The 57,671-nt window shown below is 40.4% G+C and carries 48 protein-coding genes, 1 tRNA gene and 4 pseudogenes (1 of these 53 running past the window's edge); 31 read left to right on the top strand and 22 right to left on the bottom strand.

Features of this window, described 5'->3' with window-relative positions; translation table 11 throughout:
- The 3 genes in view from MKI85_RS12965 to MKI85_RS12955 are tightly spaced (at most 28 nt apart) and all read left to right on the top strand, a layout consistent with a single transcriptional unit that may run on beyond the window.
- Positions 1 to 515 carry the 3' portion of a DUF1295 domain-containing protein gene (locus tag MKI85_RS12965; RefSeq protein ID WP_241628182.1) on the top strand. Its footprint begins 265 nt before the window's first position, so only the last 515 of its 780 coding nucleotides appear in the window; its start codon lies off the left edge, out of view; its stop codon occupies positions 513 to 515.
- Between the two features lie 8 nt (positions 516 to 523).
- On the top strand, positions 524 to 1,573 hold the full coding sequence (locus tag MKI85_RS12960; RefSeq protein ID WP_241628180.1) for an SAM-dependent methyltransferase: 1,050 nt from the start codon (positions 524 to 526) through the stop codon (positions 1,571 to 1,573).
- Between the two features lie 28 nt (positions 1,574 to 1,601).
- A complete protein-coding gene (locus tag MKI85_RS12955; RefSeq protein ID WP_241628178.1) occupies positions 1,602 to 2,927 on the top strand; it encodes a sensor histidine kinase in 1,326 nt (441 codons plus the stop codon).
- Here the strand turns inward: MKI85_RS12955 and MKI85_RS12950 are convergent.
- Genes MKI85_RS12950 through MKI85_RS12940 form a run of 3 tightly spaced genes read right to left on the bottom strand, consistent with a single transcriptional unit; the run spans position 2,924 to position 4,681 of the window.
- A complete protein-coding gene (locus MKI85_RS12950; protein WP_241628176.1) occupies positions 2,924 to 3,619 on the bottom strand; it encodes a response regulator transcription factor in 696 nt (231 codons plus the stop codon). The genes MKI85_RS12955 and MKI85_RS12950 overlap by 4 nt on opposite strands.
- Positions 3,620 to 3,638: 19 nt before the next feature.
- A complete protein-coding gene (locus MKI85_RS12945; protein ID WP_241628174.1) occupies positions 3,639 to 4,139 on the bottom strand; it encodes a chalcone isomerase family protein in 501 nt (166 codons plus the stop codon).
- Positions 4,112 to 4,681 carry a nuclear transport factor 2 family protein gene (locus MKI85_RS12940; protein WP_241628173.1) on the bottom strand — a complete coding sequence of 190 codons (570 nt, stop codon included), beginning with the start codon at positions 4,679 to 4,681 and terminating at the stop codon, positions 4,112 to 4,114. Before MKI85_RS12940 ends, MKI85_RS12945 begins: the two co-directional genes overlap by 28 nt.
- A 251-nt stretch (positions 4,682 to 4,932) precedes the next feature.
- Here MKI85_RS12940 and MKI85_RS12935 point away from each other — a divergent pair, with 251 nt between their 5' ends.
- Positions 4,933 to 5,190: a TIGR03643 family protein gene (locus MKI85_RS12935; protein WP_241628171.1), complete on the top strand. Its 258-nt coding sequence runs from the start codon at positions 4,933 to 4,935 to the stop codon at positions 5,188 to 5,190.
- A 92-nt stretch (positions 5,191 to 5,282) separates the two neighbouring features.
- On the opposite strand, the gene MKI85_RS12930 is transcribed toward MKI85_RS12935, so the two are convergent.
- Together MKI85_RS12930 and MKI85_RS12925 are read right to left on the bottom strand one after the other, a co-directional pair.
- The gene (locus MKI85_RS12930) at positions 5,283 to 5,423 is read right to left on the bottom strand and encodes a DUF2256 domain-containing protein (RefSeq protein ID WP_241628169.1); all 141 of its coding nucleotides are present in this window, start codon (positions 5,421 to 5,423) and stop codon (positions 5,283 to 5,285) included.
- Positions 5,424 to 5,427: 4 nt separating this feature from the next.
- Positions 5,428 to 6,951, bottom strand: coding sequence for a cryptochrome/photolyase family protein (locus MKI85_RS12925; RefSeq protein WP_241628167.1), 1,524 nt, complete (start codon positions 6,949 to 6,951; stop codon positions 5,428 to 5,430).
- Between the two features lie 317 nt (positions 6,952 to 7,268).
- On the opposite strand from MKI85_RS12925, the pseudogene MKI85_RS12920 reads away from it, so the two are divergent.
- Positions 7,269 to 7,473, top strand: a pseudogene (locus tag MKI85_RS12920) (TetR/AcrR family transcriptional regulator); the annotation flags it as partial.
- A gap of 463 nt (positions 7,474 to 7,936) precedes the next feature.
- On the opposite strand, the gene MKI85_RS12915 reads toward MKI85_RS12920, so the two are convergent.
- On the bottom strand, positions 7,937 to 8,410 hold the full coding sequence (locus tag MKI85_RS12915; RefSeq protein ID WP_241628165.1) for a DMT family transporter: 474 nt from the start codon (positions 8,408 to 8,410) through the stop codon (positions 7,937 to 7,939).
- 15 nt (positions 8,411 to 8,425) lie between these two features.
- The gene (locus MKI85_RS12910; RefSeq protein WP_348637243.1) at positions 8,426 to 9,823 is read right to left on the bottom strand and encodes an amidohydrolase family protein; all 1,398 of its coding nucleotides are present in this window, start codon (positions 9,821 to 9,823) and stop codon (positions 8,426 to 8,428) included.
- Between the two features lie 134 nt (positions 9,824 to 9,957).
- Between MKI85_RS12910 and MKI85_RS12905 the strand changes: the two genes are divergently transcribed.
- Complete coding sequence (locus MKI85_RS12905; protein ID WP_241628161.1) at positions 9,958 to 10,857, top strand: LysR family transcriptional regulator; 900 nt, start codon at positions 9,958 to 9,960, stop codon at positions 10,855 to 10,857.
- 482 nt (positions 10,858 to 11,339) lie between these two features.
- On the opposite strand, the gene MKI85_RS12900 is transcribed toward MKI85_RS12905, so the two are convergent.
- A complete protein-coding gene (locus MKI85_RS12900) occupies positions 11,340 to 13,439 on the bottom strand; it encodes a TonB-dependent siderophore receptor (RefSeq protein WP_241628159.1) in 2,100 nt (699 codons plus the stop codon).
- A 405-nt stretch (positions 13,440 to 13,844) separates the two neighbouring features.
- On the opposite strand from MKI85_RS12900, the gene MKI85_RS12895 reads away from it, so the two are divergent.
- From MKI85_RS12895 to MKI85_RS12885, 3 genes are all read left to right on the top strand, one after another.
- On the top strand, positions 13,845 to 15,005 hold the full coding sequence (locus MKI85_RS12895; protein ID WP_241628157.1) for an efflux RND transporter periplasmic adaptor subunit: 1,161 nt from the start codon (positions 13,845 to 13,847) through the stop codon (positions 15,003 to 15,005).
- 2 nt (positions 15,006 to 15,007) lie between these two features.
- Complete coding sequence (locus MKI85_RS12890; protein WP_241628155.1) at positions 15,008 to 18,112, top strand: efflux RND transporter permease subunit; 3,105 nt, start codon at positions 15,008 to 15,010, stop codon at positions 18,110 to 18,112.
- Positions 18,113 to 18,198: 86 nt separating this feature from the next.
- Positions 18,199 to 18,738, top strand: coding sequence for a GNAT family N-acetyltransferase (locus MKI85_RS12885; protein WP_241628153.1), 540 nt, complete (start codon positions 18,199 to 18,201; stop codon positions 18,736 to 18,738).
- Between the two features lie 22 nt (positions 18,739 to 18,760).
- On the opposite strand, the gene adeS is transcribed toward MKI85_RS12885, so the two are convergent.
- A complete protein-coding gene (adeS, locus tag MKI85_RS12880) occupies positions 18,761 to 19,852 on the bottom strand; it encodes a two-component sensor histidine kinase AdeS (RefSeq protein WP_241628152.1) in 1,092 nt (363 codons plus the stop codon).
- Entirely contained in the window at positions 19,842 to 20,570 is a 729-nt protein-coding gene (adeR, locus tag MKI85_RS12875) for an efflux system response regulator transcription factor AdeR (RefSeq protein ID WP_413350752.1), read from the bottom strand. The genes adeS and adeR overlap by 11 nt, the downstream gene beginning before the upstream one ends.
- Before the next feature lie 487 nt (positions 20,571 to 21,057).
- Between adeR and MKI85_RS12870 the strand changes: the two genes are divergently transcribed.
- The 8 genes from MKI85_RS12870 to MKI85_RS12835 all read left to right on the top strand — a co-directional run bounded on the left by MKI85_RS12870 (position 21,058) and on the right by MKI85_RS12835 (position 30,186).
- Entirely contained in the window at positions 21,058 to 21,990 is a 933-nt protein-coding gene (locus MKI85_RS12870) for a LysR family transcriptional regulator (protein WP_241628149.1), read from the top strand.
- 98 nt (positions 21,991 to 22,088) lie between these two features.
- On the top strand, positions 22,089 to 23,483 hold the full coding sequence (gene tcuA / locus MKI85_RS12865) for an FAD-dependent tricarballylate dehydrogenase TcuA (RefSeq protein WP_241628147.1): 1,395 nt from the start codon (positions 22,089 to 22,091) through the stop codon (positions 23,481 to 23,483).
- Position 23,484: 1 nt separating this feature from the next.
- Positions 23,485 to 24,630 carry a tricarballylate utilization 4Fe-4S protein TcuB gene (gene tcuB, locus MKI85_RS12860; protein WP_241628144.1) on the top strand — a complete coding sequence of 382 codons (1,146 nt, stop codon included), beginning with the start codon at positions 23,485 to 23,487 and terminating at the stop codon, positions 24,628 to 24,630.
- 94 nt (positions 24,631 to 24,724) lie between these two features.
- Positions 24,725 to 25,717, top strand: a complete 993-nt coding sequence (locus MKI85_RS12855; protein WP_413350755.1) for a Bug family tripartite tricarboxylate transporter substrate binding protein — start codon at positions 24,725 to 24,727, stop codon at positions 25,715 to 25,717.
- 55 nt (positions 25,718 to 25,772) lie between these two features.
- Positions 25,773 to 26,219: a tripartite tricarboxylate transporter TctB family protein gene (locus MKI85_RS12850; protein ID WP_241628142.1), complete on the top strand. Its 447-nt coding sequence runs from the start codon at positions 25,773 to 25,775 to the stop codon at positions 26,217 to 26,219.
- Positions 26,220 to 26,231: 12 nt separating this feature from the next.
- Positions 26,232 to 27,731: a tripartite tricarboxylate transporter permease gene (locus MKI85_RS12845; protein ID WP_241628140.1), complete on the top strand. Its 1,500-nt coding sequence runs from the start codon at positions 26,232 to 26,234 to the stop codon at positions 27,729 to 27,731.
- A 49-nt stretch (positions 27,732 to 27,780) separates the two neighbouring features.
- Entirely contained in the window at positions 27,781 to 28,827 is a 1,047-nt protein-coding gene (locus MKI85_RS12840) for an AbrB family transcriptional regulator (RefSeq protein WP_241628138.1), read from the top strand.
- 105 nt (positions 28,828 to 28,932) lie between these two features.
- On the top strand, positions 28,933 to 30,186 hold the full coding sequence (locus tag MKI85_RS12835; RefSeq protein WP_241628137.1) for a DcaP family trimeric outer membrane transporter: 1,254 nt from the start codon (positions 28,933 to 28,935) through the stop codon (positions 30,184 to 30,186).
- 770 nt (positions 30,187 to 30,956) lie between these two features.
- Here the strand turns inward: MKI85_RS12835 and MKI85_RS12830 are convergent.
- The 3 genes from MKI85_RS12830 to MKI85_RS12820 form a co-directional block, all read right to left on the bottom strand.
- Positions 30,957 to 31,751: a substrate-binding domain-containing protein gene (locus tag MKI85_RS12830; RefSeq protein ID WP_241628135.1), complete on the bottom strand. Its 795-nt coding sequence runs from the start codon at positions 31,749 to 31,751 to the stop codon at positions 30,957 to 30,959.
- A gap of 99 nt (positions 31,752 to 31,850) precedes the next feature.
- Positions 31,851 to 33,161, bottom strand: a complete 1,311-nt coding sequence (gene tcuC, locus MKI85_RS12825) for an MFS transporter (protein ID WP_241628133.1) — start codon at positions 33,159 to 33,161, stop codon at positions 31,851 to 31,853.
- Between the two features lie 283 nt (positions 33,162 to 33,444).
- On the bottom strand, positions 33,445 to 34,374 hold the full coding sequence (locus MKI85_RS12820; protein ID WP_241628131.1) for a LysR family transcriptional regulator: 930 nt from the start codon (positions 34,372 to 34,374) through the stop codon (positions 33,445 to 33,447).
- A gap of 240 nt (positions 34,375 to 34,614) precedes the next feature.
- Between MKI85_RS12820 and MKI85_RS12815 the strand changes: the two are divergent.
- Positions 34,615 to 34,728 (top strand): annotated as a pseudogene (locus tag MKI85_RS12815) (IS5/IS1182 family transposase); the annotation flags it as partial.
- 168 nt (positions 34,729 to 34,896) lie between these two features.
- Here the strand turns inward: MKI85_RS12815 and MKI85_RS12810 are convergent.
- Positions 34,897 to 35,829 (bottom strand): LysR family transcriptional regulator, encoded by a 933-nt coding sequence (locus MKI85_RS12810; RefSeq protein ID WP_241628128.1) that lies wholly within the window; start codon positions 35,827 to 35,829, stop codon positions 34,897 to 34,899.
- 172 nt (positions 35,830 to 36,001) lie between these two features.
- Here MKI85_RS12810 and MKI85_RS12805 point away from each other — a divergent pair, with 172 nt between their 5' ends.
- From MKI85_RS12805 to MKI85_RS12795, 3 genes are all read left to right on the top strand, one after another.
- Entirely contained in the window at positions 36,002 to 36,946 is a 945-nt protein-coding gene (locus MKI85_RS12805) for a dihydrodipicolinate synthase family protein (RefSeq protein WP_241628126.1), read from the top strand.
- A 170-nt stretch (positions 36,947 to 37,116) separates the two neighbouring features.
- Positions 37,117 to 38,505: an MFS transporter gene (locus MKI85_RS12800; protein ID WP_241628124.1), complete on the top strand. Its 1,389-nt coding sequence runs from the start codon at positions 37,117 to 37,119 to the stop codon at positions 38,503 to 38,505.
- An 85-nt stretch (positions 38,506 to 38,590) separates the two neighbouring features.
- Entirely contained in the window at positions 38,591 to 39,937 is a 1,347-nt protein-coding gene (locus tag MKI85_RS12795; RefSeq protein ID WP_241628121.1) for an OprD family outer membrane porin, read from the top strand.
- Between the two features lie 390 nt (positions 39,938 to 40,327).
- Here MKI85_RS12795 and MKI85_RS12790 read toward each other — a convergent pair whose 3' ends face one another.
- From MKI85_RS12790 to cysS, 4 genes and pseudogenes are all read right to left on the bottom strand, one after another.
- A complete protein-coding gene (locus MKI85_RS12790) occupies positions 40,328 to 42,556 on the bottom strand; it encodes an OsmC domain/YcaO domain-containing protein (RefSeq protein ID WP_241628119.1) in 2,229 nt (742 codons plus the stop codon).
- Between the two features lie 233 nt (positions 42,557 to 42,789).
- Positions 42,790 to 42,972: pseudogene (locus MKI85_RS12785) on the bottom strand (hypothetical protein); the annotation flags it as partial.
- Between the two features lie 488 nt (positions 42,973 to 43,460).
- Positions 43,461 to 43,536, bottom strand: a tRNA-Gly gene (locus MKI85_RS12780).
- Between the two features lie 65 nt (positions 43,537 to 43,601).
- The gene (cysS, locus tag MKI85_RS12775; RefSeq protein ID WP_241628117.1) at positions 43,602 to 45,023 is read right to left on the bottom strand and encodes a cysteine--tRNA ligase; all 1,422 of its coding nucleotides are present in this window, start codon (positions 45,021 to 45,023) and stop codon (positions 43,602 to 43,604) included.
- 255 nt (positions 45,024 to 45,278) lie between these two features.
- Here cysS and MKI85_RS12770 point away from each other — a divergent pair, with 255 nt between their 5' ends.
- The 8 genes from MKI85_RS12770 to MKI85_RS12735 all read left to right on the top strand — a co-directional run bounded on the left by MKI85_RS12770 (position 45,279) and on the right by MKI85_RS12735 (position 50,989).
- Positions 45,279 to 46,256, top strand: coding sequence for a KpsF/GutQ family sugar-phosphate isomerase (locus MKI85_RS12770; RefSeq protein WP_241628224.1), 978 nt, complete (start codon positions 45,279 to 45,281; stop codon positions 46,254 to 46,256).
- Positions 46,257 to 46,259: 3 nt separating this feature from the next.
- Positions 46,260 to 46,799, top strand: a complete 540-nt coding sequence (locus MKI85_RS12765) for a KdsC family phosphatase (RefSeq protein ID WP_100242974.1) — start codon at positions 46,260 to 46,262, stop codon at positions 46,797 to 46,799.
- Between the two features lie 44 nt (positions 46,800 to 46,843).
- A complete protein-coding gene (gene lptC / locus MKI85_RS12760; RefSeq protein WP_241628115.1) occupies positions 46,844 to 47,398 on the top strand; it encodes an LPS export ABC transporter periplasmic protein LptC in 555 nt (184 codons plus the stop codon).
- On the top strand, positions 47,382 to 47,948 hold the full coding sequence (gene lptA, locus MKI85_RS12755) for a lipopolysaccharide transport periplasmic protein LptA (RefSeq protein ID WP_241628113.1): 567 nt from the start codon (positions 47,382 to 47,384) through the stop codon (positions 47,946 to 47,948). Before lptC ends, lptA begins: the two co-directional genes overlap by 17 nt.
- On the top strand, positions 47,948 to 48,694 hold the full coding sequence (lptB, locus tag MKI85_RS12750; protein ID WP_241628111.1) for an LPS export ABC transporter ATP-binding protein: 747 nt from the start codon (positions 47,948 to 47,950) through the stop codon (positions 48,692 to 48,694). The genes lptA and lptB overlap by 1 nt, the downstream gene beginning before the upstream one ends.
- A 126-nt stretch (positions 48,695 to 48,820) precedes the next feature.
- A complete protein-coding gene (locus MKI85_RS12745) occupies positions 48,821 to 49,414 on the top strand; it encodes an IMPACT family protein (RefSeq protein ID WP_241628109.1) in 594 nt (197 codons plus the stop codon).
- Entirely contained in the window at positions 49,407 to 50,024 is a 618-nt protein-coding gene (locus MKI85_RS12740) for a DapH/DapD/GlmU-related protein (RefSeq protein ID WP_241628107.1), read from the top strand. Before MKI85_RS12745 ends, MKI85_RS12740 begins: the two co-directional genes overlap by 8 nt.
- Before the next feature lie 122 nt (positions 50,025 to 50,146).
- Positions 50,147 to 50,989: a universal stress protein gene (locus MKI85_RS12735; protein WP_241628105.1), complete on the top strand. Its 843-nt coding sequence runs from the start codon at positions 50,147 to 50,149 to the stop codon at positions 50,987 to 50,989.
- Between the two features lie 128 nt (positions 50,990 to 51,117).
- Here the strand turns inward: MKI85_RS12735 and MKI85_RS12730 are convergent, their stop codons facing one another.
- The 4 genes from MKI85_RS12730 to mutS form a co-directional block, all read right to left on the bottom strand.
- A complete protein-coding gene (locus MKI85_RS12730; protein ID WP_241628103.1) occupies positions 51,118 to 51,783 on the bottom strand; it encodes an O-methyltransferase in 666 nt (221 codons plus the stop codon).
- A 125-nt stretch (positions 51,784 to 51,908) separates the two neighbouring features.
- Complete coding sequence (locus MKI85_RS12725) at positions 51,909 to 52,625, bottom strand: D-Ala-D-Ala carboxypeptidase family metallohydrolase (RefSeq protein ID WP_241628102.1); 717 nt, start codon at positions 52,623 to 52,625, stop codon at positions 51,909 to 51,911.
- 134 nt (positions 52,626 to 52,759) lie between these two features.
- Complete coding sequence (gene fdxA / locus MKI85_RS12720) at positions 52,760 to 53,083, bottom strand: ferredoxin FdxA (RefSeq protein ID WP_004812595.1); 324 nt, start codon at positions 53,081 to 53,083, stop codon at positions 52,760 to 52,762.
- Between the two features lie 465 nt (positions 53,084 to 53,548).
- Complete coding sequence (mutS, locus tag MKI85_RS12715) at positions 53,549 to 56,185, bottom strand: DNA mismatch repair protein MutS (RefSeq protein ID WP_241628101.1); 2,637 nt, start codon at positions 56,183 to 56,185, stop codon at positions 53,549 to 53,551.
- Positions 56,186 to 56,497: 312 nt separating this feature from the next.
- Between mutS and MKI85_RS12710 the strand changes: the two genes are divergently transcribed.
- Together MKI85_RS12710 and MKI85_RS12705 are read left to right on the top strand one after the other, a co-directional pair.
- Complete coding sequence (locus MKI85_RS12710; protein WP_241628100.1) at positions 56,498 to 56,623, top strand: Arm DNA-binding domain-containing protein; 126 nt, start codon at positions 56,498 to 56,500, stop codon at positions 56,621 to 56,623.
- A 486-nt stretch (positions 56,624 to 57,109) separates the two neighbouring features.
- Positions 57,110 to 57,403: pseudogene (locus MKI85_RS12705) on the top strand (transposase); the annotation flags it as partial.
- Positions 57,404 to 57,671: the final 268 nt, after the last annotated feature.

Below are 57,671 nucleotides of genomic sequence, written 5' to 3'. Positions count from 1 at the left end.
CCAATATGCGCCGTGCCATGGGTAAATTTCAGCATCTTGGTTTTCTGCTGTTTTTTATTTTTCAGGCTGGGTTAGCCCTCTTGTTCTACGTGCCGATGTGGGCACTGCTGACTGCTCCGCAACAGGATTGGAGTACAGCTTATCCCGTGTATTTGGTTGTTGCAGCACTTATCTTAATCCTGGCTTTTGCAGGTGAAAGTATTGCAGATCAGCAACTCTATCGCTTTAAGCAGCAACCGCAACATCGTGGTCTAACCATGGATCAGGGGCTGTGGCGTTATTCTCGGCATCCCAACTATTTTTTCGAATGGATGCATTGGTTTGTTTATCCCATTTTAGGATTGGCAGCAGGACTCTATCTATTGTGGATCTATCCCGTGCTGATGTGGTTGTTTTTGTATTACATCACTGGCATTCCCTTTAGCGAACAACAAGCACTTAAAAATCGGGGACAGAATTATCTCGATTACCAACAACGAACATCAATGTTCATTCCGTGGAAACCCAAAAAGTAGGTACGCACATGGATTATATAATTCAGAAATCATTAAAACTGGTAGAAAGTGGTTTTATTCCTGATCAAGCCATTCGCGCAGCCATTCGTGGCCTAAGTAAAAAACGTCTGATTCAAGAGGGGCGTTACGATCCTGAGCAGGCAGCACAGCGTTATATGGATGTGTTGAATATGCTCAAGCAGAGTGAAATCGCGATAGCAACCGATAAGGCGAATGAACAGCACTATGAATTGCCGACGCAATTTTTTCAGGCAGTGCTGGGCAGACGCCTGAAATATAGTGCCTGCTATTTTCCCCATGAAACAACCACATTGGATCAGGCGGAAGAGTTTGCTTTACAACTGTATAGTGAACGCGCCAAGCTGCAAGACGGGCAACACATTCTGGAACTCGGCTGCGGTTGGGGATCATTCACTTTATGGATGGCGGAACGTTACCCGAATGCACTGATTACCGCAGTTTCTAACTCCAAAACACAGCGTGAACATATTCTAAAGCAGGCAAGAATTCGTGGGCTGTTGAATCTTGAGGTACTCACGTGTGATGTGAATGTTTTGGAGCTGAGTCATCACCATTTTGATCGGGTCGTTTCGGTCGAAATGTTTGAGCACGTTCGAAATTATCAGCGACTCTTTGAAAAAATTAATGGGTGGCTCAAGCCAGATGGTTTATTGTGGTGTCATATCTTCTGTCACCGTTTCTTGCACTATCCCTTTGAAATTAAGTCTGAATATGATTGGATGTCTAAATATTTCTTTACTGGTGGACTCATGCCTTCAGTATCGACCTTTTTACATTTCCAAGAACATTTAGAACTGGAACAGCATTGGCAGTGGTCAGGTCAACATTATGAAAGAACAGCCAATGCTTGGTTAGAAAATATGGATGCGCAGGAAAGTGAGTTGCGACCTATTTTTCAGCAAACCTATGGTAAAGACGCTGATGCTTGGTGGCAACGCTGGCGAATCTTTTTTATGGCTTGTGCTGAATTGTTTGGTTTTGAACAGGGTCAAGAATGGGTCATTGGTCATTTCTTATTGCACAAAAAGACTCCTTGATGAAGGGTTACTGATTTAGGGAAATAGTATGCAGAAATCCCAAGCACACTTCCAAAAACATGCTTTAACCGAAATTTTCAATCGTTATTACTGGTTGCAAATTGGGCTGATTGCGCTGTCGATTATTATTGGAATTGGCTGTAGTGCTTGGGTGATTAAAGGTTCATTATTAAACACTGCATTAGAACAAGAAATGGCACATTACTGGTCACGGGTAGAGCGTGATCCACATGCCGATCTACCTGATACCAAAAACCTTTACGGTTATCGCTGGACCAGCAGTACCCCGCCTGAACAGTTTCAGAATCTGTCTTTAAATTTAGGCGTGCATCGGATCTGGGTGGATGGTAAAGAACGCATGACCGTATATGGTGAGAAGAATGGACAGCATGTGTTACTGGTCTTTGGTGAAAGTAACGTCAACAAGTTAGTCTGGTTGTTTGGTCTGGCACCACTCATGTTCAGCCTATTTATTCTTTACAGTTTTTTATGGTGGTCAAACCGACGCGCCAAACGCTATTTTTCGCCCATCACTCGACTCGCAAATGCTTTGGAACATATTGATTGGGCGCATCAAAATACGCAGGCATCCCCATTTCAAGATATTTATACCAATGGCAATATGGAAGCGGAATATCTGAAGCAAGCACTCGAAAAATATCATCAGGTGTTGAGTGAGTTTATTCAACGCGAACGCGAGTTCACAGGAGATGTCAGCCATGAATTACGCACACCGCTCACTATTTTAAAGGGTAACGTACAGCTCTGTCAGGCTCGATATGGGCAGGACAAGGTCTTTACCCGCTTAAATAATACCATTGATGATATGCAGCTTTTGGTTGATACGTTGTTAGCAATTGCCCGAAATACAACGCAGCATTTGGCATCAGAGCAGATGCTATTGTCTGAAATTATTGAGGATTTAGTCGATTCATTACAAGCGGTAAGTCAAAGCAAGGGTATAAGGATTGATGTGCAACAGGATACATCTGAGCAGCTTCGAAATCTTTATCCTTCCATGACCAAAATGGTGCTGAGTAATATCCTCAGAAATGCATTGAATTATTCGCAAGGATCAGACATTCACATCATTCAGCAGAAGCATAGCTTGTTGATTGCGGACAATGGCATTGGAATTAATCTGCCGAATGATGCCAAGGTACAGGAATTAAATAGTACTCAACTCGATTTTGAAATTAAAGGGCATGGTATAGGCTTACAACTGGTCGAGAAACTGTGTAAACAGCTCGGTTGGCGCGTGGAACTGTTTGATCGTGAATATTATTTGTCTGTTCATCCCGAACTTAATTTGACCGTTAGTACGGGCTTGGTTGTGGTGGTCTATTTTTATTAATATTCTCCAGATTCGACCGAAATTTTGACGCCGACACCCGAAACGGTATGTAGTAGTTTCTGTGGGAAAGGTTTGTCGATCATTTTACGTAGGTTGTAAATATGGCTGCGTAAGGCATCACTTTCGGGTTCTTCATCGCCCCATAATTCAATCATGATCTCTTGTTTGGTAATCACTTTGGGTGAATTGCGCATCAAAATTTTAAGTAGTTTGAACTGAATAGGTGGCAGTTCTATGCTTTGCCCAGCACGTGATACGGTCTGTGTAGCGCTATCGAGCACAAGATCATGAATTTGCAACTTATGATTGGCGACTTCACCCAAAGCACGTTTAATTAAGGCACGAATACGCATCACCAGTTCATTGAAATCGAAGGGTTTGACCAGATAATCATCGGTACCCGCTGCAAAGCCTTTGAGTTTGTCATCCAGTGTGTCACGTGCTGTGAGCATCAATACAGGAATATCTAAATTTTGTTGATTGCGAATCCACTCGCATAGGTCATATCCAGAGCCATCGGGTAAATTAATATCTAATAATAATAAGTTGTAGTGCTGCGATTTGAGTAATGTTTTAGCCGCATCTAGGTTGCGTGCATGATCAATCACATAGCCATGCGCTTCTAAAAACTCGCATACCGTAGCCGCCAGTTCGAAATGATCCTCGACCATGAGGATAAAGTGATTACTCATATGCTTAAAATCATGCCGATTAATTTAATAATTGTTGCTTTAATTTAGCATTAAATGGTGCAGCGCCAAACCAAATTTTAAAATATTGATTTGCATCGGGATTGCGAATTCCTCCTAGTGTTTTTTGATTTAACATCAATTCAAGCTTTTGATTTTCATGTTGATAGATCAAGCTATAGTAATCTCCCACTTTAACGGGGCGGTAGAGTTCAGTGATTTGATTCAATTCAGAGTTGTCATTAAAGCCAGCCACATTTTTTTTTAAAAAATAGGTGGCCGCCTGTTTAAATGCCCATTCTGGAATGTCGTGACTATATTTAAAATCTAAGCGGATGGTCTGAGTTTCCCAAGGCTTTTCGCAATTCACAGCATAATAACTCACCGTCCCTACATTTTTTTTGGTCACGATAAGAGGAGCAGTGCTACATTTTTTCACGTTGGTCGCAGCCGCGGTGAAACTCGCCATTAACGTCGTAGCACCTATCAATAGAATTAAGGTTTTTTGAATGGTAATACCCATTTGTAAGCACCTCCAAAGACTGGTAATGAACGATAGAGACCGTTGGCAGGATCCCAGTAATCTTGCTGGAAAATAATTTGTTGGTTTTGATTGATTTTGACTTCACTAATTCCATAGGAAGTCATGCTTTTAGTCCGCCCAAACATCTTGAAGTCATAGGCCATATACCAATGAATATAAGCTGAATCTTCATGATATGTTGCACTGATTAATTTAACGTTGACATTACTGACACGGTTATTCATACCATCAAAATGCTTGATCAAATCTTGCTTATTCGAAAACTGAGATAAGGTGTCATTAATATACAATTGATCTGCATACAGGCTGCTTGCCTGAGCAACAAAATTAGCTGTACCTAAGGCGTTGAAGGCATCGATAAAACGTGAGCCTATTTGTTGGGCTTGTTCATCATTGAAGGTGATGCCTTTGATGTTTTGATCTGCTTGACTGTAGTCATTGGTATAACTTGGAAGACTCTTACACGCAGTTAGACTTAAGACGGCGATAGTCGTTGTCAGTAGTGTCGTAAAGATTTTCATCACACTATTCCTTCGTTTTTATTTAATGTAAGAAAAATGATGTGAAGTGAATGTGAATAGTTTCTTCTGGAATACAGTGGATAAAGTTAAAAAATCACAAAAAATTCATGCCTATCTTTTTATGATCGACCCTAAACATAGGTATTCAATTCAATCAAAGTGAACGTGTGCTCATCAATAGTTGGATTTGAATATCATCCTGAAAAAAATAGATTTTTGTACGGTGTTGTATGCAAGAGGGTGTGGTGAATATGGCGAATCATGTTGTTGAACAGGACTTATCGAGAATCATTGAAATGGCTTGGGAGGATAGAACCCCTTTTGAAGCCATCCACAGAGAGTATGGATTAGATGAGTCTGCAGTCATTCGCGTAATGCGGCAGAATTTGAAATCTGGCAGTTTTAAATTGTGGCGTAAACGTATGGCAGGCCGTAAGACCAAACACCAGCAATTGCGATCACCTGAAATTAGTCGAGCTTATTGTTCACGTCAGTATAAGCATGCTTAAGTTAAATAGAAATTATCTAAACAGATCGTAGGTACTCATCTGCAATACGCCAGATAATGAATTGCATCCCTCGTCATCATGGTAAGGTGCAGTCACTTGTTTGATCGGGCATGGCGTTTACATCTTTCAGAACAATATTTGACTTCGTCCCAGCAACGTTGCCATTTTTTACGCCAAGTAAAGGGGCGTTGGCAATAGGCACATATTTTTTCGGGCAAATGTTGTTTTTTCATGGTGTTACAATTGATCTAGTTGATTCAGTAGTGACTGGGCATGAGCCATAATCTTTGCTTTGTCTTGCAGACGATCAAGAGTTTTATAGACCATAGACATACGTGGGTTGTGTCGAAGTAAAGCCTCATGTCTAAGCATAAAATACCAGTAGAGACTGTTAAAGGGACAACTGTCAGCCTCAGTTTTGGTTTTGACGTTATACGTACAGTGCTGGCAATAATTGGACATTTTATGAATGTAATTACCGGAAGCAGCATAAGGTTTTGTTGCCATTAAACCACCATCGGCATGCATCACCATGCCTAAGGTATTGGGTAATTCGACCCATTCATAAGCATCGGCATAGACAGCTAAATACCATTCGCAAATTTCATGTGGATGGACACCAGCCAAAAGTGCAAAGTTTCCCGTAATCATTAAGCGCTGAATATGATGGGCGTAAGCATGTTGAAATGTATTGCGGAAACATTCAGCCATACATGCCATCTTGGTTTCACCTGTCCAGTAATATTGGGGTAAAGGGGTTGTATGCTGGAGTGCATTTTGGTCACGATATTCAGGCATGTTTAACCAGTAAATTCCGCGAACATATTCTCGCCAGCCTAAAATCTGCCGAATAAAACCTTCCACAGCATTTAAGGGCGCTTGACCGTTATAATAAGCCGCTTCGGCTGCATCGCAGACTTCTTTGGGTAATAACAAGCCACAATTTAAATAAGGTGACAGTAGGCTGTGGAACATAAAATCAGATCCATAGATCATGGCATCTTGATAATCGCCAAAGTACGGTAAGCTATTCTGGATAAAATGATTTAAAGCCAGCAGTGCATTTTGACGCGTGGTCGCCCAGCGAAATGGCGCTATATTACCGATATGTTGAGAAAACTCCTTTTTGACCAGTTGAATTACATCTTCATCAATTTGATCACGTTCAAATACTAATGGGCTGGTCAGTGGTGGACTTCCGGACCATGCTTTACGGTTGGCTTGATCAAAATTCCATTGCCCGCCTATGGGTTGCTGTTGATGCATTAAATATTGAGTTTGCTTGCGCATTTCTCGATAAAAATACTCCATACGCAGGGTTTTATATTTTTTTGCCCATTGATGAAATTGCTCTAACCGGCAAAAGAAACGATCATCCTCTAAACAAACAACGGGGAGTTGCAGTGTATTACCCCATGAAGTCTCAATTTCATGCTGTAAACGATATTCACCTGATTGGGTCACGACTAGCGCCGTTGCAGGGAATAACTGTTGCTGACTCTGGATGAAATCGACCAGTTTTTTAATCTCACTGTCCCGTCTGAAGGTGTGATAACGGACTTTCCAGCCCTCTGCTTGTAACTCTTTGGCAAAGTGGCGCATTGCACTAAAAATTAACGCAATTTTTTGCGGATGATGTGCAACATAAGTACTTTCCTCCAGTACTTCCGCCATGAGAATGATATCTTCTGCGCGGTTTAAGTACTTGAGTGTGGCGAGTTGGTGATTTAATTGATCACCCAGAATTAAACCAAATCGCATAAGCAGTAGTTCATGAGGTGGAGTTCAAATCAGTGTAAGTCTTTAAATCTCAATTTTCTGTGAAGCAATGTTTTGAAACTTTAGAAATGATTCTGTAATGTGCTTATTTCTCAATTTAGTATTTTTCGATAATACAGCGGTCTAGTCTGTGTTTTGCATATAGGCTAAATCTATTGAAGTTTATGATGTCAACTCTTCTAATTCATGTGATAAGAAATCAAATATAAAAACACGCAGTAATACTTTTCATATAGAGAACTCTTCAATTGAAGAATCTTAAGGTTAATATTTCTAGTCATGTTTTCTTTTTTATTGACATGAATAATTCATCCTTACCCAGAACTTCGTGGTCGACCAACCCAACATAGTGGTAACTATGTAAACACCAAAGAGGTATTAATCCACCGAGGTATTGAGTTACTGACCGAACATGGAATGAATACTCTAAGCTTGGATAATCTGATGAAATTTGTCCAAGTTCCTAAAGGGTCTTTCTATCATTATTTTGTGAAGCGATTGAGGTAGTTTTTAACTCAAACGGATATTTCTCCATTGGGCTGGCTGCAACATTTTAAATAGAGAGGAGTTTTCTTTACAAAGGTGTCGTAGTCACGAAAGATGATTCAGGTTACAGGTCAAACATGACAGAGACTGCCTCAAAGCCTTTGCAAAAAGGAGAGGTTACCGTTGAAGCCAAATATTCAACATTAAATTAAAATTATAAAGATGCGTTAGCCATTATAGAGCGTTCTCCAGTGTTACTTAGTTATAGCGAGATGTTCAATTTTTATCAGATCTTGCGGCTTACAATAAGCCATCAAGGAAAAAGTTATTCTAGATTGAATAACTTTTTCCTAAGCTGAAATCTTTTATATCTATCTATGAATCTTTATTCTGCATGGCTTTCAGCGCTCTCAACTTCATCTTTGAAAAAGAATTTTCCTCTTCAATAGTCATGGCTATTGGAGATACCTGTTTACAGTCGTCAACTTGAGAAATACCCTGATAGCTTGTCACTAAACAGGGTGACTGCCAGCCCCAGCAGCATTAGTAGTGTACCAGCCAGTTTGATCATAGAAACAGGGCGTTCCGTCGCTCCCATCAATCCGAAATGATCAATCAACAAGGATGAGATAATCTGCCCAGCAATAGCCAAGCCTAACAGGGCAGACAGCCCAATTCTGGGTGCAAGAACAACGTAGCTAAGTAATGCGCATGAACCCAAAATTCCGCCCATGAGACTCCACCATGGCTGGGCGGGAATAGCAATCAATGACGCAGCTAAGCCACCACGGACCACCGAATAAATCCCAAGGCACATCGCACCAGCAGTAAACGAAAATAGTGCCGCAGCGACAGAATCTCCTCCGATGCCTTTGGCTAACTGACCATTCAAGGTGGTCTGCAAGGTAATCCCCAGTCCTGCAATGAAGGCCATGAGGTAATAGAGCGGGTTCATGCTATTTATCCTCTTTTATTTGGCTGATTCAAGAGGCAGAAACGTCTCGGCAAAAATGTCTTGCACATAGCCTGCAGCTGTAAAAAGATGTTCTCGAGATTCATCAATTGCTGCTCGAAGCCGCTCACTGTCGACACCCAGGACCTTTCCATCACGCTTTACAATTCGTCCAGCAATCATCACTGTATCAATATTGCTGCGCTCAGCCGCATGGACCACCGTACCAAAAGCATTGCCAGATGGATAAAGGTTAAGGTCTTCTGTTCGAATCAATATCAGGTCAGCTTGTTTACCTGGGGTCAGGCTGCCGATTTTGTCTTGCAGACCTGCACAAGCGGCACCATCTGCCGTGGCGGCTTGTAGAAGATTTTGGGCTTGTAGCGTCACTGGCGAATGCGCTGTACCACAGCATTTGTTTTGATGCATTCCCATCACACGCTGTAAGTAAAATGCCACGCGCATTTCCATAAACATATCGCTGCTGTAAGACGTTTCATTGTCTACACTCAAACCTGGTTGAATGCCGTGGCGTAAGGCTGACTGCATGGCAAACATACCATCTTCAATACCATAGTGAGCATCTGACCTTGGGCATACGTTTACTCGTACTCCAGCCTCTCGTAGAATTTTCCATCCAGCATCTGGCAGTGAAGTGCAGTGGTTAAAGATATTATCTGAACCTAGCTGTCCTTCCTGATGCAGCCCTTCGAGTGCAGCAGCCATGTCTCCACCAAAAAATTCAGTAATGATGGGTAAGCCCAATCTGCGAGCTTCAGCCCAGAGTTCAGGTTCTAGCTGTGCCATTACGGCCAACGATAGCAAGTTGTTGTCGCTGTCTTTGAAATATTTTTGCTGCAGGCGTTCGATATTGCTGGGCCAGTGCGCTTTGTCCCAGTCTCCAGATACTGGAGCACCAGAAGCGTGTACGGCACGAATACCAGCATCAAGTAATGCCTCAACAGCTGCATCGGAGTGAGCTGCAGTACGACTATTGTGCGAGTTATCGATTACTGTGGTGATGCCAGCATCAATACATCCCAGCGCTGTAAGCAAATTACCAATATACATGTCAGCTGGGCGATAGTATTTGGCAAAAGAATAGTGTGTCGCATTACAATAATCTTCTAGCGTTTCAGCATTCGGATTAATTCGGCGTAGTTGACCTTCCCATGAATGTCGATGCGTATCGACCATACCCGGCATTGCAATCATATTGGATGCATCAATAATTGCTGCACCATCGGCTTCTAGATTTTCACCTACAGCGGTAATTATTCCGCTCTCGATAAGAATATCTCCGCGAACCATATTTCCAATCACACTATCCATGCTCAGGACAGTGGCTCCGCGAATGAGCATTTTACTCGGGGAGGATTGGGACGGCTGCACTATATTTCTGTTGTAACCAGTCATCTTTATTTCAACTTTTTAAAGGTATAGTGAAAATTTAACTGAAGATATAATGCTGAAAAAGCTGGCTAAACTGTTTTTATTATTCAGTAAAAGCGAATAATCTAGAGGTGGGAAGGTAATACAGAGGCAAGGGAATGAAATTGGATCGTATACAGGCAATGCAGGTTTTCGTGCGCGTGGCAGAAGCTGAGAGCTTTATACATGCGGCTGAAACGCTCTCACTTCCAGCCTCCACAGTAACCAGCACAATTAAAAATCTTGAAAAATATTTACAGGTACGCCTGCTCAATAGAACAACGAGGCGGGTTAACCTCACACCTGAGGGGGCACAGTATTTGATACAGTGTCGGGAAATACTTGATCTAATTGAGCATGCCGAGTCCAGCCTGACGGACACCATGCAACAACCAAAGGGGCGATTACGGGTAGATATGCCTGCGGGCATTGCTCATTCGGTGATCTTGCCGAATCTCAAAGAATTTCAGAAACGTTATCCAGAGATTTATCTCATGATAGGCGTCAGCGATAGGCAAGTAGACCTGATCAAGGAAGGTGTCGATTGCGTGATCCGAACGGGGAGTCTAGAGAGTTCCTCGCTTGTTGCACGTCCTCTTGGTCAGCTTCGCTGGGTGACCTGCGCATCACCTGCATACTTACAAGAGCGCGGAACTCCACAAACCCCTGATGACCTCGCATGCCACAAGGCTATTCATTATTTTTCAGACCATAATAGACATGTGTGCGAAATGGACTTTGTCCATAATGGCGAGAAAAAAATAGTACAAATGAATGCTACTGTAGCCGTCAATGAGACTGAGCTTTATATAAAAATGTGTCTTGATGGATATGGAATGGTACAACTTGCAGAAAGACTGGTGTCGGAACATCTGAAAGAAAAGAGGCTCATTGCGGTGTTGCAAAACTGGTGCCCGTTGCCAGTAGCAGTAACTTTACTTTACCCACATCAACGTTTTCTTTCCCCAGCAGTCCGCGTATTCTCCGACTGGGTCGCAGAGCTCATTGGCGATAGTTAACCAGAATGACTTTAAAGTATAGTTAGCTGAACTGTACATCATCAATATAAGACGCTTTTAGAGTTAAATTTGCATATGACTTTCTGGTGTCAACCTATCCATAAGGGTTAGTTCAGCAATAAAATTCTCAGATAAATCAATCCTTACACGAAACGGCAACAATTTTGTCTACGCTATCTTTATAGTCTGAAGAATATGAATTCAAGGGAATCAAAAATAACCTTTTAATGTTATCTATTTTTTAGAACGAAGGGCTTAATTTGAAGGGGAATAAATTTTATTTTATCGCTATAACATGCCAAGTACAGTGAATTGCAAACCAGAAAATAAATTACACTTAGATCTAGATTACACGTGGAATTTCTCAAAATAATGCATTGAGAAATTAACTTACTCACTGAGGTAATCGCTCAAGTAGCCTTTCTCATCCCTAAATTTTAGCTCTAAGAAAGGCTACTTTTTTCTGAATTCACCCTAGCAGATTAGAATGAATAGGTAATTCCCAATTTTGCAGTACGCGGCTGACCCGGATAAACATAACGGTTAAATGCACTATCATCATATTCTTTATTCAAGACATTTTTGATATCAAAACTTAAACGGATGTTTGCGTCCATATCATAATAAGAAATGAGATCAGTTGTGCTATAGCTTCCCAAGGTGTAGGTACTATTTGCAGTTTGTCCTTTTCGACTTCCAACAAATCGTTGATTCACACCGAGTCCTAAGCCATTCAGGGAGCCAGATTTAAACTCATAAATACTTAAAAGATTGAATGAATCTTGCGGAATATTGGCTAAACGTGTGCCTTTCGCCAAAGTATTGTCTTTGCTGACAGCGGCATCAACATAAGCATAGTTGCCAATGATTTTCCATTCAGGGGTAATATTCCCCACAAGACTTAAATCAAACCCTTTACTGGTGACTTCACCTGCAGCAATATTTTTGGTGTCATCTTGCGGATCTTTTGTCAGCACATTTTCTTTTTTCACATAGTAAATGGCTGTGTCAAAAGAAAGTTGATTCTCTAACAAGGCATATTTGGTTCCCACTTCATAAGAAATGCCTTCTTCTGGATCAAAACTTTGATTATTACGATCCGCACCCGAGTTTGGCTTAAATGACTTACTGATATTGCTATACACCGTCAATTGATCAGTTAAATCATAGGTTAACCCAATACGAGGGATAAACGCGTTATTGTCCGTTGACCAAGATGTGTTATTTACAAAATTTGAATAATCATGCTTGTAATTTTCAAAACGTAAACCAATCAAGGTATTTAAACGATCAGTTAAGTGAATTTGATCCTGCACATAAATAGCTTGGCTTTTAAGCTCTTCACGATCATGCGTGGTGACATTCACAAGGTCAGGAAGGGCTTGTGATAAATAAGGCTGATTAATATTTAAATCAAAAGCATCTTTAGAACGGATAATGTATGATTTGTAATCATAATCTTCGAGCTCTACACCTGTAATCAAGGTATGCTTCAAATTAAATAAATTAAAATCACCAACGACATTTGCTTGGAAATTTTTATCAATCCAGTCTAAGTTACGCCAGTTATAGTTTCGGGTAATCACTTCTCCGTTGCTATCGGCTTTAACGCCGTTGGCTTCTACCGCATAGCCATGTAAGTTGCCATTCAAGTATTGAGCGCCAACATTCAGTTTCCATGCATCATTCAATTCATGTTCAATACGGAATTGCAGCATGTCATTGCTGTTATTTAAGCGGTTTCTGTCTTTTCCAGATTCCCACCAATATTCTGAAGGGTCAAATGAATACCTTTGTTGACCATCATAACGGGTAAAGCCACGGTCTAAAGCATGTTGATTACGCAGGAAATCGGCTTCCAAAGTGACTTTTGTCGCATCGGAAGGTGTCCACTGAATCACTGGAGAAATATCCCAGCGTTTTGAATCGACATGATCTCGGTAAGTATCACCATTTTCACCCATTAAGTTTAAACGATAGGTGAGGCTACCATCTTCCGTAATCGAGCCTGTGGTATCAACGGTACTGCGGTATAAGCCTTCATCATCAAGATTTAAACCGAGTACGGTTTTTCGTTCCGCTTGAGGGGATTTACTCACAACGTTAAAAGTACCGCCTGGATCACCACGACCATACAAACTTGAAGATGCACCTTTTAAGACTTCAACCCGTTCAACCGTACTACTGTCAGGTGCATTGGGATAACCACGGTTGATTGGGAATCCGTTTTTATAATATTCACCGCTGGTAAAGCCACGAGAGGTAAAGTTCGTTAATCCTTGTCCACCAAAGTTATTCGCACGTCCTACACCAGCCACATCCAGTGCTTCAGATAGTCGCGTCGCTTGGATATCCTGAAGTACGGCCTCAGTCACGACTGTTACTGCTTGCGGTGTATCTTTGAGTAACGTGTTGGTCTTGGTCGCAGAGCTAGAGGAATTCACTTTATAGTTGATTGAACCATCATCTGCTTGGCTGGTCGCCTGCAAGCTAATGGTTGGTAAGGAATTCACTTGATCATCAGCAAATGCAACGGTACAGCAACTGAGCGGCAAAATACTGAGTAATAGACGATGTTTCATCAAGGGGGATATCTATAGCTTTAAAATGAGAATGATTGTATTTATTATTTTATTAAAGTAAATATCAAACTGAGTTTTTTTGAAATAGATTCCAGAAAGATAGAACAGAAAGCGGGATGGCTCAACACATAAATTTTTTAAGACTCAGCCTTGCGCAGTTTAATTCAGCTTTATACTACGTTAGCAATGCTGTTTATTTTGAGTTATATGAATTTATAAAAAAGGTTGAAAAATAAACAAAATAGTCATCGGCAAAATAATTCTGGTCTGGATATTTTAAGATAAAGAAATTTTACTTTAAAAAGAGATTCACATTTCTCTCCACACAATCTCAACACAATATTGGCAGAAATTTGACACTCAGTTTTAACAATAGCAACCATCATTAATTTTCTTGTAGTTAGAATGAACAATCACTTTCATCTTAAGCTTTGTGCATTAGGGATGAGTGCAGCCATGCTTATGGGCTGTAAACAAAATGCTGAAGAAATTCAAACTGAACAGCCACCCGCGGTTGTGAGCGTGTTTACTGCACAGCATCAACCAATTCATCTTATTGAAAATCTTCCTGCACGCGTAGCAGCCTACCGAATTGCAGAAATTCGTCCACAAGTCGGGGGGATTGTGGAAAAGGTTTTATTTACACAAGGTTCTGATGTCAAAGCAGGGCAGCCGCTATTCAAAATTAATTCCGATATCTTGCAAGCAGATGTAGAGAGTAATCAAGCCACATTGCAACGTGCTCAGGCTGAAGTGATGCGTTTAAAATCGCTTCTTGCTCGTTATGAACAATTATTGTCAAGCCATGCAATTAGCCAGCAAGAATATAACAATACTGAGACAGCCTATCGTCAAGCGATAGCCGATGTTGCTCAACTAAAAGCAGCATTAACCAGACAAAAATTGAACTTAAAATATTCTACGGTTACAGCACCTATTTCTGGTCGTATTGGTCAGATTTTAGTGACGGAAGGTGCATTGGTTGGTCAAGCAGATACTAAGGCGCTGGCTGTCATTCAACAGATCAGTCAAGTTTATGTTGATGTAAAACAATCTATTAGTGAATATGAGAAATTACAAGAAGCATTACAACAAGGAACAGTATCTGATGTGCAACCTCAAGTCGTCATTTTAAATAGTCAGGGCAAGCCTTATCAAGCAAAGGGTAAATTACTGTTTTCAGATACTAATGTTGATCCCGATACGGGTGATGTCACAATTCGAATTCTCGTCAATAATCACCAGCAAGAGCTTTTACCGGGCATGTATGTGCGGGTCAACATTAATCGCGCTGTAATTGACAAGGCGATTTTGATACCGGAACAAGCAATTCAACATGATATGAGTGGCAAGACCAATGTTACCGTCATTAATCCGCAGGGGCAGGCTGTTGTTAAACCTGTTCAGTTAGGGCAGCGTTATCAAAGTAATTATGTGATAACCAGTGGCTTGAGTGCTGGTGAAAAAGTCGTGGTTGAAGGTGCAGATCGTATTCAGCCAGAGCAGGAATTAAAAATAAAAATCTGGCAACCATCTGTAGCTACCTCTGAAAAAGGAGCACATTAAAAATGTCTCAGTTTTTCATACATAGACCAATTTTTGCATGGGTTATTGCATTATTTATTATTCTATTTGGGGTGCTGAGTATCCCGAAATTACCCATTGCCCGTTTTCCCAGTGTAGCGCCTCCACAAATTAGTATTACTGCAACTTATCCTGGTGCGACACCTAAAACCCTCAATGATAGTGTAGTCACCTTGATTGAGCGCGAGATGTCTGGGGTTAAAAACTTACTCTATTACAGCTCTACATCGGATAACTCGGGCAGTGCAACCATCACAGCGACCTTTAAGCCTGGTACAGATGTTGAACTCGCCCAAGTCGATGTGCAAAACAAAATCAAAGCAATTGAATCTAGGCTGCCACAGTCGGTACGGCAGCAAGGTTTGATGGTTGATGCCGCATCTTCAGGATTTTTGATGATTGTGGGACTCAATTCCCCAGATAATCGTTATTCAGAAGTTGATCTGAGTGATTACATGGCTCGCTTTGTGATTGAAGAGCTAAAGCGGGTCAATGGCGTGGGTAAGGTTCAAAATTTTGGTGCGGAAAAAGCCATGCGCATTTGGGTCGATCCTGATCGCTTGGTTGCATATGGACTTAGTATTAAAGATGTTAATACAGCCATTCAAAATCAGAATATTCCAATTTCTCCTGGGCGAATCGGAGATTTGCCTGCGTCAAAAGATCAGCAGATTAGCATTCCTTTAACCGCTTTAGGTCAGCTTGAAAATATTGAGCAATTCGAAAATATCAGCCTGAAATCAAATAAAAATGGGGCAAATGTTAAATTATCAGATGTGGCTCGAATTGAAATTGGTGCGCAGTCTTATAATTTTGCCATTCTGGAAAATGGTAAACCCTCGACTGCTATCGCCATTCAAATGAGTCCCGGTGCCAATGCAGTGAAAACCGCACAAGGCGTTCAAGCAAAACTCGATCAGCTCAGTGCCTCTTTACCACAAGGCATGAAATTTTCTATTCCCTACGATACAGCGCCCTTTGTAAAAGTATCGATTGAAAAGGTGATTAACACCTTGCTAGAGGCGATGGTGTTGGTATTTATTGTGATGTTTATATTTCTTCACAATATTCGCTATACCTTAATTCCTGCGATTGTGGCGCCAATTGCCTTGCTAGGAACCTTTGCAGTCATGCTGATTGCAGGGTTTTCAATTAACGTGTTAACCATGTTTGGCATGGTGCTCGCCATCGGAATTATTGTGGATGATGCGATTGTGGTGATTGAGAACGTGGAAAGGATCATGGCAACAGAACACTTGTCTCCTATTGAAGCAACCTCAAAAGCCATGACAGAAATTACCAACCCCATTATCGGGATTACCCTAGTCTTGGCTGCGGTATTTTTACCGATGGCATTAGCCGCAGGCTCTGTGGGGATTATTTACCGTCAATTTACCATTACCATGTCGGTTTCTATTCTGTTTTCAGCATTCTTGGCACTGACATTAACGCCTGCATTATGTGCAACGTTATTAAAACCTATTCATGCCCACCATGAGAAAAAAGGGTTTTTTGGCTGGTTTGATCGAAATTTTGAAAAATTAAATGGTCAATACGAGCGAATACTGTTTCGAGTTACTCGGCATATTTTCCCCGCCATGCTGATTTTTGTGGGCATTGTGGCGGTGCTGATCTTCAGTTTTAAAATGGTGCCAACTGCATTTATGCCAGAGGAAGATCAAGGCTGGTTTATGACCTCCATTCAGTTGCCCGCAGATGCCACTCAGCAGCGTACCATGAAGGTGGTTGATGAGTTTCAGCAATTTCTGAATCATGAAAAAGGCATTAAAGACAATATGGCGATTTTAGGATTTGGATTTAGTGGTTCAGGTCAAAATACAGCGATGTTTTTTACCAATCTGACCGATTTTAAAGAGCGAACTATTACTGCACAAGAGGTTGTGAACAATGCCAATATGGCCATGACTGAAAGCTCAGAAGGGCAGACCATGTCTGTTTTGCCACCTGCGATTGATGAATTAGGGACATCGTCTGGTTTTACTTTGCGTCTGCTTGATAGAGGCAATATTGGGATGGATGCGTTGATCAAAGCGCAAGATCAACTGATTGCACTTGCTACACAAAATAAAAAACTCACGGGTGTGTATGCCGAAGGTTTACCAGATGGGAGCACGGTACAGCTTAAAATTGATCGTGAAAAATTACAGGCACTTGGTGTCAATTTTAGTGATGTCACGGATATTATTTCGACCTCGATGGGGTCTATGTATATCAATGACTTCCCCAATCAGGATCGTATGCAGCAAGTGATTGTACAGCTGGATGCCAAATCTAGAATGAGCATTGAGGATATTGTTAAAATTAAGGTGAATAGCCAGAGTGGTAAACTGGTATCGATGTCTGAAGTGATCACACCTGTTTGGCAGCACGCTCCACAGCAGTACAACCGCTACAATGGTCGACCTGCTTTAAGTATTACAGGGAGTCCCGCAGCAGGATTTTCTTCTGGTCAGGCGATGCTTGAAATGGAACGTCTGATTGCACAATTGCCTAAAGGTGTCGGTTATGAGTGGACGGGAATTTCTCTGGAAGAAAGACAGTCTGAAGCGCAGACCACATTCTTGCTGATCTTATCGATGCTGGTGGTGTTTTTGGTGTTGGCTGCGCTATATGAAAGCTGGTCAATTCCTTTATCGGTGATGCTGGTGGTTCCCCTTGGCATGGTGGGTGCGTTTATCGCAGTGATGATACGAGGCATGCCCAATGACATTTTCTTCAAAGTTGGTTTGATAACCATTATTGGTTTATCTGCAAAAAATGCAATTTTGATTGTTGAGTTTGCCAAAACATTGAGACAAGAGGGCATGAGCTTGGTGGAGGCAACCGTAGCCGCAGCAAAACTAAGGTTACGTCCTATTTTAATGACGTCTTTGGCATTTACCTGTGGTGTGATTCCCTTGGTAATCGCGACAGGTGCCAGTTCGGAAACGCAAAAAGCCATTGGTACAGGCGTCTTTGGCGGCATGATCAGTGCCACCATTCTGGCAATCTTTTTTGTTCCAGTGTTCTTTATTTTCGTGATGAACATGGTAGAAAAGTTCTCTCAGCGAAAACATTCTCACGAGTAGCCCAAGTCCAGTATGGTCATGAGATAAGGTGTGTTCACTTTATCTCATTGGACGATGTTGTTTAATATTTAAACGAGGTTTATGCAATGCAATTAAAGATTGAAACAGCAAGATTGGTTTTGCGAGCATTTGAAATTGAAGATGCGAGTGATTTACTGGCTTATCTTTCTCAGCCCAAAGTGAATTGTTTTATCGGTGAACAAATTTTAAATATTGAACAAGCGATTGAAAAAATAAAAGCAAGACAGCAGAGTAAAGATTATCTTGCAGTTCAGTTAAAACAAAGCAATCAAGTCATTGGTGAGCTGTTTTTTATCCATGAAGAACCGGATACCTACTCCGTAGGGTGGAACTTCAATGCAAATTTTCATGGTCAAGGCTTTGCCTATGAGAGTGCTGATGCATTCTTAGATCATCTTTTCAATCAGCTCAATGCACGTAGAATCTATGCTTATGTCGAGGAAGATAATCATGCCTCACAAAAACTGTGTGAACGGTTAGGCATGCGTAAAGAAGGATGTTTTGTCGAATATATTTCTTTTGTTCAACATGAAGATGGAACGCCAAAATATGAAAATACCCTTCAATACGCCATATTGAAAAAAGAATGGTTAGATAAAAAGTAGGATTTGAGACCTTTATCTAGCGCTAGGACTTTTTCAAGAGAATCGTAAAACAGCTGCCACCAAAATCTGTTGATTTTGTATACGTGATTTGCCCTTGATGCGCTTCAATAATGGCGTAAATCACCGCAAGCCCAAGACCAGTGCCACCTTCCGAGCGTGACCGAGATTCTTCTAAACGGTAAAAGGGTTTAAATAAATGTTCGAGGTGCTGTTCATCAATACCTGGCCCTTGATCTTCAAGCATTAAAATCCAATGGTCTTGGGTTGTTTTGGTGGTAATTGAAAGTATGCCAGCGTCTGCATAACGCGAGGCATTGGAAAATAAGGCAATCAGCACTTGTTCCATACGTCTTGCATCACATAACACTGTTTCATGGGTCAAATTAAAGACCACATGCAAGCCTTTGTGTTGAAAGCGATCTTGAAACATTTGAACGCACTTGAAAATACTGTTCTCAAGGGTTGTTTCTTGGAGGTCTAAACGGAATTGTTGGTTTTCAACCAAAGTCAGCGTGCGTAAATCTTCAACCAGATAAGATAATCCTTCGACTTGATTGAGCAAGCTTCGATGTAACTGCGGATCTGCTTCAAAAACACCATCTACAATTCCTTGTAATCGACCCTGTAAAATCGTGATCGGGGTGCGAAGTTCATGTGCAATTGCCGCATTCCAAAGGGTAGAATTTTTGACTGAAACCTCAAGCTGATTGGCCATCGCATTAAAATTCTGGATCAGTGACATGAATTCATGCGGAATGTGTGCTTGTTGCTGTTCAATTCTTAATGAAAGATTCCCTTGCTGGATTTGTTGTACAACATTGGCCAGTGCATTAATCGGCTGGGTATAGCGTTTAGCGTATCTGAAGGCTAAAAAAGTTGACAGTAAAAAGCCCGTCAACAAGACCAAAAAAGTCCACAGATAGTCCACAGAGGTAAAAGAAAAATCTTCAGGGCAAGCATTATTGAGATCGAGTAAACCTTTTTCTGTGGCCCAACCATAAACCAAATAACCTAAACCAAAGGAGAAGATGGTAATGCCCAGATTCAGTACGCTCATCATGATCAGTAGTTGGGCGCTAATACCAATCGAACTTTTATTCAGTTTAGTTATCATGATTTTGATCTAATCGATAGCCTACACCACGTAAATTGATGAAATATCCTAATGCACCTTTTTGTTCAAGCTTTTTCCGTAAGTTACTAATATGACTGTCCACGGTACGGTCTAGTGTCGTTTTTTCGGGCATACATTTTTCGATTAATTCACTTCTGGTAAAGACCTTATTTGGACTTTGCAGCATCAGCTTGAGAATATTAAATTCAGTCAGCGTGAGATTTAGCAGCTGCTTTTGATCATGTTGAAGGACATACACCAAATGTTGTTCAAGATTAATTTCAATAGATTTATAGTTCAGATATTTCTTTTGTTCCTGCTGTAAGGTACTCCGACGTAATACCGCTTCAACTCGAGCAATCACTTCATTCGGATTAAAGGGCTTCACCACGAAGTCATCGGCACCCATTTTTAATGCCATGATTTTATTGTCGAAATCATCCATGGCGGTAAGCATGATCACAGGGACATTACTGTACTGTCTTAGAACGGTTAACACTTCCCAACCATTTTTTTTGGGTAGTTTAATATCTAAGATCACAAGATCAATAGCGTGGACTTTTAACAGTTCTAGCGCCTGCTGACCTTGTATAGCACGGATTACATGCATATTTTCTTTTTTTAAATATCTTTCAAGAATATCACCGATATCAAAGTCATCTTCAACCACAAGAATGGTTTTATTGGATAAGTCGCAGGAATGATAGGATGTGTTCAAGAGAATACCAAAGCGTACTAAAATTAAGATTATGGATGTTTTTCAAAGTATAGTGATTTTATAGAAATGTCTAATCGGGTAGCCAATATTTTCATTAGTTTTAATGATTAGCAGCGTAGATGTTATGTTGTTTAATGCAATACATAGCTAGAAATTTATGACATTCTATTCGTATGCTTAGGTTCACCTTTCTATAGGAAATAAAAATATTGTCCTGATCAAGTACGTCTAGATTGAGATAAAACTAGGATAAATTTTCTATAAGGGAATCTTCATAACCAACTATAGTATTTTGATTAAATAACCAATTTCTGTAAACTGCATCACCTTATCTGGTATGACCGACCTCTATGGGAGGTGAACATTTTCAACTTTCTCTGTTTAAACTCGAGTTGGGCACGATGTTTTTTTTCTCCTATATTTTTATCAATGTCATATTTTAAAATCCATGAGTATTGATTGTGCGTGTACCTAGGCGGGAAATTCTATGGAATTAAAGCAGCTCAAGTATTTAGTGACGATTGTCGAATCTGGAAGTTTTGGAAAGGCTGCACAAAAGCTAGATGTCGGAACCTCGGCTTTAAGCCAGCAAATTTCCAAGCTAGAAGATGAACTTTGCACACGTTTATTACGCCGCTCTACCACAGGGGTGGAACCAACGCCTTCAGGTTTAGCTTTTTTTAAACAAGCGCAACTGGTCCTTAGACATACGCAATATGCCATTGAAGCCGCACATTCTTCTCGTTTAACGGGACATGTCTGTGTTGGATTTTCACCGAGTATTGCTTCGGTTCTGGGTGTACCGTTAATGAATTTGATGTCTAAACGTTATCCCGATATTAAGGTGCATTTGGTTGAGAGTCTGTCTGGTAACCTAGCCACCTTGGTCAATTCGCGCCAACTGGATATTGCCATTATTTTTACGCAAGATGTTGATCCAAGTTGGTCAGTTCAGCCTTTACTGAAAGAACCGATGTTTTTAATGGCGCATGAAGATTTACTTCATCAGTATGGCTTTGCAGACAATATTCAAACCAAGCAAATTGAATTTGAAAAAGTGAATCAGCTGCCGTTGGCTTTACCCAGTCAACGTCATGGCTTACGCAAGTTCTTGGAGCAAAAAGTTGAACTGTTAAATGTTGAATTTGAAATCGATGGTTTGCATTTACTCATGAACTGCGTGCGTCAATTAAATATGGCAACTATTCAGCCAGGCAGTGCCTATTTTGAATACCTAAGATCGGATTTATGCTTCCTTAAAATCGTTTCTCCAGAGCTAGATCGAATGAATTATCTCATTAGTATTTCAGAAGAGGAGTTATCTCCAGCCAGCCTTGCCACCAAAGTAGCGATTAAAACCTGTATTAAGGATTTGATAAATAAAGATTTATGGCCGAGCGCTGAACTATTAGACTTTTAGCCTATTTAGTTTTAATAAAGACCTATTTAAGTCCTCCGCATCACGATGACCTCTTGTTTTGAGTTTTAATTGTTCAAAATTCGAGAGGGAGAAATCGAATGCATGATGTAATAGTGATTGGCGGTGGGAATGCCGCATTGTGTGCAGCGATCACTGCGCGTGAGGCAGGGGCGTCAGTATTACTCGTCGAAGCAGCTCCAAAAGAATGGCGCGGGGGAAATTCACAGCACACACGTAATTTGCGCTGTATGCACGATGCGCCACAAGATGTATTGGTGGATGCCTATTCTGAAGAAGAATATTGGCAAGACTTACTCAAAGTCACTGCTGGAAAAACCAATGAACATTTGGCGCGTTTGGTAATTCGTACCACTGCGAATTGTCGTGACTGGATGCGTCAACACGGAGTCAATTTTCAACCTCCTTTATCTGGTGCACTCCATGTTGCCCGTACCAATGCTTTTTTCATGGGCGGGGGCAAAGCGCTGGTCAATGCTTATTTTAGAAGTGCTCAAGACCTCGGTGTCGAAATCCGTTACAACACTAAAATTACCGAACTAATTATTGAAGATGGCAAATTTATCGCAGCGGTTGCAGCCGATGGTACCCGCTTTGAAGGTGCATCTTGTGTTCTCGCCGCAGGCGGCTTTGAATCTAATCGTGAATGGTTAAAAGAAGCTTGGGGCCAAAACGAAAATGGTGAATGGCCTGCAGATAACTTCATTATTCGTGGCACTCGTTTTAATCAGGGCAACTTGCTGAAATTTATGATGGATAAAGGTGCCGATATTATTGGTGATCCATCTCAGTCACACTGTGTAGCAGTGGATGCTCGTGCTCCTTTGTATGATGGCGGTATTTGTACTCGTATTGACTGCGTGTCTTTGGGTATTGTGGTTAATAAAAATGCTGAACGTTTTTATGATGAGGGTGAAGATTTCTGGCCAAAACGCTATGCGATATGGGGACGTCTGGTCGCTCAACAGCCAAATCAAATTGCTTATTCAATTATCGATTCAAAATCAGTGGGTAAATTTATGCCGCCTGTTTTTGAAGGGACGCAAGCCAATAGCATTGAAGAGTTAGCCCAAAAGTTAAATTTGGATGTTGCGACCTTATCCAAAACGGTAAGGGACTATAACCATGCTTGTGTTGAAGGTGAGTTTAACCACACAGTGCTGGACAATTGTCATACCGAAAATTTAAGCCCGGCAAAAACGCATTGGGCAGTTCCGCTCGATCAGCCTCCGTATTATGCCTATGCCTTAAGACCAGGAATTACCTTCACCTATTTAGGTCTGAAAGTTGAAGATGATGCCGCGGTACGTTTTAACGATATCGCAAGCCCAAATTTGTATGTGGCAGGTGAAATGATGGCGGGCAATGTGCTGGGTCAGGGTTATACCGCGGGTGTGGGAATGTCGATTGGAACCACCTTTGGGCGTATTGCAGGTAAGAATGCTGCATCCGCTGCATTTAAGCAGGGAGCTTAAAATGAACTCCAATGTAAAAAACTTAATTCCTGTGGTGCAACTTACTGAGAATGAACAGCAAGTGAAGCAGGCTTTACAGATTTGTAATGCATGCCGTTACTGCGAAACTTTCTGTGCTGTGTTCCCAGCCATGACTAAGCGTTTGGAATTCACACAGGCGGACATCCACTATATGGCTAACTTGTGCCATAACTGTGGCGCATGTTTACATGCCTGCCAATATGCTCCGCCACATGAATTTGGTGTGAATATTCCTCAAGCCATGGCTCAAGTGCGCTTGGAAACCTATCAAGAGTTTGCAGTACCCGCTTCTTTTGGTGCCATTTACAAAAAAACAGGCATTGCCTTGGTGTCAGGAATGTCATTCAGCTTCTTCTTGTTGATGTTGGCAGGGGTTTGGATGAACGGCACAGACTTATTCGGTCAATATCAAGGTGATTTTTACGCGATTTTCCCGCATAACTTTTTAGCAGTTTTATTCGGTTCGGTTTTTATCACCGCCTTTGTACTGCTAGGTTTGGGAGTAGCGAAGTTTTGGAAGCAAACTTCTGAAATTATTCCAGAGGGTGTGGCACAACCAGACATTCTACAAGCGTCTAAAAATGTCTTGACCCTGAAATACCTCGATGGAGGACATGGTAAAGGCTGTAATGAAGAAGATGATCGTTATACCCAGATACGCCGTGTATTTCATCATTTCACGATGTATGGATTCTTATTGTGCTTTTTGGCAACGAGTGTCGCGACTTTCTATCACTATTTTTTAGCTCTAGAAGCACCATATGCATATACCAGTTTGCCTGTCATTTTAGGCACATTAGGCGGGATTGGTTTGGTCGTTGGTCCAATCGGACTGCTCTATCTAAATATTAAACGCCATCCATTACATGGTGATGCTAAACAAAAGCCAATGGATCGCGGTTTTATCTTCTTATTGTTATTGATCAGTATTACTGGACTAGCACTGCTGGCATTCCGTGACAGTTCTGCAATGGCGCTATTACTGATCATACATTTGGCGACCGTTATGACTTTCTTCTTAACTATTCCTTTTGGCAAGTTTGCACATGGTTTTTACCGTAGCGCAGCATTGCTGAAGTTTGCTGTAGAAGAGCGTATTGCAAAACATAAGGTTAAAACTAAGTAAGCCTTAACCATGATTGTGCCAAGGAGGTCGATCATGGTGATGGTTCAAAATCGAAAGATTAATAGAGTAAACACGTTATAAGGATGTATTAAACATGAAAAATTTAAAATTACTCGCATTAGCATGCATCGGCGTGACAATGGTTGGATGTGGTTCAGGAAATGCTTCTAAAGCGGCTGGTGAGCCTAAACGTCCAGAGTGTATTGCACCAGCCAAACCTGGCGGTGGTTTTGACATGACTTGTAAACTGATTCAGTCTGGCTTTAAAAAAACAGAACAGCTTGAAACGCCGATTCGTGTCACGTATATGCCAGGCGGAGTAGGTGCTGTTGCCTATAATAAGATTGTCAATAATGATCCTGCGAACAATGATGCCGTGATTGCATTTTCGACGGGTTCACTATTGAACTTGGCGCAAGGAAAATTTGGACACTTCTCTGAAAAAGATGTGAAATGGCTGTCTGGGGTAGCCGTAGATTATGGTTTGGTTTCGGTACATAAAGACTCACCACTAAAAAATCTTGATGACCTGATGAAAGCCTTACGAGAAAACCCGAAAGCAATTAGCTTTGGTGGTGCAGGAAGTGTCGGTGGTCAAGACTGGATGCAAACTGCAATGCTGGCAAAAAAAGCAGGCATTAGTCCTGCCGACTTGAGATTTGTTGCACTTGAAGGTGGCGGTGAAGTCCTAACTTCATTACTGGGGCAACATATTCAAGTCGGTGTCGGCAATGTCAGTGAAGTAGGCTCACACCTTGAATCTGGTGATATTCGAGTTTTGGCAGTGTTTGCAGACAAACGCTTAGACGGGAAATTCTCACAGCTAAGTACTGCTAAAGAGCAGGGCTATGACATAGAATGGCCAGTAATTCGTGGTTTCTATATGGGACCAAAGGTGAGTGATGAAGCATATGGTTGGTGGAAAAATGCCTTTGATAAAATGATGGCTGACCAAAAATTTGAGGCAGTACGTAACAACCAAGATCTACTCCCATTTGATATGACGGGTGAAGAACTGACTGCCTATGTATATAAGCAGACTGAAGAAATGCGCAAATTGTCGCAAGAATATAAATTATCAAAATAACGGATGACCTGAGTTGAGAAACTATTTCTCAGCTCAGTCTTTGTTTTGAGGATAGATGATGAAATCTGAACGGATTCTTACCGCCATTATTGCCGTGTGTGGATTATTTTTGCTGATCTATGCAAGCAATTTTGAGGCCCCTATTTCCTACGATCCAGTGGGACCTAAAGCTTTTCCTATCTTATTAATGGGCTTAATTACAGCTTGTGCAGTGTATCTCACTGTGCGACCAGCCATTATGTTTGAACCAGTTGAATTGCATTGGACAAAACATCTGCTTGGAAAGTTAGTGTTGTGTACGCTCGCTTTAACACTGTATGCATTAATTTTTGAATGGCTAGGTTTTATTGTTGCAACGCTGTTGATGACGGTTGCAGTGGGCAAACTTTTCCATGGCAAAACCGTTCCAGTTTTGGTTACAGGCTTGGTACTCAGCGTTAGTACCTATTATATGTTTGACCGTTTCTTGGATGTGCCATTACCACTTGGATTTTTTGGTTAAGGATGACCCGATATGGACGTATTAAGTTTTTTAATGACAGGTTTCGAGGTTGCCTTACAACCGCAAAATCTCCTAATCGCCTTTGTTGGTGCATTTCTTGGAACGATTGTTGGCTTATTGCCAGGTTTAGGTCCTATTAATGGCGTGGCAATTTTATTGCCGTTTGCTTATGCCTTAGGTTTACCAGTTGATAGTGCATTAATTTTATTGGCAGCAGTCTATTTGGGTTGTGAATATGGCGGACGCATTTCAGCGATTCTCTTAAACGTACCAGGGGATGCTGGGGCCATTATGACCACCTTAGATGGTTATCCATTGGCACAGCAAGGAAAGGCAGGAATTGCCTTGTCATTGTCTTCGGTCAGTTCCTTTATTGGCAGTACTGTCGCTTTTATTGGCATTGTGTTGTTTGCTCCAATATTGGCGAAGTGGGCAATCGCGTTTGGTCCAGCTGAATATTTTGCCTTAATGGTATTTGCAATTGTCTGTTTAACGGGTTTGGTCAGTACACAGCCTTTCAAAACATTAATCATGGCATTAATGGGCTTGGCTCTTTCTACTGTGGGGATGGATGCAATTACTGGCGTTTATCGCTTTACCTTTAACAGTGTAGGCTTAAGTGATGGTATTGCATTTACGACTTTGGTGATCGGATTATTCAGTGTCAGTGAAATCTTGTTGCTGCTTGAACGTACCACGATTGGTAAAGTCGCGATGGAGCAAGGAAAACGTTCACTATTCAACGTAAAAGAATTTCTCAGTTCATTGGCTACCATTATCCGTGGTGCATTAATTGGTTTCTTCTCAGGAATTTTACCTGGTGCAGGTGCAACCGTTGCAAGTGCGATGGCTTATACCACTGAACGTAAGATGGCAAGTGACAGTAGCAAATTTGGTAAAGGTGATCTGCGTGGTCTTGCTGCTCCCGAAAGTGCCAATAACGCAGCGGCTTGTGGTTCATTTGTCCCGATGTTGACTTTGGGTGTACCTGGTTCAGGTACAACTGCGGTAATGATGGGCGCATTGCTTATGTACAACATTACCCCAGGTCCTCAATTATTTGCTCAGGAACCAGTATTGGTTTGGTCGCTGATTGCATCTTTGATGGTCGGTAATATCATTCTGTTGGTATTGAACTTACCATTGGTGGGTTTCTTTGCCCGCATGTTGAGTATTCCTAATTATATTCTGATTCCAATTATTGCCAGTGTCAGCTTTGTTGGGGTGTATGCCATTCACACCAATATCTTTGACTTGCTGCTTTGCATGGGCTTGGGTGTATTTGGATATATCCTGAGAAAATTTGATTTCCCATTGGCACCGTTAATTCTTGGCTTCGTTCTAGGACAGTTGATGGAGTCTAATTTACGTCGTGCATTGTCTATTTCTCAAGGTGAACTCAGCATTTTGTGGAGCAGTAACATCAGCATGGGTCTTTGGATCATGTCGGTATTGTTATTGATTTTACCAGTGGTACGTAAGTACTTGTTCATCAAAAAGCAACAAGCCTAACGGGATGGCAATAACGGTCAGCAGCTGTTGACTATTATTGCCAAAAATTATGAAAGCAATCAGCTCAAATATCAAAGGCTTGGTTCTCGCTCTATTGGGAGCCGTATTGGCCAATTATGTGCATATTCCTTTGCCATGGTTGCTGGGTCCATTGTTGACGGCCTTGCTACTGGGGAGCGTTGGGCATCCACTCAACTGTGATCCTCGCTGGCGACGTGTAGGGCAGATCATTATTGGTATGGCCTTGGGTCTATACTTTACACCTGCTCTGGTACAAGCCGTGTCTGCTTATTGGGGCTTTATTCTGATTGGGATGGCATGGTCACTCTTACTGGGAGCTATGCTGGCGGGTCTGCAATATCGAATTAATGCCTTAGATTGGGCTACCGCATGGTTTTCTTCAGCCATCGGCAGCGCCAGTGAGATGGTGAATATTGCAGAACGCCATCAGGCACAAGTCGATAAAGTGGTTGCTGCACATAGTTTGAGAATTGTGATTCTGGTTGTATTGGTTCCAGTTTTTATGCAACTTTATTTTCAAGTTGAATGGTCTGGTTTGCATATACAAGATACGGAAAGATTTGGCTTTCTTCAGGTTTTTCTGCTTTTTTGTCTAGCATTTTTTGTTGGTAAGGTTTTTCAATTTTTTAATCTGTTGAATGCTTGGATCTTGGGTCCATTAGCCATTATTGGGTTGTTGTCATTCTACGGGATGATTCAAATGAGATTGCCAGAATGGTTTATTGCTTTTGGTCAAGTCTGTATTGGCTGGTCATTGGGTAGCAAATTCCCATTTAGTTTTTTAAAGAACAATAAAAAATTTATTGTGATGACACTGGCATTCAATTTACTGGCTTTAGGGTTATCGATCAGTTTCGCATTATTACTGGTCAATCTAAGCCATACCGAAAAACAGCTCTTGATTTTAGGACTTTCACCAGGAGGAATCGCAGAAATGTCGCTCATGGCGAAAGCGCTTGATCTTGCGGTACCCATTGTTGTGGCTTTTCAACTCTGCAGATTAATTTTTGTCATTCTGACCACCCATTTCTTTTATCAACGAAGTCTTCAACTGTTTTTTAAATCTGAAAAATAAGATGTTCTAAGCAGCTGAACAGGCTCATTTAGGGGGAACTATACCTACAGTTTTTGTAAATGGATGAACAACATATTTATTGAAATAAAATACATGGAATGCAAAATGAAATTTAACACATCTAAGATAGCGCTCATCGCGAGTTTGACCACGATCACCACATTTACACATGCCAATCAGAGCAGTGAAATTGAACAATTGCGTGCTGAAGTGAATGAGCTTCGACAAATGCTTCAGGCTCAGCAAGCGAAATCTGTCACCACCCTCAACAGCACACCCGTAGTAGAAACCACTGCAACCAAACCCGTTGAAAAAAATCCTCAAGCTATCACCAAGTGGCAAACCAAATCGGGTACTGATGTAAATTTATATGGATTTGTTCGTGCTGATGCTGCATACCAGATTGAAGGTGCGAAAGGTATGTTTAACCGTATTAATACTGTGGTGCTAGAAGGGGATCCGAGTAAAAATGCCACTGAAGATCGTTTGGATTCGACAGTAAATGCCACACGTATAGGTTTAGATTTTACCACCCCTTTAGCTGACCAAACATTAAAAGGCAAAATTGAAATAGATTTTCGTGGGGGAGAGAACAAAGATACAGCACGCTTACGCCATGTTTATTTGAATTATGATCGTTGGTTGATTGGTCAAACGACATCTAACTTTCTTTCAGCAGAAACAGCGCCAGAAATGCTCGATTCAAATACTGCTTTAGGTGGTGGTACAACGCGTAACCCAATGGTACGTTACTCGCAACCCATCAGTCCGCTCACCATGTATTTCTTAAGCTTAGAAAAAGGCAATGATGAGAACCGTTTGCCCTTACTGGCAGGTAAAGTTAAACATGAATTTGCCACAGGTAAAGGTGTAATGACTGCACGCGGTCTGTTGCAAGAAGTACGCTTACGTAGTGAAAATGATGAAACAGAATTGGGTTGGGGAGCAGCACTCGGGCTTCGTTATAAAATCACGCCATCCTTATTATTCAATACGAACTATTCGCATGTTTCTGGAGACAATAAATTACTTTTGGCAAGTTCAGATAACCGTCGTTATATCCAAAATGGCGATGACATCGAATTAATTGATTTTGATGCCTTTCAAATGGGCCTCACCTATCAATTTAATCAAAAGCTGAGAAGTACTCTCGGCTATGGTACTTTGATCTATGCTGATAAAGACCGTATTACGAAAGATGCCAATGAGAAGTTACAACAGGGCTGGGTGAATATGATGTTCAAACCCACTAAACCTTTAACTTTTGGGGTGGAGTATGTCTATGGTGAACGTAATACCGTGAATGATCGAATTGGTAAAGATAATCGTATAGAAATGATGGCGAAATATGAATTCTAGAACAGGATTGATACTTTGCGGATATTCACTTTTCTGATTGTTTGCATAGTCCGTTCAATTAAATCATCGGCTCAAGTAATGCTATTCATCTGACATTGCTTGAGCTTTTCTATTTTACGTCTGGAGCGTAAAGTAATTTAGCAGCAAATAGTCGCCTAATACCTATCGGATATTTTTAGAAGAATAACAGGTCAATTCATAGCCCTCTTGCATCAATCCCTAATGCGCCACTCAATGACCGATAGCCAAATTCAGATTGAAAGTTCTTTTTCCATTTTCAAAAGCTAGGATAAGAAAATATCTTTGAATACAAGTCTTACCCTATTAAAAAATAGAAAACTCTTTCTATTCAATTTAATTTTTTATGAAAAATCCCTAATAAGAGCAGTCTATTGTCTGAAATTTTTGGGGGGCTATTCAAAATCGGTTGGTCATCCAATAACGATACATCCTTAAATATTCGGGTAAACACTTAGTTTCAGTTTATAAGAATACATAACAATGAAGCTGCATTGAGCAGAAAATACTGTTATTGGGAGGGTTTATAACTGAATCAATTACAGAGTGAAAACTTGATCAAGTGATCTCAGATAAGCAAAACAAGTGAAAATAGGGGACTGTAGGAAATGGAAACAGGGTTAGGGGTGTATTGCCGAGAATATATAGAAGTTTTTGGGACTAATTTTGAATTTCTGATTTAGTATTAGAGTGAATAAATAACGAATAAAAAAAGGCAACATCTTGTTTAGATGTTGCCTCATACAGCCTTTTTATTGTTTGATCTGTTCTAGACCTTGCTCTTCAATAATTTGTGTCGCTTGTGGTGATTTCACAAATTGAATCAATTCATTAGCCGCTTTTTCATAGCTAGTGTTTTTGCCAATACCTGCGGAAAAAATGGTGACTTTTTGATAAGGAGCAGGAATAGGTCCAACTAGCTCAACTTGTCCATATTTACCTGTAAATGGTTTGATTTCGCTAATTTGCTGGAATCCAACATCAAATTGTCCTTCGGCAATACGTTTAGCAACACGATCGCCAACCACTTTTTCAGCTTTACTAGAAATGACTTTATATTCAACTGGTGGGAAACTTGGGAAGACATTTTTTTCAAGATGTGTACCACTTGCACTGGCTGAGTAACCAATATGTTTGGCATTCAACAAAACTTTTTCGAATTTTTCCGCAGTGCTAATATCTGGTTTTTTAGCACCTTTAGGAATCGCCATACCAATACTAGATTTAACTAAATCTCGTTGTGAATTTGGTTCTACGAAACCTTTATCTGCTAGTTTATTGAGTTCAGGCGCGGCAAGAACCACAACATCAAAACGCTCTCCACGATCGAGTCTGTTGGGGATTGCGGTTGGTGATGCACCCATCGAAGAACCTGATGAAAGATGAACCGTATGACCTGTTTGTTGTTCAAAAACAGGAATCAGTTTTTCCATGGATGAATAAAAACCACCAGAGCTAATAACTTCTAGGGTATCTGCATTGGTGAATGAAGATACTAGACCTGCACTGGCAAAGAAGATTGATTTTAATACAGAGATTTTTTTCATGTTGTGCCTCATTTTTTATTGCAAGAGAGCACAGTACGGAAATCCAAGATTAACCGTACTGTGCATTTTATTAAAACTAAAGATGGGGTATAGCAGGGGTTAAGCGTTTATTTTTGCTGGCTCAATGACTGGATCAGACGTGTTTTGTTTAGAACCGCGACATAGATATAAACTTGAAATTAAGCTACATACAGCGGCTAACATCAGCCAGAAAGCAGGTGTACTTGCATTCCCAGTATTTTCGACAAGGAAAGTACAAGCCATAGGCGTCATACCGCCAAAAATAGCTGCTGCAAGGCTGAAAGCTAAAGAGAAACCGACAGTACGTACGCGTTTTGGCATGACTTCGGCAAGCGTAGCAACCATGGTGCCGTTATACATACCAAAGAAGAATGAGAAGTAAGCAAGTGTAATCAGAAGGTTCGTGAAGCTAATGTCACTCACTAACCAGCTCAAAACTGGATACGTTGTAAAAATGGCGAGCGTAGTAATGCCGACTAAAACGGGTTTACGACCAATCTTGTCTGAAAGCAAGCCACCCATTGGTAACCAGAAGAAATTGGATAGACCTACAAACACAGTGGCTAAAAGGGTGTCAGTCACGGACATTTCTAATGTACGTTTGGCATATACAGTGGTGTAAACAGTAATGAAGTAGAATGTGGTTGTGGTCATGGCACTCAACATCATGCCAGCAAGGACAATACGCCAGTTGCTAACCAGTGTGTTGAAAATTTCTTTTGAAGACGGATGCGTTTTTTGCGCTTTGAAGTCCTCTGTTTCCTCTAAGGTACGACGGAATAAAAAGATTAATGGAATAATTAAACAGCCAATCAGAAACGGAATACGCCAACCCCATTCACCGACTTGAGCATTCGTTAAAACAGTATTTAGCCAATAACCAAGTGATGCAGCAAACACAACCGCGATTTGCTGGCTGCCAGACTGCCAACTGGTAATAAATCCACGGTTTTTATCGGTAGAAATTTCAGCCAAGTAAATAGAGACACCACCAGACTCAACACCTGCCGAGAAGCCTTGTAACAGACGTCCAATTACCACCAAAATTGGAGCAATTATGCCTATAGTTTCATAGCCTGGAACAAAGGTAATTAAGACAGTTCCCATAGCCATTAGACTGAGTGTCACAATTAAACCTTTACGGCGACCAACTTTATCGACATAAGCACCCAGAAAAATTGCGCCTAAAGGGCGCATCAGAAAACCAGCAGCGAATACGGTAAATGTCATCATTAAAGAGACATATTCATTTTCTGAGTGGAAAAATTTTGCTGCAATATAAGTGGCATAGAAACCAAAAAGAAAAAAATCGTACTGCTCTAAAAAGTTGCCACTGGTTACATTTAATATTTTTTTGAAAGTGGCTGTACGATTATTTACGCTATCCATTGGAGACCTCCTTGGCCTTACAACATGGAAACATTCACAATCTTCAATTTGGATACTTTTTCTAAAACTTTTGTAAAAGCCCGAGCGAAATTACGCATGGGCTAGAGTAAAGATTTAAAAGCAACCCTCATACAAATCGTGAAGCCTTGTTTCATGTTTTGACTACACTTTACAATTTGATAAATGAAAACTCATCTATCATTCGGTGCAAAATGTAATCCTAAAAAGCAGGAGTAGGAGAGAGGACAACGTTAAGTGGGTATTTAATAAAATTAATGGTTGTCTAAAAAATATTTTCAGCGCAAGGCCAGCTTTGATTTTGTATAAGTTCTCTTACACAAGCGCGTATTGCTGATTTTGCGGCTAATGCAGCAGGAGATAATTCCTCTTCCGCGAGGCTAACAAGATAATTAATACGTTCAATTTCTGGCTCAACGACTTTAAGTAATTCTAATTGAGGCTGGTATTCTGGCAGGCAAGCACTTCCTGGTCGAACGCTTGCAAGGTCTAGATGGATGAGACTATCCATAAGCAAACGCAGACCATCAATTTCATAGACGACATTTAGTTGCCCAATCTTATGTTCTAAGAGTTTTCTTAAGCTGTGTCGCTGACGTGGCAGAACTAAAGGAATGTCTCCAATTTGTTGTGACTGGATGATGCCACTCTTGATGCATTCTGCAAGACCATATTCTTCCAGTACTTCTTTTCGAGCCATTAAATACATTTGTTCTCGAACCAATGGCTCTATAGACCACTGTTTATCAATTTCATTGGTAAAAATAATTGCGAGATCAAGCTGACGTGCATTGATGGACTGTATTAGGTTACCCGATAGTGTTTCCACAATTTCAAGACGAATGTCAGGATAGCGCTCAGACATTAATTTCATTAAGGGTATGCCGAGTAAAGCCATAATGGTGGGTGGAAAACCAAGACTGACATGTCCAGAAAGTCTGGCTGAATGAGCGGCATCTACAGCAAAGTTGATTTGTCTTAGAATTAACTGCGAGTGTTTTAAAAAAGCCAAACCCGCGGGTGTAGGTGTAACGCCAAAGGCATTACGTTGTAATAAACGAATGCTAAGTTCTTGTTCCAGTTTACTAATTTGCTGGCTAATAGCCGAAGCACCGACATCTAGTTTTTGAGCTGCCTTACCAATACTGCCAGCTTCAACAACGGTCAAAAAATATTTTATTTGTTTGATTTCCATAATGAATTTATTCGCTAATCATCCCTGATTGATAGAGCTATGAAAGATAGTAAAACTCTCATGATTTTTAATTTTAACAGTAATGAAAAAATATATTCCAATAAAAGTGAGTTTAAACTGGTTTTGGTGGGTGAATTTTAATCTTTAAGTTTTTTGATAAATATAATTTTCAAAATAAAAAACTCGGTGAAGATTCGGGACATGCTGATATGGAAAAAATGGTCATGCTATCTCTGATGAAGTGTAGTGGAAACCAAAATGGATTGCATTAGATTATTGATAGATCAGCTTCGTGCAAGGAGTTTTCAAAGTCAGGTGAATGAAATTCATGCACGTGTAACAGTCCTTAATTAATTTAAACAATGAAGTAGTTAGTTTTCCGTGCTGAGCTATAAATTAGAGTAGTTAAGGGGGATAACTAATTTTTAAATTGTGTGACATTGCCGATAAAAATGAAATCAATAGATGAGGTGTAGATTAATCTGACACCTTCATCACGTTATTTTATAAACTAAAGACATTCTAGTAACTAAATGAATCATCTTTTATATTAGAAAAATCGAGATCATCTGACTTTAATATATCTTTAATGATATCAATGACTTTTCTGCAAGGTGGGGTCAAATAGGTATGTGGCGACATGGATAATGATAAATAGCGCTTAATATTGGGTTGAATAATTTTTACTGCGGTGAGTTTTTTATCTAGGGCATGATTTTTAATTGCTTGAGGGCTTAAAATTCCATAATAGTTACCACTCTCAATCAGGTGCATTTGCATACTGATTGAATCCGCTTCAAATGCAATATTGAGCGTCGTTTGTTTCTGGCGTGCAATATTTTCTAAATGTGTGATCCAACTACTTGGTCGGCAGAAAGTAACTAAAGGCAAACCATCAAGCTGAGCGAAATCGATGCTGGTATTTTTTAATAAAGGATCGTCTTTTTTGCCGACTAAATAAGTTTCCACTTCCGCTAAATATAAATCTCCATTTTGTGAAGATGAATTAAATCGATAGTGTAAAGATAAATCAACAGATCCTTCTTCAAGCCATTTTTCTAATAAGACACCTTGTCCTTCACGAACTGAAAGTTCGATTTGAGGATATTCCTTTTTAAGACGATGACTCACGGTTGTAAGTAAAGGATGTGCAGTAGAAGGAATACTGCCAATTCGAACTTTACCTATTAAGTTCTTACTGGAATGGTGAATATCATTTTGTAATTGTTCAGTCAGTTTGACCCAATGGCGAATTTTGGGGAGTAAAAATACACCTAAATCCGTAAGTGTGACCCCACGACCTGTACGGTGAAATAATCGTCCACCACAGAAATCTTCTAATTCTTGTAATTGGCGACTAATGTGCGGTTGGCTGGTGTTATAAAACTGAGCCACTTTACTTAAGCTGCCTAAATCATTTGCATCTAAGAATAATTTCCATTGCGTGTAATTCACCTGATCACTCCTGTAAGGTATACCAATTCAGTATAACTGAAATAAGAAAATAACGGATTCTCGAAAAATTTGATACATCCTATACTTTAATCATAAAGTTTTAAATTCAATTAAAGTATTGAATTATATTAATTTTATAACTTTAACTTGATTATATACAAGGATGCAAAAGATGAGCATTGATTTACGTGGTTTAACACCAGCCCCTGTGACTCCATTTACTCGTGATGGTGCAGTTGACCATGCTGCGATCCAGCGACTAGGCTCTTGGCTTGGCAGTATTGATGGAGTGAAAGGTTTAGTTGTTCTAGGACATGCTGGGGAAGGTACTTTCCTCTCTCAAAAAGAACAGCAACAAGTGATCGAAAGTTTTGTTAAATCTGTAGATAACAAAATTCCAGTTATTGCAGGGATTACCTTAGAAGGCACTGAAGTTGCTGCGCAAGAAGCCAAGCGCGCAGTTGCAGCCGGTGCTGCTGCAGGTTTGATTTATCCATCACATGGTTGGCTGCGCTTTGGCTATCAAAAGGGTGCACCACAAGATCGATATAAAGCAATTTATGAAGAGAGTGGTTTACCTTCAATTTTGTTTCAATATCCTGATGCGACAAAAGCCACGTATGACTTAGATACTTTATTAGATATCTCTGCTCAACCAGGTGTATTTGCAATGAAAAATGGTGTACGTAATATGCGTCGCTGGGATGTGGAAATCCCAATCATTCGTCGTGAACGCCCTGACCTGCAAATCCTCACTTGTCATGATGAATATCTATTACACACCATGTTTGATGTCGATGGTGCATTAGTAGGCTATGGCAATATTGCACCTGAGCTTTTAATTGAAATGATTAAGGCTGGTAAGGCAAAAGACTATGCAAAAGCACGTGCGATTCATGATCAGCTTTTACCTGTAACACGTAATGTTTACCATCGCGGTTCACATATGGAAGGAACCGTTGCCTTAAAACATGCCTTGGTTGCACGAGGAATTTTAGATCATGCAACTGTACGTTCACCATTATTACCGCTAGTGGAAGGGGCAGAGCAAGAAATTCATGAAGCGATGCGATTAGCAGGTATTGGCAAGGTGGATGAAAAACAGGCGGTTGCCTAAATAACATAAGGGCTAACGTTTTACGTTGGCCCTTTTATCATGTACGCTGCCTGGGCAAAGTTCGGACATGAATTAAAAATAATAATTAAAAAGTACGAGATTACTGGCGACAGGTAGTTGCAACGAAAACAAAAAAACTACGAGGAACGTAGTTGATAAGGAGATTGAGGATGACAAATCTAGCGGATATGGAGTTAATTCATCATCATCAACAAAAAAATGCTGAAATTATTGCAAGACTTGAACGAATTCCTGTGACACGCAGATTGCAGTTTATGCGTGTCACTATTGGTATAGCGACATTTTTTGATGCCTATACTGTGCTCGCAATTGCCTTCGCTTTACCCCAATTGATTAGTGAATGGCATTTAACCCCAGCATATGTAGGAGCAATTATTGCTGCTGGATATGTTGGACAATTATTCGGTGCTGTTTTCTTTGGATCACTGGCTGAGAAGGTCGGTCGATTAAAAGTTCTCTCATTTACCATCCTACTTTTTGTTGCGATGGATATAGCCTGCTTATTTGCTTGGAGCGGGCTATCTTTATTAGTTTTCCGATTCTTGCAAGGTGTAGGGACAGGTGGCGAGGTACCCGTTGCAAGTGCTTACATTAATGAGTTTATTGGGGCAGAGAAGCGAGGGAAATTTTTCTTATTGTACGAAGTTTTATTTCCTTTAGGATTAATGTTTGCAGGCATGGCAGCTTATTTCTTAATGCCTATTTATGGCTGGAAAGTCATGTTTATTGTAGGGCTTATTCCTTCGTTATTGGTTATTCCTTTACGATTTTTCTTAAAAGAATCTCCACGGTGGTTAGCATCAAAAGGACGTTTTGAAGAAGCTGACCGAGTGGTGACCCTGTTTGAACAGGGGGCATTAAAAAGTGGAAAACATCTGCCAGAGCCTCAAGTTAAGGAAATAAATCCGCAATCTATGGCAAAAACAGATTGGCGTGAACTCTTTAGAGGAATTTATCGTAAACGCACATTCACGCTTTGGGGTATGTGGTTCTGTGTCTATATGGTGAACAATGCAATGGTGACATGGCTGCCGTCACTTTATAAACAGCACTTCGGTTTATCATTACAAACCAGTTTAGGTTACGGCTGGATTACTTCAGGTGTTGGGGTCATCGCCTCCATTATCTGTGCGTTAATGATTGATAAAGTGGGACGTCGCCCTTGGTACACTGTGGCATTCTTTCTGGCCATTATTCCATTAATGAGTCTGTCTATACTGGGTGCTAAAACCGCTACAGAAGTTGTTGTTCTTGCGACATTAAGCTATGCAATTTTACAGACCATTTCTTTCTCCTTGTACTTATATGCTGCCGAACTCTATCCGACCAGATTGAGAGCAATGGGTATAGGATTCAGCACCGCTTGGTTACGTGCAGGATCTGCAATTGGACCACTCATGGTAGGACTTGTGGTGTCGGGTTATGGCATCCAATATGTTTTTAGTGTTTTGGCTGTAGTCGCATTAATTGGTGGGCTAGTGACGTTCTGGTTTGCAATTGAAACCAAAGGACAAATGCTCGAAAAACTCTCCCCTTAAATCACTTTCTTATTCTCTACAGTGAATTTTGCCTAACTATAAAAGTTAGGCAAAAGGTCATTCATGCCTAAAAAAGGAACTTTAAATGAATCCATATATTGTATGTGGGGTGATGAGCTGTTTTTTATGTACATGGAGTTATGCAGCACAGCCATCTGATTTAGGAACATTGGAATTAAAACTAAATACGCGTTATTGGAATGATGAAGGGACAGCTCATCCAACTCTAAGTAATGCGTCTCCTTCCGAAGTTGGCTATGAACAAAGTGCTTTAGGGGTCGAATTAAATTATCGCTCTAAATACTGGGCAAACTGGTTGGGAATGGATGGCTCATTGTATGCCGTGACGAGAATATTCGACTCTGGTAAACCTACAACCCAATTATTAGAAGTGCAAGCAAATGGAAAATTAGATCAGAATTTTGCGACTTTGGGGCAACTGTATGTTAAAGCAAAAATTTCAGATATTGGTGAGTTGAAAGTAGGGCGTCAAATGCAGGATTCCTTATTACTTAAAAGTACAACGAATCGTGCTGTACCTGACACATTCTCAGGAGCAAGTGCAAAATTGAAACTCACTGATCAAGTGAAAACTTATATTTCTTATTATGATCAATGGAAGCCACGTAGCATGGATTCTTTTGAAAAATTAGTCACAGACAATAATGAACGAATTTCTTATGTTGGTCTGATTGGAGGCTTGTATCAGACCCAAAATGTGAGTTTTTCTGCGGAATATCTAAAGAGCAAAAACTATTTAGAAAAATATGGTGCAATTCTTCAATACAAACTTCCAGTTGCGGACAATATATGGCGCTTGAGCGGAGGGGCTTTTTTTTCTCGTGATGATGGAGCCTTGTTTAAATGTGGTGCTGAATTTGATTTAGATTGTGTTAAAGGGCAAGACATTGATAACCGAGGAAGAGGATATTTCTTAGACCTGAATTGGGCAAACCATAACATTGAGACAGGATTGGCTGTGTCTAAATTTGATGGATTTTGGATAGAAGACAATTTCTCCACATATTCGGATCGGGTCAATGTTCTCACACAGGACCATGGTACCAATCCATTTCCTACAGCTTCTAGCATAGGTCCTGATTTTAGCAATAATGATGAAATTGCTATTGCACTACGGCTTAAGTACGATTGGAAGGATAAGATCAAAGGCTTAAAAACTGAAGCTAAGTATATTTATGGTTTTGGAGCGCATCAAAGCAATATTAGTAGTGCTCTTGAAGGAAAAGAGCAGTTCCTAGATTTAACGTTGAGTTATGCAATTCCTTGGGTGAAGAATATGGATGTTCGATATTCCTATTTGAATTATGACTCAAGGTTTAAAAATGGTCAGCTTGGAGAAAAAATTAACGGTATGACTCGTAAAGATTGGGATCAGCATCGTGTATTAATCAATTACACATATCAATTCTAGGAGATTTGTGCATTTGGATGAAAGATGGATTTTAAGATGAACTCATCTCTTGTGATGTACTACAACATGACTAGATTTGATTAAAAATAAATTTATTAAGAATCAATAATAAAAGGTGCTTATCTTTCGATAAGCGCCTTTTAAATTTTGGAGCGGGAAACGAGACTCTAACTCGCGCCCTCATCTGACCTGCGGCTTTGGTAAAGCTGACAGATCAAGCAACAATTAAAATGCTTTTAAAGCATCCAGAATTTTAGACATCGTAATGCTCAATTAAGGGTGCTTTTTATTCTAGATTAAGTAACTTTTTCTCATGATATGAACAGAGGAAACAGCCATACTTCTTTAATGAGAAGTATGGCTATAAGCCTTTGTATACACGAAACTGAATCAGATCAAGTTAACTAGCGATTCCGCTTTAGATATGCTCGAATATTTGGCACGGGCTGCATGCAATTTTTGGTAGCTATCGAGCAAACGCTGATGACGATCTAGTCCTTCCAGTTTCATGCTGGTTGGTGTTAAACCGTAGAATCGAACACTGCCATCGACTGAACCGACAGCGGCATCCATACGTTCATCACCAAACATACGACGGAAATTCACTTCATAATCTTCAAGTTGCATTTCATCATCAATTTCAACTTCGAGCACTACATTTAAGCATTGGTAGAATAAACCACGTTCAACGGTGTTGGTGTTGTATTGCAAGAAGGTTTCAACCAAGTCTTTGGCTTCTTCAAATTGCTGTAATGCCAGATAAATCAATAGTTTTAATTCAAGAATGGTGAGCTGCCCCCACACTGTATTGTCATCAAATTCAATCCCGATTAGGGTCTTGATGTCAGTATAGTCATCGAGTTCGCTTTCTTCTAAACGTTCAACCAACGCTTCTAACTGTTCATCATCCAAACGATGTAAATTAAGTGTGTCTTCACGGAACAACAAGGCTTTGTTGGTGTTGTCCCAAATCAAATCTTCAACCAAATACACTTCTGAATAATCAGGCACTAAAATACGACATGCTTTGGCACCCAAATGCTCATAGACGGCCATATACACTTCTTTGCCCATATCTTTCAGAATATCAAACAGAATTTTGGCTTCATCGGTATTTTTGGCATGACCTTCGGCACTAAAGTCCCATTCGACAAAATCATATTCTGATTTTGCACTGAAGAAACGCCAAGAGACCAAACCGCTTGAATCAATAAAGTGTTCAACAAAGTTGTTTGGCTCTGTCACAGCGTGTGAGCTAAAGGTCGGTTGCGGTAAATCATTCAAGCCTTCAAAACTACGCCCTTGCATCAGTTCAGTCAGGCTGCGTTCAATCGCCACTTGCATATTTGGATGTGCACCGAAAGAGGCAAATACGCCACCCGTACGCGGATTCATTAAGGTTACACACATCACAGGGAATTGGCCGCCCAGCGATGCGTCCTTAACTAAAATTGGGAAGCCTTGTTCTTCTAAACCTTTAATGCCTTCAATAATACTTGGATATTTCGCCAGTACGTCAGCAGGGACATCTGGCAGCGCAATTTCACCTTCAATAATTTCACGCTTCACCGCACGTTCAAAAATCTCAGATAAACATTGGACTTGTGCTTCTGCCAGTGTATTGCCCGCACTCATCCCGTTACTTAAATATAAGTTTTCAATCAGATTGGTAGGGAAGTACACCACTTCACCATCGGACTGACGCACATAAGGCAACGAGCAAATACCGCGCTCGGTATTGCCCGAGTTGGTGTCGTATAAATGTGTACCCAAAAGTTCATTTTCAGGGTCGTAAATGGCTTTGCAATATTCGTCTAAAATTTCGGGAGGCAATTCACCATTCGGTCCAGGCTGGAACCATTTTTCTTCTGGATAATGCACATACTCGGCATTGGCAATCTCTTCACCCCAGAACTGATCGTTATAGAACAAATTACAGTTCAAACGCTCAATAAACTCACCCAATGCTGACGCTAAAGCACTTTCTTTGGTCGCACCTTTACCGTTCGAGAAACACATTGGTGAATGTGCATCACGAATATGCAATGACCAAACATTTGGCACAATATTACGCCAAGACGCAATTTCAATTTTCATGCCGAGGTCTGCCAACAAACCAGACATATTGGCAATGGTTTCCTCTAAAGGTAAGTCCTTTCCTGTAATATGGGTCAGATGTTCAGAAGCCAAATTCGGCATCAACAGCGCTTGCGCATCGGCATCAATACTTTCAACTTCTTCAATCACAAAATCAGGTCCGGTTTGAATCACTTTTTTAACCGTACAGCGATCAATCGAACGTAAAATCCCTTGACGGTCTTTTTCTGAAATATCCGCAGGAAGTTCAACTTGGATTTTAAAAATTTGTTTATAGCGATCTTCAGGATCGACAATATTATTTTGTGATAAGCGAATGTTATCGGTTGGAATGTTACGTGCAAGGCAATAGACCTTGACAAAGTATGCTGCACACATCGCTGATGAGGCTAAGAAATAGTCGAATGGTCCTGGTGCTGAACCATCGCCTTTGTAGCGAATTGGTTGGTCAGCAATTACAGTAAAGTCATCAAATTTAGCTTCGAGTCGAAGGTTATCGAGATAATTGACTTTAATTTCCATGTGGGCACCTAATGATGCTTATAAGCCTAAACCAGACTGATAAGCGTCTAAAATATTGAATTAAAAGCAGAATGCAATGAAGAAATTGGTTTGCAAAAAGAATCAGTCAAAGAATTGGGGCTGATTAAAAAACGGCTTAACGAATGCGAACTAATTTTACAGATTTATAGCTAAAAGTGGAAATGCTATCTTTAGATTTGTTTAAATTTACTAGCTCAAACCAGATCTGACAGTTACCCATTTGTTAGGTTCCTATCAGGTAAAATTTGAGCTAAATTCTTCTCAGCCCAAATTTGCTTCCCTTCAAATAGTGTCTCTAGTGGCGTGCGACCACAGCACATTTTTCCTTGATGAGTTTGTTCAGTATTTTAGAATTTCAGCCAAACGTCTAGATCAGCTTGTAATTCCTCTAATGTGCTTATCTGGATATTCAGGTTGGCGATTAATTCATTTTTGAGAAAGAGCAAGATTGAAAAATTTGTTCTTAATTTACTAAATTAATTTGTATTGAAATTTTAGGACAACAATGTAAAAGTGCCATTATAAGGATAATGTCATCTATTTCTTTATAGCGACCAAATTTACTCAAAAAATATAATTCGATGTGTGACTTAATTGGTAGTCGAGGATGAAGATGGTCGACTTTTAGCTGTAACTCTGAATGGCAATATTCTTGACTTTAAATGTGTAATTACAGAAATATGTGATATGTGAATCAATCTTAGTTGGCTTTACCTCGGGGTCAAAATTCATGGTCATTATATGGTAACCAATTGGTCACATTTTCATTTAAAGGTGGAAGTAGGGGGCGATAGTGAAAGTATAAGAAATTCTAATAAATATTAATTTTATTAAAAATCAATAAGAAAAGGCGCTTATCTTTCGATAAGCGCCTTTCAAATTTTGGAGCGGGAAACGAGACTCGAACTCGCGACCCCAACCTTGGCAAGGTTGTGCTCTACCAACTGAGCTATTCCCGCAATATGGATGTGCATTATAGAGAATTTAATTACACTGTCAACTCTCTGCTGGCACAACTGGTGAATTAATCAGCACGGCGCCATACAGTACCTTGACGTGTATCTTCTAAAACCACACCTTGATCTAATAAAGACTGACGAATGCCATCAGCTTTAGCAAAATCTTTGGCTTTCTTGGCATCTTGACGTTGCTGGATTAAATCTTCAATTTCAGCTTCAGACAAACCTAAAGCTTCTTGACCAATATCCGATTTCAAGAAATCTTCAACGTCATGTTGTACCAAGCCTAGAATATTGGTGAGGTGACGTAGCGTTGAATAATAAATCGCTGCTTGCTCAGCATTTTCTTCTTTCACCGCACGGTTCAGTTCTTTGTTAATTTCAAACAACACTGCAATCGCTTCAGCGGTATTAAAGTCATCACGCATTGCGGCATTAAAACGTTCAACTAAAGCGTCATCTAACTGCTCAACGGTAGTGGTGCCGTAAACTTGTTGATAAGCTTTGAATGAATGATAGAAACGACTCAACGCGGATTTAGCTTCTTTTAACGCAACATCAGAAAAGTTTACTGGACTACGGTAGTGCGAAGACACAATGAAGTAACGAATCACTTCAGGGTGGAATTTCTCCATCACATCGCGAATGGTAAAGAAGTTGCCTAAAGACTTCGACATTTTTTCGCCATCAACGTTAATAAAGCCGACGTGCATCCAATAATTTACATATTGTTCGCCTGTAGATGCTTCACTTTGTGCAATTTCATTTTCATGGTGTGGGAACATTAAATCTGAACCACCACCATGAATATCAAAATGGTTGCCTAAGCAGCACGTCGACATGGCAGAACATTCAATATGCCAACCTGGGCGACCATTACCCCAAGGTGAAGCCCACGCAGGTTCATTTTCTTTAGCATGTTTCCAAAGTACAAAGTCAAACGGATGCTTTTTCTCAACTTCTACATCAACACGTTCCGATGCGCCCGCTTGCATATCTTCAAGTATGCGACCCGAAAGACGACCGTATTTGGCAAATTTTTCAACTTGGAAATACACGTCACCGTTACTTGCAGGGTAAGCCGTGCCTTTATCAACCAAGTTACCAATCATGCTTTGCATTTGGTCAATATATTCTGTCGCACGTGGCGCTTCATTTGGGTGTAAACAGCCCAAATTCTCCGCATCTTCATTCATGGCTTGAATAAAGCGATCAGTGAGTGCAGTAATGCTTTCACCATTTTCATTGGCGCGTTTAATAATTTTGTCGTCAATGTCGGTAATGTTACGAACGTATTTTACGTTCCAGCCCTGACTACGCAAAAAGCGAATAATATAGTCAAATGCAACCATGACGCGCGCATGTCCAATATGACAGTAGTCGTACACAGTCATGCCGCAGACATACATATCGATATGGCCTTCTTTACGCGGTACAAATTCTACTTTTTTACGTTGCTCTGAATTATAAAGAACAAAAGGTTGCATAGGGCTTACATATTGCGATAAAAAAAAGATTTCTCATCATAACGTAAGGTCCATGATTCACAAAGTTTTATACGTTATTTTTATAAGCAAGTGAAAAGTTATACATTTAGAAACGATGCATTTGCATAGATATGATAAAATTGCGAAAATTATTTTTTGCTTGAGACTGGGGTAAGTCATTATTTCTATAATGATCAGATGCCCTGAAATCAACTCATATTGAGTTTAAGGTTGCTAACGTTGAATCTACAAACCATGCCAAATCCAATCGATTTTCAGAAAGCCGCATTAGAAACTTTGCGCATTGAAGAACAAGCTTTAGGGGTACTAGCGACTCAAATTGATGAGCGTTTTAGCCGTGCCTGCGAAATTATCCTTCAGTGCAAAGGGCGCTTGGTGGTAACTGGTATGGGTAAGTCTGGGCATATTGGTCGTAAAATGGCGGCAACCTTTGCTTCTACAGGCACACCTTCATTCTTCATGCATCCTGGTGAAGCAGGACATGGTGATTTGGGGATGTTGGTGCGTGGTGACGTACTCATTGCAATTTCAAACTCAGGTAAGAGTGATGAAATTATGATGTTGATGCCATTAATTAAGCACTTGGAAGTGCCTTTAATTACCATCAGCGGTGACGACACGGGTCCAATGCCGCAAAATGCAGATGTTGCTCTAACTTTAGGTAATATTCAAGAAGCTTGCCCATTGGGTCTTGCGCCAACATCAAGTACCACTGCCACTTTGGCGTTGGGCGATGCTTTAGCCGTGGCGTTGTTAGAAGCACGTGGCTTTACAGCAGATGATTTTGCGCGTTCTCATCCAGCAGGAGCGTTGGGTAAACGCTTGTTATTACATGTAAAACACTTAATGCACACTGGCAATGAACTACCAAAAGTAGCCCCTGAAACGCCTATGAATAAAGTGTTGTATGAAATTTCCAATAAGCGTTTGGGTTTAACTACAGTTGTCGATTCAGAAAATCGCTTATTGGGTATTTTTACCGATGGTGATTTGCGCCGTTTAATTGATAAGCAACAAGGGTTCGATGTGAATCTGCCTGTTTCAGAAGTAATGATTCAACATCCAGCGACCATTTCGCAGGAAGCACGTGCTGTGCAAGCCTTAGAAAAATTACGCGATAAAAAAATTAACCAATTTGTAGTGGTTGATGCTGCCAATAAAGTGATTGGTGTCATCAGCATGCATGACTTAATTCAAGCAGGGGTAAATTAATCCATGGCATCTTATGTTTTATTAGAGCAAGCACGTCATATTCAAGCGCTAGTGTTAGATGTCGATGGTATTTTAAGTGATGGTTTTGTAACTTTGACCAATACAGGGGATGAAATTAAATCCTTTGATATTCGTGATGGCTTAGGCATGAAGCTGGTGCAAAAATCAGGCATCAAAGTCATTATTATTACGGGTCGTAAAAGTAATATTGTTGAAAAACGTATGTCAGATTTGGGCGTCGACTTAGTATTCCAAGGTCGTGAAGACAAAGGCGTGGCTTTGCGTGAGGCCTGTGCACAATTAAATCTTTCACCTGAAGACTGTTTATATATGGGTGATGACTGGCCTGATCTTTCAGCATTTGCTATAGCAGGGATGAAAGTCACTGTGCCAAATGGTCACGTGGAAGTACGTCGTCGTGCTGACTTGGTTACCCAAGCGATGGGTGGTCGTGGTGCGGTTCGCGAGATCTGCGACATGTTGCTGATGGCGAAAGGGACTTACCAAGAGCTACTTGAAAAATTTATTACAATCCCACATTAATGTTTATATACGTACATAATTGTTTTTAGTGAAGAACCACACTTATGGATACTAAAGTTTTATATATCACAGCGATTGTCATTGCTGCTGTAAGTGGTGGTTATTACTATTACAGTGGTAAGGGAAATAAACTAGAAATTGAGTCTGCAAGGAGTATGACCTACTCCGCAGAAAAAATTAATCTAACCCAGACTGATGATGCGGGAAATCTCTATGTTCGTGCTCAAGTTGACCGACTAGAGCAGGATATGCAAAAGCAAACGTCTAAACTCGAAAACTTGACTGCTTCTCTGTATAAAAATGGTGCTGTGGATGCGACATTTTTTGCTAAACAAGCCAATGGCTATGAGGACAACAAAACAGTTGTGCTATCTCAACAAGTTGTAGCAACCAAGTTGCTCGATCAAGGACAGGGGAAAATGCAGTTTTTGACAGATGAGCTGACTGCGTATCCTGAAAGCCGTGTAATAGAAACAAACCATCAAGTGACCGTACAATCTCCGCAGGCGGAGTTTGTTAGTCAGGGATTGAAAGCCAATTTAAATGATGGTCAATACGAATTTTTTAATATTCGAGGAAAGTATGAACCAAAATCTTAAGTTTCAAGCTTATAAAGCTTTCCTTAAAAAAGCAGTTGTTCTAAGTTTTGGGATCATTGCTGCATCTTCTGCTTTTGCAATTCCATCGGATCGTAATCAGTCAATTTCATTGGTGGCTGACCGTGCGACCTTTAATGAAAAAACAGGTGTGACTACATATTCTGGTAATGTGATTATTGAACAGGGCACCATGCGTTTACAGGCAGCTTCGATTGTTGCCAACCTAAACCAGAAAAAACAGATCAGTTTAATTACTGCTTCAGGTTCACCTGCACGTTTTCAGCAGCAGCTAGATGCCAATAAAGGCTTAGCCAAAGGGCAGGCACAAAAAATTGTCTATAATGCGGAAACAGGTATTATTACTATGTCAGGTGGTGCGTTATTAGAGCAAGATGGTGCCAGTATTCGTGGTAATACATTAAAATACAGCATGAACAAAGGCGATATTGAAGCGATAGGAACGCCAAACAGCACAGGCTCATCCTCAGGACGTGTGCAGATTGTGATTCCGCCTTCAAGTACTAAATCCTTCCCTGGAGCGCGTGATTAATGAATCAGGTTGAGACTGCGACACAAACCCTTTGTATTAAGCACCTTGCGAAGAACTACAGTAAACGTTGGGTGGTGAAAGACGTTTCATTTAGTATGCAAAGTGGACAGATTGTAGGTTTGCTTGGTCCAAATGGTGCGGGTAAAACCACCAGTTTCTACATGGTGGTTGGACTGGTGCGTATGGACAAGGGTGAAATCCATCTGGATGATCTGGATATGTCTGATTTGGCGATGCATGAGCGTGCACGAAAGGGCATTGGCTACTTACCACAAGAAGCCTCAATTTTTAGAAAGCTCACCATTTCTGAAAATATCATGGCGATTTTAGAAACCCGCAAAGATTTGGATAAGCAACAACGTCAAAAGCGTTTAGCTGAGTTATTGGCGGATTTCAAAATCACCCATATTAAAGATTCTTTAGGCATGAGTGTGTCGGGTGGTGAACGCCGCCGTGCTGAAATTGCCCGTGCCTTAGCAGCTGATCCAAAGTTTATGTTGCTAGATGAACCCTTTGCTGGGGTCGATCCAATTTCGGTGAATGATATTAAAGACATCATTCGTACCCTAAAAGACCGTGGTATTGGTGTACTCATTACTGATCATAATGTGCGAGAAACTTTGGCAATTTGTGAACGCGCTTATATTGTGAGTGAAGGCTCCGTGATTGCTGAAGGTACACCACAAGAAATTTTAGAAAACGAAACTGTACGTGAGGTGTATTTGGGCGAGGATTTTAAAGTTTAAAGCCCAATATACGTTTACGTTTCAGACTAAACCTCCATTTGTATGGGGGTTTTTTCTTGGGAGTAGGTTTAAGTCTAGAATCAAAACACGTTACAATTATCTTGATCCTGCCAGTTATAGTTGAATATGCCTTTCACCATTGCAGCCCAAGTCTGTTACGAAGAAGAAATTAAGAAAAGCCGTTTTCAAGCGATCGCAGTGCCTGTTGAAAATGAAGCAGCGGTAAAGGCATTTCTTGAAGAAAATAAAGACATCACGACGACTCATCAATGCTGGGCTTGGAAAATTGGACATCAAGTAAGATTTAACGATGATGGTGAGCCCTCAGGGACTGCAGGAAGACCCATACTCGCAACCATAGAAGGCAATGAGCTGACCAATGTATTGGTGTTAGTAAATCGTTGGTATGGCGGGGTGAAATTAGGAACAGGTGGTCTGGTCCGTGCCTATGGCGGCAGTGCTGGGCAGTGTCTTCTTCAGGCTGAAAAGATTGAATTGATAGAAAAGAAAATGGCACATTTTAATTGCCAATTTTCAGAGTGGTCTATTTTTCAATATGAAATGCAACAGCAGGGCATCGAATTCCAAGAACAATATACTGCGGATGGTGTGGCTGTGGAATTGCAGTTACAAGTCCATCAAATTTCAGAATTAACCGATAAAATTCGCGATGTCACACGTGGTCGTGAGCATCTCAAGGTGGTGGAAGAGCATGACTGAACAAGATCCATTACTCAAATATCGTGAGCAGCATAAACATCGACTCAATTATATGCCTTGGTTGTACTGGAGCTTAAAACCTAAGCATCGCGAGTGGGCAGAGCAATGGCAAAATGAATATCAGCAGTATTTACGTGAGATGGAAACAGTTGAGATAGGAAAGAATTGTTTTATCTCACCACTCGCGCATATTTTTGCGGAACGTGGTCGTACTATACGTATAGGAGATAACTGTTTCATCGCTGCTGATTGTACCCTGCATGGACCGCTTGACATTGGTAATGAGGTCGCAATTAATCATCACTGTATTTTGGATGGTGGACGTGTTGGGATTAAATTGCATGATCAGGTGCGTATTGCTGCTTATAGCCATCTGTATGCATTTGATCATGGCATGCAGTTAGATCAACCGATTTATCAGCAGCCAGTCCGATCACAAGGCATCGAGATTGGACGTGATGTTTGGCTGGGTGCACACGTGGGCGTTAGAGATGGTGTGAAAATTGGAGATCATGCCATCGTTGGAATGCAGAGCATGGTCACCAAAGATGTAGGTGAAAGAGAAATTGTGGCAGGTAATCCAGCACGTTTCATTCGTTACCGTGAATAGAATAATTGTATATTTTTCATCACTATCGGTTACACAAATGCTGCCAACTCATGCACAGATGTGCTAAGTTTAGAGTCAACAACTAGACCTATAGTCACAAGAGACTAATTGAGAGGCGAACAATGAAACGGGTAATAGCGTGTATAGATTCTTCTCCCTGCATCAATGCTGTCGCAGAAGCAGCAGCTTGGATTGCAAAACAAACACAACGCGAACTCGTGTTATTACAAGTACTAGATTACTATCCTGCCAGCTATCATTTGGGTGAAATTAGTGGGGTGATCGGCTTTGAAAGCAATGCCATGCTGCTTAAAGAGCTGGCAGAGCTAGAACAGAAGCAAAGCCAGTTGGCTTTGGATTATAGCAATAACCTACTCAATCACATTTCTGAAATGGTCAAAGAAAAATATGGATTAGATGCGACCCATATTCAGGAAAAAGGCGACTTTTTAGAACAAAGTTTTCATGTGCTCAAAGAAGATGATATTGCGGTGATTGGCAGAGTCGGAGAGCGCTCTGCGGAACGTAACAAGCCAATTGGTGGCAATGTAGAAAACTTTATCCGTGGGGTCAGTAGTACAGTACTCACCGTAGGTGAGAACTTTGTGCCACCGACGCGCTTTATTTTTGCTTATGAATATTCACCGACCTGCGTCAAGATGATGCAACGTATTGCACAAAGCGATTTACTGCGCTTATTACAATGTCATTTGCTTTATGTGGGTGATCACCCAGAAATCTTGAATGAGCCTTCGCAGTACCTACGTGATGCGGGTTTGGATGTGGTGGTGGAATATCGTTATGGTGATGTTTCAGAAAACATCTTGGAATATCAGCGAGAACATGATATTAAATTAGTGGTTATGGGGGCATTTAGCCACAGTAAAATTCACCAGTTCTTTTTGGGAAGTATCACCACTACAATATTCAGGAATTCAACAGTCCCACTATTGGTTGCAAAATAAGCAAATTAAGTGGAATCTGTTAGATTTATAGTTATCCGCATTATATGTGGATAACTATATGGACAAGCTTTGTAAATGATTGTATTTTAAAATAAAAATACAATAGAGTGTTTTTTGTTCTTTCTATGCTATTTTACGATTGCAATCGCAAAACCATCATGTCCTTTACTTCCCACGGTTTGTAGTGCTGTGCATGATAATAAGCGTGGATGATTTTGTAAGCGTGCAAACATTTCGCGAATCCCTTCAATACTTGGCTTGCGATTTTCTGGATTTACGATATCGCCAGCACGAATCACATTATCTAGCACAATCACTGTACCTGAATGAGATAAATCTAAACTGAGTTCAAGGTATTCAGGATAGCTTTGTTTGTCTGCATCAATAAAAATGAAATCGAAAGGCTCAAAATCAGCAGGTAAGGCTTTAAGAACATCTGCTGCACGCCCAACTTTTAATTCGATGGTTTGCGGTAAATTGGCGCGATCAATATTCTCTTGTCCTAAAGCGGCATGCGTATCACGACCTTCAATAGTCAGGATATAGCCATCTTGTGGAAGTGCGCGCGCTAACCACATAGTGCTATATGCTGCAAAGGTTCCAAGTTCCAGTATCCGTTTACACCCATTCATTTGAATCAGCATTTGTAACAGCATGCCTTGATTCGGAGCAACTGCGAGGTGGTCAGGAAAACCCTTTTGAGCTGTATTTTCAAGGGTTTGTAACAGGATTGGGTCTTCAGGAATTAAATGTGTATCGATAAAATTATCAATCTCAGACCACATTTCTTGCATAATCTTAGCGCCTAAATTTCGAATCAGAGCATTTTAAACTTTTCCAGACAGAGTGCAATTCTCTCTGAAGATTAATCACTAAAATAAAAACAGAGGTGCAAAGACCTCTGTAATTGAATGCTATTCTAGTAATTACACATAGATGAATAACGACTTAAGTCGGGCCCCCAAGTACGATAGCCTTGGGTATCAATATGAATTTGACCTGAAGCATATAAGCCTAGGCCCATGTTGAGGCTTTGACCATGTTGCTCCCAGAATTGACACAGTTTGAACTTGGTATTTTCAATAAAAGCATAATCTTCGGGTTGTGGATATTCAGGTCCAATACGGAAGTCGATGGCTGAATTGAACAAGTGACGTGAAGAGCTTGCACCACCCGCACATTGATTGAGGGTTAAATCACGATACACGGAAGTGACTTCAAAGTCAGTGAGGACTTTAGCCGCCACTAGGTATTTAAAGACTCTTAAAGTCGGTACTTGGTTTGCCCATAATTCGCGTGTTGGAATCATGTATTGGGCGCGACCACATTTTTGCCAATCTCTTGCAGTACGTAATAATTCGAAGCTTGGAATAATATTACCTACATTATTCTTTTCTAGGAAAATTTCGTATTCACGAACACGACGTAAGTTATCACTGGCTGCGACCCAGCTGTTATAGGTATAAGGAATGATTTTTGGGGGGATAGGTCTTTCAATAATCACACGTTCTTGAGGAATGAAAATTCGTTTTCCATGAGGTGTACCTTGCCCAGATTTATGAGGAGATGAACTACATCCGATCATAACCAAAGGGATCATACTCAATGTGAGCACACCCTTGAAAAAATGCTTCATGTATGAAAATCAAATGCTTAGAAATATAGGTGCTTATTTTAATCGAAAATAGGGATTTAAATTTGTAAATATTGCAATCAAATGTGTGCATTTGGTATAAAAAAAGATCAGCAATTGCTGATCTTTTGTATGGCTTATTTTTCCAAGTATTGTAACTTGTCAGCTTTGCCATTCCATTCTTCACGGTCAGCAGGCTGGTCACCAATTTGTGTGATGTTCGGCCATTTTTGTGAAAGCTCAGCATTTAGCTCGATAAATACTTCTTGACCCTCTGGAAGCTCATCTTCAGAGAAAATTGCATTTGCTGGGCATTCTGGTTCACATAGTGCACAGTCAATACATTCGTCTGGATTAATCACCAAGAAGTTAGGACCTTCGTAGAAACAGTCAACAGGGCAAACTTCTACGCAATCTTGATATTTACATTTAATACAGTTTTCAGTGACAACAAAGGTCATGGCGACAGCTACCTAAATAATATGGTTTTATTTACTCATGCAGTATTTTAGGCAAAAAAAGGGGCAACTAACAATTCCTTTTATTGATATTTGTTATTCAAACTCATGAAATACATTTAAGTAAATGATAATTAATAGCAATAATTGAATATTAGAGTTCAAATTTGTATGAAGGATCCTATTTTTATTTTATATAAAACAAGTATTTAGAATTTTGTCTGTTTCAGTGTTTCTATAAGGGTGGTGGAAATTAAAACATATAAATATACAAATTAAGTGTATGTTTATAGGACTATATTTTAATTTTATTGTCTATAAATTCGTCCAAACTATTTAGATCACTATGGTTTACTTAGATTGCAGGAAGAATAAGGTCTTATATTCAGCGTTTGAGTTGCATGATTCGGGGCTTCAGGTGAATGAAACCATAGATCGGTATAATTGATCCGATCTATGGTGGGGTGCTTAATTTTCTAGCTGTTCTTTCAACATATATAAATGTTGCAAAGCTTCGCGTGGGGTGAGGTTATCGACATCCAGCTCTTTTAAAATCTCCAACGCTGGAGAAACTTTTTCAACTTCAATCACACGTTCAATAATATCAGGTTCAACGGGCGCTGCAGGGGCGAACAAATCACGCTGTACTGCGGTATTCACATGTTGCTGTTGTTGACGCTCCAATATCTTCAAGCGGTTTTGCGCTTCTTTAATGACATTGGCTGGAATACCGGCTAATTTGGCAACTTGTAAGCCATGACTTTGGCTGGCAGGACCTTGCTGAACCTTATGCAGCAGAATCAAATTGCCATTTAATTCTTTAGCACTCACATGATAGTTATAAATACCAGACTCTTTACTGAGTTCGGTGAGTTCAAAATAATGGGTTGCAAACAGGCAAAGACATTTCACACGTTTGGTTAAATCCAAGACACACGCCCATGCCAAAGATAGACCATCATAGGTACTGGTGCCGCGTCCAACTTCATCCATCAACACCAAAGACTGATTGGTGGCATGATGCAGAATTTGCGAGGTTTCAGTCATTTCCACCATAAAGGTCGATTTGCCTGTCGATAAGTCATCGGCAGAACCAATACGGGTAAAAATACGGTCAATTGGACCTAAGCTTGCCGATTGGGCAGGGACATAACAACCACAATACGCGAGAAGGCTAATCAATGCGGTCTGACGCATAAAAGTCGATTTACCGCCCATATTCGGACCGGTAATAATCGCCATACGATGCGCATAATCTAGATGTGTATCATTCGGAGTAAAGGCAGTTTTATTCAATGCTTCAACCACAGGATGGCGACCTGCTGTAATTTTGATGCCGATTTCAGGGCTAAACTCAGGTCGACTCCAGTTTCTTAAACGGGCTTGATGAGCAAAGTTACAAAGTAGATCAATTTGCGCAATCGCAGCACTCATCATTTGTAACGCAGCAATCTCTTGACGTAATTCATCTAAGAGCATTTCGAACAGCATTTTTTCACGCGCTAATGCACGAGATTCACTAGAGAGCACTTTATCTTCAAAACTTTTCAGTTCTGGCGTGATATAGCGTTCTGCATTTTTTAAGGTTTGACGACGGATGTAATGTGCAGGTGCTTGTTCTGCTTGAGCACGGGTCAGTTCAATGTAATAACCACTGACACGGTTGTAGCCGATTTTTAAGGTTGAAATACCAGACTCTTCGCGTTCCTTAATTTCCAGATCAATCAGGAATTGTCCTGCATGGTCGCGAATTTTACGTAACTCATCCAGCTCACTGTCAAAACCTTCGGCAATGACATTACCATCACGTAACAGTACAGGTGGATTTTCCACAATTGCTGCCAATAGACGTTGATGCAAACCATGAAAATCACCCAGTTCCTCATTTAATTGCTGAACCAATTTAGATTCTTGGTTGGCAACAATTGGATTGAGTGCATGGCGTAAGAAAGGGAGTTGAGCACTGGCATGGCGCAGTTGCACCAAGTCACGTGGACGGGCACTGCCTAAAGCAACACGACTTAAAACGCGTTCAATATCGCCAATTTCTTTTAGCACTAAGCGAATAGGAGATTCATGATAGCCTTTAATAAACGCATGAATGGCATCCAGACGTGCATCGAGCAAGGCGGTATCACGCAATGGTTGCATGAGGGTGCGGCTAAGTAAACGCCCGCCCATGGCGGTTTGACAGTCATTAATCAGTTGAAATAATGAAGTCCCATGTTCAAATAATGGATCAACAATTTCTAAATTGCGACGCGTCACAGGATCAAGCGCAATAAAGTCACTGCTTTGTTCTAATTGAATACTGCGAATATGCGGTAAAGCAGTTTTTTGCGTCTCTTTGGCATAATGGATTAGCGCAGCAGCCGCAGCTTTAGCCAAAGGTAAATGATCGATACCAAAACCAGAGAGGGTCGAAACTCCGAGCTGATCACACAAGGTTTTTTGTGCATTATTTAAATTGAAATCAACATTTGGACGCTTAGTCACAGGGCAGTCGAGTTGCTTTTTGACTTGTTCTAAAATATTTGGATCGACAATATCTTCATCGACCAGAATTTCACTTGGCATGAGGCGTGCCAATTCAATACTGAGTTGTTCTAGCTTGAAATCCTGCTGTTGTACTTTGAAGATACCCGCACTTAAATCGAGTAGGGCAATACCAATTTGGTTTTGTTGTAAACACAAAGCCACTAAGTTGGATGATTGATGGCTATTCAGTAAGGCATCATCTGTAAGCGTACCTGGGGTCAGGATGCGGACCACTTGACGATCCACAGGCCCTTTACCTGTCACTTCTCCAACTTGTTCGCAAATAACAACGGTCTCGCCTTTTTTGACCAAGCGCGCAAGATAGCCTTCAGCCGCATGGAAGGGTACGCCCGCCATTGGGATGGGGTTGCCATTGGTTTTGCCGCGATGGGTGAGCGTAATCCCGAGCAGTTTGGCTGCTTTATGTGCATCATCGAAAAATAATTCGTAGAAATCGCCCATACGATAAAACATTAAGGCATGAGGATGCTGCATTTTGACTTTTAAATACTGCTGCATCATAGGAGTGTGTGAATCAATATTGGCTATGATGTCTTGCAAGCTCATGTATATGAAATCCTTAAGTTTCAATAATTTAAAAAGGTAAGTAGGGTGTCGGAATCTGCACAAATCGTGATTTGTTGATGCGATTCAATCGGAAAAACTGATTTTTAAAAAAGTATAAAAGTATTCAGGCTGATGGAAAAACCATCTCTAGTTACGCGATGTATGTTAGCAAATTCAGTGTGCCGAACAAAAGAGAAATGAAATGTTAGAAAACATAGCGGTTAAAAAAGTAGCTTTATCAGCACGTGCAATTGAAAAATGAAAGCAGGTGACAAAGATTAAACGGATGTAGGTGAATATTCAGGCTTGAGGGTGAGCTGTGGTAAGACGGATGTTAAGAGTTTTAAATACAGATATCGTAGCCCTATAGATAATTCGCTGAAAACAATAACCCTTGGTCACTATCCAGCACTATCCTTGGCTAAGGCTAGAGTATAACTGCAAAAATTAAAATTATTGCGTGCCTAAGGCATATGCCCAATTACGCAGCGGAAAAATTCTAAAATTGAAAATAAGATACGGCAAGCGGCTGCGCCTGAAGTGTTATCTGTCAAAAATGTTGTTGATTTATATGTAGAGAACGTAATTGAAGATAAGCATATTGTAGATGAACAGAGTAAGAAAAAGAAAGTTGTAAAGGGGAGCAGAGCAATCAAAGGACAAATTGAAACTAGACGTACCTTATATATAGATATAGTTGGAAGTATTGGTGAAAAAGCTGCTGTAGAGATTACCTGTAAAGATGTAGTAAGTTTGATTAAGGGTATTATTGATCGTGGCGCCCAAGTTCAAGCTGGGAAAGTGCTATCTGAACTGACAGCTGCTTATGAATATTGTATTGGTCTAGATTATTTCTCTGATACTTTTGCAAACTCTGGATTACTTGCAAAATCTAGCTTGAAGCAAACTAGAGTGAAATTAACTGCCAATATTCCATCCAGAAAAAATGCGAAGCCATAGAAAGATAAAAAGACTAGCTCGCGAGAGCGAAATGAATTACTTTGAATAGTTAAACAATTAGGCAGGACATTATGGAAAAAATGGTCAGGCTATCATCGGCGAAGTTTGGTCGAAACCAAAATGCATTGCATCAAATTATTAGGTGATAAGTTGTCAGCTAGATATTTTTCAAGTCAGGTAAATGAAATACATGTGAGAATTGCAGTTCTGAATAAATTTAAAGTATTAGGCCGACCGCATACCCGAGTTGTGACTTAAATTTGAGTGTGTTGGAGACGCTTCAAATTATAAATATTTGTGCAACAAAGCCGTTAAATGTTTATCGCATTTTTATTTATAAAATCATGCACCTGTCGCCTAAATAATGCTGGCTAATTTCCTCTCTATATTGTCAATTTATGTCACAAAGTGCCCTTAAGTTCAGGTCGGCACTGGTCAAAAACGCTATTTTTTTATACTATACGGCAAACTTTATAATTACGACATTTACTTTATATTTATTAAAAACATTATGTTGAATCATATC

The sequence above is a fragment of the Acinetobacter zhairuonensis genome, assembly GCF_022601715.1.
GTDB lineage: Bacteria > Pseudomonadota > Gammaproteobacteria > Pseudomonadales > Moraxellaceae > Acinetobacter.
This window is presented reverse-complemented; position numbering and strand designations above follow the sequence as displayed.

Coding starts and splice junctions, on each gene's coding strand:
- MKI85_RS12820 (WP_241628131.1), bottom strand. CDS start 34,374: ATGGAAATCAAACAAATAAAATATTTTTTGACCGTTGTTGAAGCTGGC.
- MKI85_RS12770 (WP_241628224.1), top strand. CDS start 45,279: ATGCCAAATCCAATCGATTTTCAGAAAGCCGCATTAGAAACTTTGCGC.
- MKI85_RS12900 (WP_241628159.1), bottom strand. CDS start 13,439: ATGAAACATCGTCTATTACTCAGTATTTTGCCGCTCAGTTGCTGTACC.
- MKI85_RS12835 (WP_241628137.1), top strand. CDS start 28,933: ATGAAATTTAACACATCTAAGATAGCGCTCATCGCGAGTTTGACCACG.
- MKI85_RS12910 (WP_348637243.1), bottom strand. CDS start 9,823: ATGACTGGTTACAACAGAAATATAGTGCAGCCGTCCCAATCCTCCCCG.
- fdxA (WP_004812595.1), bottom strand. CDS start 53,083: ATGACCTTTGTTGTCACTGAAAACTGTATTAAATGTAAATATCAAGAT.
- cysS (WP_241628117.1), bottom strand. CDS start 45,023: ATGCAACCTTTTGTTCTTTATAATTCAGAGCAACGTAAAAAAGTAGAA.
- MKI85_RS12730 (WP_241628103.1), bottom strand. CDS start 51,783: ATGCAAGAAATGTGGTCTGAGATTGATAATTTTATCGATACACATTTA.
- MKI85_RS12840 (WP_241628138.1), top strand. CDS start 27,781: ATGAAAGCAATCAGCTCAAATATCAAAGGCTTGGTTCTCGCTCTATTG.
- MKI85_RS12925 (WP_241628167.1), bottom strand. CDS start 6,951: ATGCGATTTGGTTTAATTCTGGGTGATCAATTAAATCACCAACTCGCC.
- MKI85_RS12930 (WP_241628169.1), bottom strand. CDS start 5,423: ATGAAAAAACAACATTTGCCCGAAAAAATATGTGCCTATTGCCAACGC.
- MKI85_RS12735 (WP_241628105.1), top strand. CDS start 50,147: ATGAAACGGGTAATAGCGTGTATAGATTCTTCTCCCTGCATCAATGCT.
- MKI85_RS12960 (WP_241628180.1), top strand. CDS start 524: ATGGATTATATAATTCAGAAATCATTAAAACTGGTAGAAAGTGGTTTT.
- mutS (WP_241628101.1), bottom strand. CDS start 56,185: ATGAGCTTGCAAGACATCATAGCCAATATTGATTCACACACTCCTATG.
- MKI85_RS12765 (WP_100242974.1), top strand. CDS start 46,260: ATGGCATCTTATGTTTTATTAGAGCAAGCACGTCATATTCAAGCGCTA.
- MKI85_RS12870 (WP_241628149.1), top strand. CDS start 21,058: ATGGAATTAAAGCAGCTCAAGTATTTAGTGACGATTGTCGAATCTGGA.
- lptB (WP_241628111.1), top strand. CDS start 47,948: ATGAATCAGGTTGAGACTGCGACACAAACCCTTTGTATTAAGCACCTT.
- MKI85_RS12885 (WP_241628153.1), top strand. CDS start 18,199: ATGCAATTAAAGATTGAAACAGCAAGATTGGTTTTGCGAGCATTTGAA.
- MKI85_RS12890 (WP_241628155.1), top strand. CDS start 15,008: ATGTCTCAGTTTTTCATACATAGACCAATTTTTGCATGGGTTATTGCA.
- MKI85_RS12950 (WP_241628176.1), bottom strand. CDS start 3,619: ATGAGTAATCACTTTATCCTCATGGTCGAGGATCATTTCGAACTGGCG.
- MKI85_RS12915 (WP_241628165.1), bottom strand. CDS start 8,410: ATGAACCCGCTCTATTACCTCATGGCCTTCATTGCAGGACTGGGGATT.
- MKI85_RS12955 (WP_241628178.1), top strand. CDS start 1,602: ATGCAGAAATCCCAAGCACACTTCCAAAAACATGCTTTAACCGAAATT.
- MKI85_RS12795 (WP_241628121.1), top strand. CDS start 38,591: ATGAATCCATATATTGTATGTGGGGTGATGAGCTGTTTTTTATGTACA.
- MKI85_RS12940 (WP_241628173.1), bottom strand. CDS start 4,681: ATGAAAATCTTTACGACACTACTGACAACGACTATCGCCGTCTTAAGT.
- MKI85_RS12790 (WP_241628119.1), bottom strand. CDS start 42,556: ATGGAAATTAAAGTCAATTATCTCGATAACCTTCGACTCGAAGCTAAA.
- tcuA (WP_241628147.1), top strand. CDS start 22,089: ATGCATGATGTAATAGTGATTGGCGGTGGGAATGCCGCATTGTGTGCA.
- tcuC (WP_241628133.1), bottom strand. CDS start 33,161: ATGGATAGCGTAAATAATCGTACAGCCACTTTCAAAAAAATATTAAAT.
- MKI85_RS12850 (WP_241628142.1), top strand. CDS start 25,773: ATGATGAAATCTGAACGGATTCTTACCGCCATTATTGCCGTGTGTGGA.
- MKI85_RS12895 (WP_241628157.1), top strand. CDS start 13,845: ATGAACAATCACTTTCATCTTAAGCTTTGTGCATTAGGGATGAGTGCA.
- MKI85_RS12855 (WP_413350755.1), top strand. CDS start 24,725: ATGAAAAATTTAAAATTACTCGCATTAGCATGCATCGGCGTGACAATG.
- MKI85_RS12745 (WP_241628109.1), top strand. CDS start 48,821: ATGCCTTTCACCATTGCAGCCCAAGTCTGTTACGAAGAAGAAATTAAG.
- MKI85_RS12740 (WP_241628107.1), top strand. CDS start 49,407: ATGACTGAACAAGATCCATTACTCAAATATCGTGAGCAGCATAAACAT.
- MKI85_RS12830 (WP_241628135.1), bottom strand. CDS start 31,751: ATGAAAAAAATCTCTGTATTAAAATCAATCTTCTTTGCCAGTGCAGGT.
- MKI85_RS12725 (WP_241628102.1), bottom strand. CDS start 52,625: ATGAAGCATTTTTTCAAGGGTGTGCTCACATTGAGTATGATCCCTTTG.
- MKI85_RS12845 (WP_241628140.1), top strand. CDS start 26,232: ATGGACGTATTAAGTTTTTTAATGACAGGTTTCGAGGTTGCCTTACAA.
- MKI85_RS12905 (WP_241628161.1), top strand. CDS start 9,958: ATGAAATTGGATCGTATACAGGCAATGCAGGTTTTCGTGCGCGTGGCA.
- lptC (WP_241628115.1), top strand. CDS start 46,844: ATGGATACTAAAGTTTTATATATCACAGCGATTGTCATTGCTGCTGTA.
- tcuB (WP_241628144.1), top strand. CDS start 23,485: ATGAACTCCAATGTAAAAAACTTAATTCCTGTGGTGCAACTTACTGAG.
- MKI85_RS12800 (WP_241628124.1), top strand. CDS start 37,117: ATGACAAATCTAGCGGATATGGAGTTAATTCATCATCATCAACAAAAA.
- MKI85_RS12935 (WP_241628171.1), top strand. CDS start 4,933: ATGGCGAATCATGTTGTTGAACAGGACTTATCGAGAATCATTGAAATG.
- adeS (WP_241628152.1), bottom strand. CDS start 19,852: ATGATAACTAAACTGAATAAAAGTTCGATTGGTATTAGCGCCCAACTA.
- lptA (WP_241628113.1), top strand. CDS start 47,382: ATGAACCAAAATCTTAAGTTTCAAGCTTATAAAGCTTTCCTTAAAAAA.
- MKI85_RS12945 (WP_241628174.1), bottom strand. CDS start 4,139: ATGGGTATTACCATTCAAAAAACCTTAATTCTATTGATAGGTGCTACG.
- MKI85_RS12805 (WP_241628126.1), top strand. CDS start 36,002: ATGAGCATTGATTTACGTGGTTTAACACCAGCCCCTGTGACTCCATTT.